The sequence below is a fragment of the Bartonella sp. LJL80 genome, assembly GCF_054871565.1.
Genome location: NZ_JBTXLM010000002.1, coordinates 288,358 through 345,092 on the forward strand (window position 1 = coordinate 288,358; position 56,735 = coordinate 345,092).

The window sequence follows — 56,735 nt, forward strand, 5'->3', positions numbered from 1 at the left end:
CCAAAGCACGCGTCAAATCATAGTTTTCCGGGTCACCATATTGCCAAACGTGAGCGGCCTCGTTTTGCATGGCGGCAATCACCGATGGCGCAGGCCCAAAACCATTTTCATTGGCACCGAGCCGCGCCAAAAAAGGCCGTTGTCTTTTGCGCTCGATTGCTTCAGGCCCGACAAAAGGGACGGTTGAAGGGAGCGCGGCAATAATGGGCGCAACCTGCGGAGAACCGCTTTGACTTGACATTCATCTATTCCACTACGTTCACACGCAATCTTATTAGCATAAAAACGCCAAGCGTCGATGATCAATAAGTTGTTATGCAACATGTATTCTGGGGAAACTGCTTACGGTAGATTCAGCAAATGAGAAATATCATTTTTGATGGCAATCAAAGCAATGCCCGCTGTCATCATTTGCTGATAACGACGGGCATTCTGTTATAAGTACCGAAAAATGCTGACCGGTTTCCCGACAATCGAATTTAGGGAAACAAGGGATTACTGCGTTCAGTCTAAACTCAATCGAGCAATACGCGCCTAACGATTGGCGTTGGCTAGCTTGTGAAAGTCCGGGTAAAAATCAGCAATTTTCACGCAACTGTAAATTATTGGCGCTGCAACGGCACCTCGAAGAAGAGTGTTTCGCCCGAAGAATCTTTCACCCCATCATTGTCTGTAACGGCGTACGCTTTACCATTTGAAGCAAAAGTAAATCCTTCAAGCTTGTCCAGCACATAGCCATGATTCAGGGTCTGTAAATCGGGTAGGAAATCGTAGACCAGTTCCTTTGTCACGACTTCGGCTTTTTTTCCCATCGGTGCTGTTTTAAGAGTGTCCGAATTTACACGATATAACCGCTTGATTTCAGCTTTGTCGCCGACCAGATTGTCGCGCTCCAATACGTAGAGATATCCGTTATGGCTCGCCAATTCTGAAACGCCAACCCAACCTTCTTTCGTCTTTTCCAACGGATAGGACGCAAAACGCCATTCTTTTGTTGCCGGTTTATAAGCGAGAAGCTTTGTTGTATTGTCCCGATCATCTTTCCAAGGTCTTTGGACAGCGAGCCAAATGGTCAGATTATCCCCATGCCCTAGCAGCGCGATACCTTCCAAGCCATATTTCGTTTGGTGCTTTGTCAATTCGTCTGGCAACGAGATTTTCTCGTCGATAGCGCCATCTTTATTAACATGTAACAATGCATTATCGACCTGTTTTTCTGGATTGCCCTCTGAAACAAGCCAGAAACCGGCGTCCCCATCAGATGCTATACCTTCAAGATCGAGTTTTATCGCTGGTTCGCCTTTTTCCGATACAATCACGGATTTGACGATCCTTGCCGGCTTTTGAGATGCATCAATGGTGTAAATAGTCGGCGCATTCGCATAGATTGAATCGCTAACCGCATAAAGAATGTTGGGGTCTGAGGGGGAAGCTGTCAAACCGGATAGAGCGCCCCAGCCAATTGGTACCTCATTTTGAATTGCCGAAGTCAGTGTCGGATAGACAGCATTCCCATTTTGCAACTCATAGATCATTACATGCGAGCGGGCGCCGCCTTCGTCAGCCAAGTCACTTTCATTGGCCGTTACCAGCAAATGACGCGACGGGATGGCAACGGCTGATTCCGGTGCGATGCCTGAGGGTAGGATTTGTTTGAGTTTAGGCGTATCGCCGTTAAGCGTATAGACGCCCACAGCGGAGCCACGTTCCGACAGTACAAAAAGATATGGTGTCGTACCAAACTTGGCGACTTCCAGCCCCTCGGGTTCAACGCCTTTTTTATCAGCTCGCCCTTCAGGAAAATGCCCAACCTGTGCCAAAGCATGTTCAAAAGAAGCACCACTCTCATAGAGCAGCGTCCCATTTTTGTCGAAAATGGAAAAACCGCGAGATCCACCGTGATAATCGCCCTCATTGGCAATGACTAGGCGGTTGTCGTCCAGCCACTTCACAGCATCTGGCTCGCGCAATATACCCTCAGCATTTTGCGAAAATGATAGTTTGCCGTCCTTTTTCATGTCAACATTTTTAAGATCGGCTTTTCCGGCCGAAAAGTGAGACAAAAGCCTGCCATCATTGCCATCAACAATCACGATGTGATTATTTTCCTGTAGAGTTACGGCCACTTGATTGGCCGTGTTAAAGCTGACAAATTCGGGTTCTGGATCATCCGCAGCTATTGCGGCTAAGCCTGTCAGATCGACTTTGATCAGTGAAGCACAATCAACAGTATCGTCCGCTATTCTTCCGAGAATCAGGAAGCCAGCGGGAAGTTGGGGAAGCTCACCATCATTCATGTCTTCGTTGCGTTCGTTTTCAATTGCAATAGCGATGCGTGTTTTGTCGGGAGAGAGCGCGATAGAATCTGGTTGTCCTCCCAATTCGCAATATTTCTGAACGCTCTTATCATGTGCATTGATGATTGCGAGCCGTCCCGATGGCTCCGTGTAAGATTTGGAAGTGTTGACGGCAGCAAATACTTTATCTCGTACAAACACTACAGACGTCGGTTCACCATCCAAAAGAGTGGTACCCAACGGCTTTGGATTGTTTGGATTTGTAATGTCGATGAAACCAACGCGCTTACCAGGACTATCTGAATAAACAAGCTTAGTTCCGTCATCGCTTGCAGAAATTATCTCGGCTGATGTTTTCTGCTCTGGCTTTTCATTGACGGATAGATTCTTATGCACAGCAAAGCTGGAAATTCGATTAAATGAAGTTTCGGCATTCGCAAAGCTGCCAGTAAGAAGCAGCGCGATTGCCGAAACGGAGATACGATAAAGCATGACACACCTTTTATTTGCCACCTGGATTGTGTCTGCATTACCTAATTACATGACATGTTGATGACAGGTAGAATGCTTTATGGTTTTCATGCATTAGCTTCGTACTGAATAACATCTGCAAATACGCGGATCGTTTAAATCTCTACGCATGTGTTGCGATTGGATCTCAGCAGCTGACTTGATCAACCGCGGAGCGAAAACTCGTTGCTCGTTTTGCCTTAAGTCAATGTAATTATCATGTCCGTAGAAGAAAAAACTTTAGAAATGCATGATGATTTTAAGTCCAAACGACGGCGGTTTCTATGGAAGGGAAAGGCGACACGGCGCGTCTATAATGTCTTTATAACGGTCTGATCGAAACTGTTTTGAAAAACCTCTGTTAATGGCAACAGCCGGAGCTCTGCAAAAAAAACAGCTATAGCATCTAAATCTCGCAGATTGGTGAACACAACATCCAAAACAATAAGTTTTGCTAGTGCGCCATCTTATAGATTTTGCAGTTTTAAAGCGCACTGTTGAGCTTAAGATTATAGCAAATATCAAACGTTATATGCGGAGCAAATAACAATACGAAAAAACCTAGAAATAAAAAAAACCGGTAGCAAAACTACCGGTTTTTCTTTGTTTAATCCTAAAGGATTAGAACGAGCGCTGAATACGAACCATACCCTGGAAAGCATCCTGACCCTTCATAGAGTCCTTGATTTGGAATGTACGATCGTAGCTACGCATGCTGAAATCGTTATCCCAAGATACGTAGGTCAACTCTGGAGTGATAACCAAACCAGGAACCAATTCGTACTTCACGTTAACGGAAGCAGCGAATGTATCTGTGTCATCGTAAGATACCTGTGCGTTGAAGCTTGTCTTCGGGTTGAATTTGAAGGTTGTACCACCCCAAACAGCCCAATCGCCACCCCAGTCACCATAGATCGAGTTGATCTGACGGTAAACGCCAAGTGTTGTAAGGTTACGGTTCGCATTGTAGCGATATCCGTTAACGCCGTAGGTGTCGTCATCAGCATAACGGTCGTCAGCTGACTTGTAGCCACCCATTACCCAAACGTTCCACTGATCAGTCACGTTCAAGTCCAAACGAACTTTACCAGCCCATTCTTCATAATAAGCGTCGTATGCTGCTACTGCAGAGATGCCGCCCCAACCCTGAACGAACTTCAAACCACCAACGAAGTTTGGTGTGTAGTCGTCGATACGCTGATCAAGAACATGGCCTTTGTAGAAGATGTCGCTGTCGTTGCCAGCTACACGGTAGTAGCTTTCACCATAGCTGTCGCCATCATCGTTACCCTGCTCAACACCCAAGATAGCGGAGAAACCGTTACCATTGTTGAATGTGTAGCTGATAACGTTCGTACGTGTGTAAGCCATTGGGTTTACGATATCGTCGTTGATGACGTTACCATAGTAACCTGTCCAATGGTTGAAGATTGACTCGTCCAAACCAACGCGCAAACCACCGAGTTCGATGTAAGCGAAGCGAAGCTGACCAGAAGCGGAATCGCCATTGCTACCCCATTCTGCGCCCTTATCCCACTGCGAACGCAGCTCGATGAAAGTGCGAAGAGTGCCAAGTTCGGTTTCCGAAGCTGTATGGAAACGAAGTGTTGCACGTGTGCGCCATGCATATGTGTCACGGTCGATATCGCCACGCTGACGTGCGCCAACATTGTCGCCGCCCTTGATGTCTGCACGGACATAACCGGAAATGCGCATGCAAGTTTCGGTACCAGGAATGTAGAAGTAACCTGCACCATAAGCGTCGCAAACGCGAACGTATTCTACGGGTTCTGGCTCGGCAACAACAACGTCAGCTGCGCGGGCACCAGAAACTGCAACGAGGGCTGCAGCGGAGCCGAGAAGAAGGCTCTTAATGTTCATATCTGACCTCCAGTCAAAGTTTAAATTGGGTCGGGGTAATGAAGTTCAGCAAGCTGTTCCCCGATCCCCTTAACCGAAAAAGTCGCACCCAAGCGCTCCTTCTTCATGAGCTGAACATACTCGTCAGTATTTTTGATTCAACCAAGAAAAGACCGAAAGGGGGGTTATGCAGGCAGTATGCAAAAACGCTGTTGCAAAAAAGACACGATTTCGACGATCAATAGTGCTTTTATTCAGGTATCGTTAACTATTGAACGCGCTTTGGCTGTCGGAACGGGCCGTTTATAGGCGCAAAATATGTATGTTTGATGACGAATCGAATTTTCCCCTGACTGGGTGAGAGCTCTTTGGACACACTTCATGTCGCGATAATTCGATGAGAAACTTCACTTTATATATAGGGGTAACTATTGGCCCTATTGTGCTTGAAGTTGTATCTCGGCTTTAACAATGCTTTTGAAACGACGTGGTGTGGTCTTCAATAGCGCAAGATTGTGGACATGCGTCCGGTATGAAGAACAAATTAAAAATTTTCGTTAAATTTGCTTGAACTTATCTTCGAGACCGTTTATTGCCCGTTCTTGGAGAGGTGGCCGAGTGGTCGAAGGCGCTCCCCTGCTAAGGGAGTAGGGCTCAAAAGGCTCTCGAGGGTTCGAATCCCTTCCTCTCCGCCAGTTACCAAGGCTTGCAGCCGATCCTTCCCCAAAAGTAATGATAGATAAATAAGAAAAAATGTGCACCGTTATGCATAGGAATGCACCAAGATTGGTACAAATCTGGCACTTGCTGCTTTAGTTGTGTTTTGCCCAATTTTCCCGTCTATTCATACGGTCTTAAAACAGTTGGGCATTTGTTGAAATGGAGTATCTTGATTGACACCTTGATACCATGCCAGAGAGATGCGGAAACAACAGGTATCTGTTAAAATGAGCGCAGCGAAACAGACCTCAAGTGCAGTCTTTTGACGAGCGTATGACGCTGAAACATAGAAGCACGAACAAGCTAGATGTAAACGAAATGATCTATGTTGATGAAGCAGATTGTATGTTTTCTCGGTGTAATGTCTAGCATTTATAGTTTCTGTTTGAAGCGTTTGCTGTATGAATGACGTCTGACGTTTTCAAATGGTTATTCGTAAATATCGATTAGTATCAAGTTTTAGAAATTGATCACTTTGAGATGATTACTCTCACGATGTCTGCTATAATTAAACGCTTATAAAATTGGTGTAGTTATTATACAGTCGATACCAGCTCACAATCAAACACTTGATGCACGTGAGCTGGCGTGTTTGCTTTTGTGCGCTGTCGAAGCGCTGGACTTTAAATTAATGACTAGGGGCTTCGTCTAAAATGTCGACCTTATATAAAGAAGCCCGCTTGCGCTGAAAGCGAGCTTTTTTTAGACATGGCCTGTTATTTCATCGTCGGCATAGAAAATTCTGCCCCTTCGCGGATACCGGATGGCCAGCGCGAAGTTATCGTTTTTGTGCGGGTATAAAAGCGGAATGCATCTGGTCCATGTTGATTTAGATCACCGAAAATCGACGATTTCCACCCACCGAATGTATAATATGCAACTGGGGTAGGGATTGGCACATTTACGCCGACCATGCCGACTTCGACACGAGACACAAAATCACGCGCTGCATCTCCATCCCTTGTAAATATAGTTACGCCATTACCGTAGAGATGTTTGCTTGGAAGCGACAAGGCTTCTTCGTAGTTTTGTGCGCGCAAGACTGCGAGCACGGGACCGAATATTTCTTCCTTGTAGATGCGCATGTCTGTTGTAACATGATCAAACAGGCAAGGGCCGACATAGAAGCCATCTTCATAGCCAGCCAATTTCAAATCGCGGCCGTCAATGACCAATTTAGCTCCTTCTTCAACACCGCTATCAATGTAATTAAGAATGCGTTTTTGAGCATCGCGGGTTACCACTGGGCCGTAGTCTGCTTTTGTGTCTAGTGAGGTGCCAACTCTCAATGCTTTCACACGAGGTATCAGCTTTTCCATCAAGCGATCGGCCGCATCTTCGCCCACGGGGACCGCAACAGAAATGGCCATGCAACGTTCGCCGGCTGAACCGTAGGCTGCACCGATCAAGGCGTCGACAACTTGGTCCATATCGGCATCGGGCATAATCAGCATATGGTTCTTTGCTCCACCGAGTGCCTGCACACGTTTTCCATTCTCAGCTGCGCGACGATAGATGTATTGCGCAATCGGGGTAGAGCCAACAAAACTTATAGCCTTGATTTCTGGTTCATCCAGAAGTGTATCGACGGCCTCTTTGTCACCGTTTATGACATTGAAAATGCCAGCAGGCCCTCCGGCTTCGATGAAAAGTTCCGCCAGTCGCATCGGGACACTAGGGTCGCGCTCAGAGGGCTTAAGAATAAAAGCATTACCACACGCAATAGCGGGGCCGGCCATCCAAAGAGGGATCATGGCGGGAAAGTTAAAGGGTGTAATGCCTGCTACAACTCCAAGAGGTTGACGGATTGAATAGGTGTCAATACCCGGACCAGCGCCTTCCGTATATTCACCTTTTGCAAGGTGAGGAACTCCGAGGCTCAATTCCACGACTTCTAGGCCACGCTGTATATCGCCGACAGAGTCAGCAACAGTTTTTCCGTGTTCTTTCGACAAGGTTTCTGCGAGCGTTTGGATCTCAGCTTCAACAAGCGAGAGGAATTTGCGCAAAACACGTGAGCGGCGTTGTGGATTTACCAGTGCCCATTCTGCTTGTGCCGAGGCTGCCTTCTTCACGGTTTCATGAATTTCTGTTGGTGAGGCCAATGCCACTTTGGCAATTATACGACCGTCCATTGGTTGAAAAACATCGCTTTCACGTCCGCTTTTACCTGCGACAGTCTTGCCATCGATGAAATGCCCTATAGTAACCATTGAAAGTCTCCCTTAATTGTCTCCTATCCATGATAAATATAAAAAAAGAATATTAAACGGTGGAAATTGAATATCCGTTGTGCATAATTATGCATAATGAACTGGGACGATGTGAGAATATTTTTAGCAGTAGCACGGTCGGGGCAGCTTCTTGCAGCAGCACGTGCATTGGGCGTCAACCATACGACGGTAGCGCGACGGTTGACTGCGCTTGAAAATCAATTCAATTCAAAACTGGTGACGCGGCGTACAACGGGTACAGAATTGACAGAAGCTGGGGAGCATCTTTTAGCGCGTGCGGAACGTATTGAGGCCGAGATGCTCCAGGCGCAGGCAAGCCTTGGTAACCAGGATATCGTCTTAAGCGGAACCGTCCGCGTCGCCACGCCTGACGGGTTCGGAGTTTCCTTTTTGGCTGCGCAATTATCAGAATTTTCATTGAAGTATCCTTCACTGACGATCCAGCTTGTTCCTGTTCCCCGTTTATTCTCTCTTTCGAGGCGCGAGGCCGATATTGCCATTACCGTGGAGCGCCCCACTCAGGGACGGCTCATTGCGCGAAAACTGGTCGATTACCGGTTAGGGCTCTATGCCCATAAAGATTACCTTATAAAATTCGGTCTTCCAGAAAGTAGCCAAGACCTGGTTCAGCGACATCGGCTTATCGGCTATGTTGATGATCTTGTCGCCTCACCGGCGCTGGCCTATACGGATGAAATTAGTAAGGATTGGCATTCAGCGTTTCAGATTTCCAGCGCACTCGGCCAGTTGGAAGCAGTGAGAGCAAAAGCTGGAATTGGCATTCTACACGGCTATATTGCCGAACAGTTTTCGGAGTTGGTGGCAGTCCTTCCCGATATCAAGATAGAACGATCATATTGGCTTTCCTATCATGAAACTTTGCGTGGAATTCGACGCGTTCACGAAGTTGCAGCTTTCATTTCGGCCAGTACCGAACGATATCGCGCTCGTTTCCTATAAAACAGCGAAAGCAGATCAACACTGGCTCGAAATGTCGAAGGCGGAGCGACGGTGATGGATTTTTTTTCTATCGGTTCAATATTTCTTAGAAAAACCTTCGGTAGTTTGGCGGGAGTCTAAATTGCTGTCCTTTGTTGTACCGATGGGAATTGAATACCCTGCCAGCGAACACATCTTGGTTTTTTAGGATGTTTGCAACAGGCTGGATTAGACAAATGACTGATAAGCAAAAACGACTTGGATTTTTTACGCGAGTACTTGACGACGTTCCAGCTGTTGAGCGTTATCGCATGGCCGAAGAACAGATCATCCTCGCGGAAAAATATGGTTATCATACAGCTTGGGTGGCCCAGCACCATTTTCACCCGGAAGAGGGAGGTTTGCCTTCACCTGCAGTCTTTCTCGCACATATTGCTGCGAAGACGCGGCGTATAAGATTGGGCACTGGCGTCATAACTTTGCCAATGGAGAATCCTATCCGCGTCGCAGAAGATACTGCTGTGCTTGATCTATTATCCGGTGGCCGTTTAGAACTAGGTTTCGGCACGGGGGGCACACGCGAGTCGTTCGAAGCCTTCGGCGTGGATCCAGACCGACGCGGCGATGTCTATGCCAGCCATCTTCGTGTTTTGCGTGATGCCTATGCGGGTAGAGATTTGCATGCGGGAAATACCCTTTACCCTGCTGCGCCGCATTTGCTCAAACGTTTCTGGATGGCAACCTTTTCGCCCTTTGGTGGCAAGCTCGCAGGTGAAAACGGAGATGGTTTGATGCTGTCGCGAACACAGCCACGGCCGGATAATAAGGCGGATGCATCTTTGGCCGACTTACAAAATCCGATCATTGATGCATATTTGGAAGCGCTTCCAAGTGGTATAGAGCCGCGCATTATGGCGTCGCGCAGTCTTTTCGTTGCCGCTGACCGAGACCGGGCATTGTCTTTGGCTGAAACAGGGTTAAAAAAAGCCGCAGAAAGATTTGCTAAAGCGGGACAACGCGCCAAGAGCACCAATCTTCAAGACTTGATCATCGCGCTCGACCAACATGTTGGGACACCTGATGACGTTATCAAAACGCTACAAGCCGACACGTCGTTGTCGCGCGCGACCGATATCGTTTTCCAGGTGCATTCGGTTGATCCACCGCATGAAGATATCTTGAAGTCGATCGTGTTGACGGCGCAAGAAGTCGCGCCAGCGCTGGGTATTGCGCTTTATAAATCTTAAATTTGGACATCATGGCGGACAGTATTAACACGGCAAAGGACGAAGTAATGCCACAAGTTGATGTGATTGATACGATTATCGGAAAACGTTTAGCGATAAGAAACAGACGGCCTGTCACGGTTGCACAATCACAAGAGAGTTATGACGCTCTTTTTACTCTGGAAGGCGAACAGCAATTTTCGTTAGCGGAACGTTTTGCCGTTGCTCTGTTTGTCGCTGGTTTGCATCAGCATACAGGGTCAATCGCTTTCTATGAAGAAAAGCTAAATGCCATTGCGCCGAACCTCGCAAAAGAGATCAGGGAAGCGACCGATTATGCAAGAACCGATGGCCCGTACGGGCATTATCCCGATGGCCCATTGAGTGTAGAGAATCTTGACGGTTTAAGTTGGTCTATTGATAGGGAACACGGCGAAGAGCTTGGCGAAAAATTATCTGCGGCGCTGGTACATACACACCTCCTCGTCTTTCATCCTCGCGATTCTAAAGCAAGCCATTTGCAAAAACTTATAAAAGCAGGATGGGATGAAACTACGATTGTAACGCTGTCGCAGCTTGTATCATTTTTATGCTTTCAAATACGTTTGGCAATCGGTTTACAACAACTCGATGCGGCTGGCTAAGCCAATAACACGGAGCTGAACCGCCAAATACAAGGAACAAATCGGTATCGTTCAATGATGCTGAGGCCAGAAATGCAGGATAATTTTTATGAGCAAAGATCAAGTCAATCAGCCAGATTTATCGGAAATACCAACGCGTTTCTCACGTGACTTTTTTGACTGGCTCCCCTGGATTGCACCGATTGCTGAAGCCGAGCTGACGGACCACCAACGACAGTCCTTGGTGGATCCCGCAAGAGCTAAGTCGGAATATTTCACGTTGCTTGCCCGGGACCCGGATATTTTGGAAGCACGTACCCGCACCGATAAAGATATCTTTTACAATGTCGTCGATGGACTTCCACGTGCAGAGCGAGAGCTTGCTGCCACTGTGACATCACGGTTCAATGGGTGCATCTATTGTGCATCGGTGCATGCGCGTCATGCGGCCCACTATTCCAAGAGAGTCGATGATATAGACCGTCTGTTGGAAGAGGGTGTTTCGGTGGATCTGGGTGAGCGATGGAATGCTATCGCTTCTGCCGCGGTAGCACTGACACAAACACCGCCTGCTTTTTCCAACAGCCATGTAAAAGCTCTGCGTGAGGTGGGTTTAAGTGATGACGAGATTTCTGACGTAATCCATGCATCCAGTTTCTTTAACTGGGCAAACAGGCTCATGCTATCGCTGGGGGAACCTTTAAAGCAGTAATCTAGCGCAGTGCAGCGGATTGAGGTAATATAAATGGTACGCCTTCCCGGGGCAGGGCGCCTACGGTAAGTTTACATTGATAGACTTGACGTAGATTATCAGTGGTCAATACATCCGACGGTTCGCCCTCATGCTTAATTTTTCCGCGGTCAAAAAGCACAATCTTATCGCCATAATATGCCGCTAGATTCAGATCGTGAAGGATCGATAGAACGCCGCCGCCAGAACGGGCAAAATCGCGGGCAATGTCCATAACTACCAATTGATGGTGAATATCAAGACTTGCTACCGGCTCATCCAAAATGAGCCAACAAGGTTTTCCATGATAGGTTGGATGCCAAATTTGGCAAAGGACCCGTGCCAGCTGAACCCGCGCCTGTTCGCCGCCAGATAGCTCTTGATAATATCGTCCCGCATAACCTGCAAGATCAACGCGTTCAAGTGCGCGTTCTGGCACGTCTTCTTTGTCAGGGGCCTTTTTTAAGCGGAAGCCCGTACCCATGCCAAGCTCAACAACCTCGCGGACAAGATATGGAAAACTCATTGTTGTTGATTGTGGCAGCACGGCGCGCATCAGTGCCATCTGCCAAGGCTTGCGATGTTTGATATTGTCGCCATTAAAACTGACTGTACCAACATAGGGAAGGTCTCCGCTTAGAGCCTTGATGAAGGTTGTTTTACCGGACCCGTTGGGGCCGACAATCACCGTAACCTGACCAGCGTCGGCGGTAAAATTGATCTTATCAATGACCGTTCGACGCCCGCGTTGAACTGTTAATCCATCTGCTTTGATCATTGGTCAATGACCCCGCGTTGGCTCAGCAGTATCCAGAGAAAGAACGGCGCGCCAAAAAGTGCAGTCACAATCCCTATTGGTAATTCGCTCGGGGCTACAATCATCCTTGAAAAGGTGTCTGCAAAAATGAGCAAAGTTGCTCCCAATATTGCAGAGCACGGTATGAGATAGCGGTGATCCGGCCCGATGGTGAGGCGCAGAATGTGTGGAACAACGATGCCAATAAAACCGATGCCGCCGCTGACGGCAACGGCGCCACCACACATAAGCGCAACAACGCAAATAGCGGTGTTTTTGATACGTTGAATAGAAAACCCCAAATGTCCGGCGACCGCTTCTCCAAGCGATAGCGCATTCAATGCACGAGCCATAAATGGAGCAATAGCAAGCCCAAGAACAATAAATGGCAAGGCCATCCCCAAGCGCAGCCACGTTGCTCCGGCTAGAGATCCCAGGCTCCAGAATGTGATATCACGCAATTGCTGGTCGTTGGCCATGGAAACGAGAATGCCGAGAGCAGCAGCGCATAGGGCAGCCAAGGCTATTCCGGCAAGTAACATCGTAGCAATGGATGTTCTGCCTTGTCGGGTGGCGATTGCATATAAGATGAATGTGGTTGCCAGACTGCCGACAAAGGCACCCATGACAATGCTGTAATTGCCCAGGAATTTCATTATTGCAGGGGGAAAAGTCGCACCCAAAACTATCATAATGACAGCGCCAAGCCCAGCACCGGAAGAAACCCCCATAATACCGGGATCGGCCAAAGGGTTACGAAATAAACCTTGCATCAAAACACCGGAAACGGCCAGCGCCGCGCCTACGAGCAGACCAAGCAGAACCCGCGGCAACCGGATGTTGACGAGGACAAGATAATCACGTGTCATCGCACTTTGAGCCACGCCATTATTGACGATTTCTTTAATAAGCTGGAAGATAGAAACGTCATAAGCACCGCTGACAAGCCCACACCAAAAGCTGATAATCAATAGGAAAGATAAGACGAGCAGAGCCAATCTTGCACGTGGGCGTCTGTCACCCAATGCTCTTTTGGTACTGTAAGCGGGCGTCACAGCATTTCGCCTGTTACAGTAAACAACATTGGCAGACCGGCTATCGCAATAAGAAGACTTGTGATGTTTAAATTTTCAAAACGCAGTCGACGGGCATGCATAACAGATCTCTTTAAGAATATGCTGGTCATGGGGCAGGGTGATAAAGCGTGTTGATCAGTTCACGGGCTGCCAAAGGTGTTCGTGGACCAAAACCAAGCAGATAAAGCGCATCCATTTGCTTGATAGCGCCATTTTGCGCGGCAGGCGTTGCTTTTATCGCGGGTATCGCCAAAATATCATTTGTGTTTGCGGTAATCCCTGCATGGTCCATAATCAAAATGAGATCGGGTGCAGCATTAATGATGGCTTCATCATTAAGCAATTTGTAGCCGTCATATCCTTCAATCGCGTTGATTGCGCCAGCTATTGTGATGATGCCATCGGCTGCAGTGTGCTGACCGGCGGCCATTATACGACCGTTTTGTACCGACAGGACGAATAAAACACGTTTTTTCTGTTTTATGCGCGATAGAAGTTTGTCATTTTCGGAAAATTCCGCACGGACTTTCTCATTAAGCGCTTCCGCTTCTTTTGTCCGGTGCAACGCTAGACCTACCGCAGATATTTTTTCTGATATCCCCTGACGTGTGAAATGTTCCGCAACCGTAACCATTGGAACTGCTGCCTTGGACAGTATTTCAATTGTTGGAGGGGGGCCGCTACCTTCCACCAGCAATATACCGCGTGGAGCAAGCGACAGGACCCCCTCAGGAGACAGCGCGCGCATATATCCGACATCGGGCAGCTTAAGCGCTGCCGGTGGATAGCTGCTTGTCGTATCGCGGGCTATGATTTGGCTTTCAGCACCCAACGCGTAAGCAATTTCGGTTAACGCGCCACCGACAACAACAACGCGGCCGTCTTGCGGTAGCTCGGTCACTTGTTCGGCCGCAGCAAGATTGGTGGAGCAAATGGAACTGATCGCACATATAAAAAGAATGATGGCCGATATGCGTAGCGATGAAAACAGCTTAACGTTCTGCAAAGCGCTTGAGCTGGAAAATTCATACAGGGCTCGGCAACGAAGTGCGGTAACGCACCTCGTTGAGCGTTCACTTATGCTCGCTATATTGTGCATATCTGCTATCATCATCGTCTCACGCTACTGCAACTTTTTGCAATAAAGGCAAATTTTCCAGCAGGGCACGCCAGTCCTGACGTTCGCTCTGGCCTTCTTTGCGCTCACCGAAAAACTGGATGATCATTTCACCATTGCTGTCGAATACCTCTAACGAACTGACATGGCCATCGCTGGTTGGTTTACGAACGTGCCATACACGATCAATGCCGCTGGTAAGCAAATGAAGATGGAATTTGTCATCAAGAATATTGAACCATTCACCAACGGTCTTGGTGTTTTGCACTTTGCCTGTAAAAATCTGGATGCAACCGTGGTTTCCTACAAAACACATAATAGGAACGCTATTGGCGATGGCGCCATCGAGCATCAATTCTACTGCGTTGCGCTCCAACTCGTTGGCAAATTCATCACCGACATATTTTACCGCGTCATGCCGGCTGATTTTCATTTCTTGAAGAATACCATGCAGTTGATGAACATCGGTCATGTTGCTCCATCGGCTACGAAACTCTTCAATATCGAGATTACCTGAATCGTGGCTTGCTGGCGAAGGTGTGGGTTTTACCTCTATGTCGGCGCTGGGCGCGTCTTGCCGCAATAGAGCGATAAGCGCATCCCAAGCGGCTAAATCTGTACCTTCCTCTGGATATAGTTTAAAGACCGCCTCACCAAATGCATCAAAGAATTGCAGGCTATTGACCATTCTGCCGTGTACATTCATCTGTCTGACAAAACCGAATTTCCAGTTATCCTGGAATATGCGCAAATCAATCTCGCCCAGCGTCATTGAAACCTGTTTACCTGGAAAGATTTTCTCAAAACGCCCAATGCGCTCATGCACCGCGCTTTCATTGCGCGTCAGCGCCATGATCTCTCCAAGTTTCGGTCCTTCTTCGAGTAGAAGCGGCACGTCGACACGCAAAGGTGACGCTGCACCGGTACTGCAATGAGCAGCGACGAGTTCGGCTTCGGAAATTCCAATAGAGCGAGCAAATTCACGATCACGGAGTTCTTTCTTTTCTTCACGAAGAGCCAGAATAGTTTCAGCGCTATGAGACATGGGATTTTCCTTATTCATTTATTTAAGATGAGTTTACCGAAACGGGTAATTTTCAAGCGATAGGTGGAACCATCATGGACAATCACCACCTCATGAGCGCCGCCAAACAGGCTCTTGCTATCAATAACCGGCACGGTGGTTGCTGGCTGGCCGGCGGTGGATACGTCTCTAGTGCAGTTGTCTTGCATAGCGCATTCCATTCTTACATGAAAAAATATGACAATTTTTGTCATATATTAGATGACATCCGGGTTTTGTCATTTCCGCTATTCCTGTTTGTATCTTTCTATCTGTACCGGTTGTTATTCACCGGATTTTTCTGCTTGTTAATCTGGCCGCCAATCCTGAAACCAAGGGAACAAGCGGCCAGATCCGTCATTCAATGCACTAGAATTTCTGTACAATCGAAACTTTAAAACTGCGGCCCGGCTCGCTGAAGTAATCTTTTGGTACTGACGAGGAAGCCGGTAAATCCACCGCATTCCAATAGCGCTTATCGAAAAGATTATAGACGCCAGCCTGGAGTCTCGGGCCCTTTTTACCGACCGGTTCCCACCAGCCGGTAAGGTCGACAAGTGTGTAACCGGGTGTTTTTGCGTAATCGGAGTTTTCTTCCACTTTGTTGCGCTTGGCTGCGGCTGTAAGTGTTACATCAGAACCCCAATTTTCTTGCGCATATCCGACACCAACAATGCCTTTCAATGCGGGTACGGAATTCAGATGCTCGTCATTTTCCGTGTCCTTGCCTTCGGCATAAGCAAGTGCTGCATTGGTATGCCAGCCATTGCTAAGAACCCAATGGGCTTTTGCCTCGACACCTGAAATGCGTACGCGTGCACGGTTGATATATTGCTGACGTGAGAATAAAAATTCCCGCGATGCTCCCAATTCTACCGTGTCAATGAAGTTTCTATAGTAGTTCGAGAACAAACTGACCGAACCGCCAAGCGATTCATCGCCCAATTTGGCACCGATATCGTAGCCATTGCTGGTTTCCGGCTTCAAATCTGGATTGCCACTGATGTAATAATAACCAGGGCTGGTATAATTCATATATAGTTCAGTAGCGCTTGGGGCACGGAAAGCCTGCGCCCATTGAGCATAAAGTGTCACCTTATCCAAAGCATCCCATTCCATTCGCAGCTTGGGCGAAAGACGTGATCCGCTATTGCTCGATGGGTATCCAGTAAAGCCTGCGGCCTTTTCGTAGGTATAAGTTTCCTGAGGACGGTGATCAAACCAGTCGTAACGCACACCCGGCGTTAAACGGAAACGATTTTCGAGAAAACCGATTTCGTCTTCAACAGCCAAGCCAAACCGTGTGCTATCTGTATCTGGTGCGTCCGACTGATTGGTATGCAAGAACCCGCACGACATATATTGCCCGCGATAGGGCGGTGGTGGACACGTATCCTCACCCGCAGCATATTGTTGGAATTTGGATGATGATACATCTGTTGCAAATTTGAATGTATGTGAAACAGTTCCAGCATCTATTTTTTTCAAACCGGCCGCATTAAGACCGTAGCTGGTGTCACGCATCAAATTGTCGCGAACATAATTTCCACGCGGAACGGACAGTCTGTAAGCATCCATTGTTTCGTCGGTGCGCTGGCGCTGCCAGTATAAAATCGCATGGGCTTCATCAAGAAAACCTCCGCCATTATAGTCATAAGACAACGACAACCGTTCGCGCCGTCGCTTTTCTTCCTGTGTCACCGAACCTGCGCGATAGGTGGTTGTGGACTGGTCAAAAGCGTCGATATCTTTATCGTAGTCAAAGCGCTCGGCCGTGAAACCCAAACGTTGCGTACCATCGATGTGCTGATAAATTTTAAATAACAGGTTATTCTGATCATAATCCGCCGGATTTTGTTCAACGCGTTGTGAACCGTAGCCGCCGCCATCACCGTTATTCTTGCGTTCTTTACCGCTGGCATATCCGCCTTGGAAGAGTGCGAAAGTCTGGTTGGCACGTACCGCAAATGCTTCGTCGATACGCCAGCTGCGATCCGCTGAATCGTAGCTGCCTTTGGTGAGGCTTGCCCAATTTTTTTCATCGGTCAGAAGATCTTCAGGGTCAAGCGTACGCAATGCGACAACGCCACCTAAGGCACCAGATCCATAGAGGCTCGAATCGGCTCCGTGTACGATATCCAATGTTGAAAGTGACGCAAAGTCGAACATTGATATGCCGCCTTTTACACCACGCGAATTGTCGCTGAGCCAAGGCATGCGAATGCCATCAATGGTCGTCAGAATACGATTGCTATCGAGGCCACGAATTGTAAAACTATCATTATTCGAGTTATAGGTAATTGACGGATCGAGACGCCCGATATCATGCACGTCATCGACTTGCTTATCCTGTATGTCCTGGTCTGTTTTACGATCGGTCAGGACGGTCGGGGCGTTAAGTTTGGACGCCTTCTTTTGCGCTTTAATGATAACGGGATTAAGTTCTGCGCCATCTTTGTTATCGGTGTTCTGCGCCAATGCTGCGGTAGGCATGGAAATCGCTAATGCGCCCAATGCTACATAGCTTTTCCAGTTGGTTTTCCGCTTCGAATGCATAATCGTATTCCAGCCTTTCTAAAGAGCCTCTTTTGATGAAAAAAAAGCGCTTGGCTTGCTGGTTTATGAAACCGGCTGGCTGAGCAAATTTACAACGCCCCGGACGTTGATGTTGCTTGTCATATAAAACATGAGTAAAACCGTCAAGAAAAAAGTTGCATAAAATTCGCAGGCTGTTTTAATGTCAAATCAGTCATGTTTTAACGGAAGGAACATTGGTAATGTACATCGCTATGAACCGTTTCAGTATCTTGAAAGGCAGTGAAGCAGACTTTGAGGATGGATGGAAAAATCGGCAATCACGACTAAAGGAATTGCCGGGATTTATTGATTTTCAGCTTTTGCGTTGTGATACGCAAGACGATGATAAAACAAGCCTTTATGCATCTCATGCTGTTTGGCAGAACAAACAGGATTTTATCAACTGGACGAAGTCTGAACAATTCAAGGACGCGCATAAGAACGCTGGGGAACGTAAGGCGCTTTTTGCCGGCCCGCCAAGATTTGAAGGTTTTGAAGTTGTCATTTCTGACTGATACTGGTCAAGCTGTGTTGGAACGTTGGTGTTATCGATGAAAAACCCTCCGCATTAAAACGCGAAGGGTTATTTCCGAGCAAAAAAGCGTTTCTGTAGAGCTAGAACCGTATTTTGCTTATTTCAACAAAGGCGGTAAAATATCATTGCTGAAATCCTGATAGCAAACAGGACGTAGGAACCGGTAGATTGCCGCTGTGCCCACTGATGTTGAACGGCCATCGGATGTTGACGGGAATGGGCCACCATGAACCATTGCCGGCGAAACTTCGACGCCAGTACCAAAACCATTAATCAACAAACGACCCGCCATAACTTCTAAAAGTGGTAACAGCTCGTTTGCCAGCGGCTTGTCGGCATCGTTAAGGTGTATTGCCACGGTAAGCTGGCCTTCCAAAGCTTGCAATACTTTGACCAGATCGGCTTTGTTTCTACATTTAACCACCAAACTTGCAGCCCCGAAGACCTCGTCGGTCAGGCTCGGATCAGCTAGAAAATGCTCTGACGAAACTTCGAATAAACCGGCCTGACATTGGAATTCTGTGCCTTTTAGGCCGCGTGCAAGTGTTGCTACATTGGTGTTGTTTTCTAATTTTTGTACACCATCGCGATACGCTTTGGCTATATGCGGCGTCAGCATTGTTTGTGGGCTCGCGGCTTCGACAGCCTTCGCCGCACTTTTCACGAACGCCTGATAGCCATCGACATCCATTGCCAGAATCAATCCCGGATTGGTACAGAACTGGCCCGCGCCCAGACATAATGAACCCACAAAGGCGGTTCCTATCTCGCTTCCACGTTCTTTCAGGATTGAAGGCAACAATAGAACAGGATTGATACTGCTCATTTCTGCATAAACAGGAATGGGTTGTTTGCGTTTTGCAGCAATGTCCATTAAGGCGATTCCACCGGTCCGCGAACCGGTAAAGCCAACCGCACGAATATGCGGATCGGCAACAAGCTTCTGCGCAATGTTGCGTCCCGTGGTTTGCAGCAAAGCAAACGTACCCGCGGGCATCTGGCAATCGGCAACCGCCTGTTGTATGCAACGCCCGATCACTTCAGATGTGCCGGGATGGGCAGAATGCCCCTTGACTACTACAGGGCAACCGGCAGCAAGTGCGGCCGCAGTATCGCCACCGGCTACTGAAAACGCGAAGGGAAAGTTCGACGCGCCGAAAACGGCAACCGGGCCGATACCGATATTGCGTAGGATCAGTCCCGGCTTTGGTGCTGGCTGGCGATTTTCATCAGCCGGATCATCACGGCGATCAATAAATCGACTGGAACGTACCTCACCAGCAAACATCTTGAGCTGATTGACGGTGCGCATGCGTTCACCTTCAAGGCGTGCCTTTGGTAAGCCGGTTTCTGCCATAGTACGGGCAATCAAATCGTCGCCGGTCGCTGCAATAAGTTCGGCTATTTTTTCAAGGAAGGAAGCTCGCTTTTCCAAATCTGTTTCGCGATAAATAGGGAAGGCTTTCCATGCTGCTTCAGTGGCATCATGCAAATCTGCAACCGTTGCACCACCAAATTTGACTGGCAGATAATTTCCCGTAGCAGCTTCTACAGCTTGAAATTCGCCTTCTTTCCCTAAACGAGATGATCCGTTTATCAAAAGTTCACCGGTAATTTTCATTGCAACTCCTTGTGCATTTTGACGGTTTCCCTCCATACAAAATGGCAGGAGGGGGTAGATTGCATCATTTGGGCCTGCATTTCGATGCCAAAACCATAATGGCGTTTTTACGCAACCCGCGAATGTTCTTTATTTAGATATATCACAAATATTCCTATTTGGAAAAGAAAGCTTTTACTCTGCTAGGGTCAGGACCTATTCATTTGAATGATATGGCACGATAAACAGCAAAGAGATGCGCGAAGGAAAGTGAAAGCCAAGTGGTATACCCGGGTGAGCTTTTCTAGCATGCAGATCGAAGCTGTTTTTGTGTCCCTTCGGGATATGGTCAATTTTGCTGATAATTTTGTCGAAGCCCCTTGAAAATATTTATATTTCCTGCGGCCCTTCTCCTCGTTCTCAACAAAATTTCCTCGTACCATTTCGTTTAAATTATTAGGTCCTGACCCTAGGAGTTTATGATTAGCGATCCCACCTGAGCGCAAGCGCATCAAGATGTTTAGCCATTTCTATAATTTCTGCCCTAACGGCAGCGCTGACAGGACGTTGTGGTGCACGCAAGCCGTCATAACGGATAATGCCTCCTTCTTTCATTAGAATTTTGGCGGATGCAAAACCACCCAGCCGATTTTCAAGGTTGATAAGTGGCAACCAGCGTGTATAGGCAGCAAGTGCTTCTTGTTGGTCACCACGCATGAATGGATCGAATATCTGTTTGATACCGTCAACATAACCGCCGCCGGTCATTGCACCGGTGGCACCGGCTTTGAGATCTGACAGCAAGGTTATACCTTCTTCTCCATCCCAAGGGCCTTCAATGTCGTGGCCGCCCTCAGCAATCAACTGGCGTAATTTGTTGGCGGCCTGTGGAGTTTCTATCTTGAAATAGGCGACATTTGCCAACGCCTTGGCCATGCGTACAAGAAATGACACGGAAAGGAATGTACCACTCATGGGTGCATCCTGTATCATGATGGGAATATTTATTGAATCGGAGACTGTTTTGTAGAACTCGAATATCTGCTCTTCAGAAACGCGCAGCGTTGCGCCGTGATAAGGCGGCATGATCATGACCATTGCTGCACCCCATTGTTGTGCCTGCAAGCTACGTGCTGCACAAATCTGACTGCTGAAATGGGTCGTCGTGACAATAACCGGAACACGGCCGGCAACATGATCCAAAATTTCCTTTGTAAGGATTTCTCGTTCCTGATCTGATAAAACAAACTGCTCAGAGAAATTCGCCAAAATACAAAGGCCATCTGAGCCGCTATCAATCATGAAGTCGACACAACGACGCTGGCCTGAAAGATCCAGATTCCCGGCGGCATCAAAAATGGTCGGCACGACGGGAAACACACCCTTGTAGCGCACAGTTCTTTGGTTATCAGTCATGGGAAAATCCTTTATCCGATGGATTGTTGACTGTCTGGACCACAGCCCAAACGATATGAAAAATCGAAAGCGGTTCTGCGAATACACTCTTGCAGATATCGCATATGGCTTTCGCTTGCCCGACTCGCCGGAATGGAGATGCTAATGGCAGCGATAACCTCGTTTTCCGCATTGCGGATGGGCGCAGATAGGCAGTGGATATCGGCATTTGATTCGCTTGTTTCGAATGCGATATCTTCATTGCGCACAGTGATAAGTTGACGCTTTAAAACATCCTTATCACTGACCGATCGGCTGGTCAGTGCCTCCAGCTTAATGCCATCGAAGAGTGTATCGAATTCACTTTGGGGCAGATAGGCCAAAAGCATTTTGCCAAGTGCAGTACAGTGTGCTGGCAATCGCGTTCCAATTGACGATACCAAACGCACACGATGGGATGACTCGGCTTTGGCCACGTAAAAGACGAAACGGCCATCCAGTCGTCCAACCTGCACGGTTTCATTGGTTTCTTCCATAAGTTTTCGTGCGATTTCACCAGCGATAACATCAAAATCAATTCCGCTTTGATAAGCGCCACCAAGGGTCATGGTTGCAGGTCCAAGCCCGATTTCACCGGCATTGTTTTGTGACAGCATATGGTGATGATGAAGTGTGTTCAACAATTCATACATCGCACTGCGCGGAATATCGAGCGCTTCAACCAGCTCGGCCACACGAACCGGTCTTGGCTGTCGGGAAAGATAGTCAAGAATTCGCAATCCACGATCCAGTGCAGGTACAATTCTCATCTTGCTGCTCTTAAAGTAATCCGATATATCAGACAGTTATCAATATGTCAGAATTTAAACAGAGCTTGCCTTGCTTGTCAATCGTGCAGTGCCTGCCGGAAATGAGTGCTATTGCATGCTTTGGGTCAAAGAGTGCGTTTTTAGATTGTCGATGAAGGTTTGCATGGATGGAGAAATGATCCGGTCGTGCCGCACAATGACGCCGAAAGGAGGAAGACGTGGCCCGATGTGGAGCGGTAAGACGTGATAGAGTTCTCGGCCTGGATGCTGTTCGATGACGCTAATAGGCAGGATGCCGACCATTCCTGTATGTTGGATGAATGATAGCAAGGTCATCATCGATGAAGTTTCGACAATACTTGTGGGAAAATTCAGCCTCTCATTGTGAAAGACTTCGTTAATGACGCGTCGCATTGGGCTTGGGTGTGGTTGCACAACCCAGGTTTGATCGACCAGATCCCGCCAGTTTAATTTCGTCTTTGCGGCCAGCGGATGCAGCTTGTTGCTAATAATACAAAGGGTTTCTTCCCCCAAGGGTTCGAATTTCAGCTCATTGATGCGTTCGTTATTTGGAATGCGACCTATAACGATTTCGACTTCTTCGTTGAGCAGCGATTTTACCAATATATCACTGGTACTGACTTGAATTTTCAGTGACAAGTGGGGGTGTTTTTCTTTCAGGTGTTTGACTGTCTGTGTTAATAGACCTGAGCACAGGGCCGGGATGATGCCGATGGAAACGCGACCCATATTTCCCGTATTAAAAGCGGCCAACTCTTCGCGCATGCTGTTGATTTCTGAAAAGAGCATCCGGGCATAGCGAATGACAGTTTCACCGTAATCAGTGGGGTGAACACCGCGAGAAAGCCTTTCGAAAAGCTCGACACCGAATATGTCCTCCACTTCCTTGAGGATTTTTGTCGCGGATGGCTGGGTCATGCCAAGGCTTTCGGCGGCTTTGCGAATGGATTTAAAATCGTTCAGAGCCAATATCAGGCGCAGTTGTCGCAGGCGCAACCGATTGAGAATAGTATTGATTTGCGAGATCGCCAAAAGCATTTCTCCTTCACACTGTTGAATGATTGGCTTCATAGGATTCGTGTAAGAGTGAAGTATACATATTCAATTATGGAATAGATATATAGGGTATTTTCATTAGACAGTTATATCCACTGCGGGCATAGTCTTGGAAAATAATATTGGGTGAGGAAAAAAGATGACCAAAAGTGAAAAGCCGCGCATCGCAGTTGTGTTGGGGGATCCAGCTGGTGTCGGACCTGAACTGATTGCAAAACTGTTTGCCAATCCCGAGGTCACCGACAGCGCCGATCTGATTTTAATTGCCGATAAAGACGAGGTGGCTCTAGGGCAGGAAATTGCGGGCGTTCAAGTGCCTCTCAAACAGATAAGCCAAGTTGATCAGCTTGATTTTTCTGGTTCTACTCCATTGTTCTTTCAAGAGCGCGCAGGTGTTGAAGGTGCCTTTCCAAGGCGGGAAGCCAGTGTCATTGGCGGAAAGTATGCTTTGGGAACACTGGCCAAAGCACTTGATCTTGCAAAAAAAGAGGCGGTCGACGCTGTTCTGTTTGGTCCTCTCAATAAAACATCCCTTCATATGGCGGGAATGCATTTTAACGACGAATTGCATTGGTTTGCCGACTACCTTGGTTACAAGGGGCCGTTTTGCGAGTTTAATGCTCTTGATAATCTTTGGACGGCACGCGTGACATCACATGTTGCGCTTAAAGATGTGCCAGCCTTGATCACGAAAGATCATATTATCGAGATCATCCACCTCATCAATCAGGCCATGATTCTCAACGGTGTTGCACAACCGCGCATTGGTGTTTGCGGCCTCAATCCCCATAACGGGGATAACGGTTCTTTCGGACGCGAAGAGATTGATATTATCGAGCCAGCTGTACGTGAAGCGGTAGCTCAAGGGGTTGAGGCGCTAGGACCTTATCCTGCCGATACGATTTTTCTCAAAGTGCAAGGCGATAACCACGCCTTTGACGCCGTTGTGACGATGTATCATGATCAGGGCCAGATTGCTGTAAAGTTGATGGGCTTCCATCGCGGTGTTACCATCCATGGCGGTTTGCCGGTACCTATCACGACCCCTGCACACGGAACTGCTTTCGATATAGCCGGTACAGGCAAGGCGAATGTCGGTGCAACACTTCAGGCATTTGAAATTGCTAAACGCATGGGCTTGCGTAATCGTAAAAGTAGGGCAGGCCACTAACCGCAATTAAATGCGGATTTAGTCAGACAATCTTTCATCATTAAAGAAATATCCGGCCAACCATTTGGCGCGGCCGGTGGGGCTTTGCCTGAGCTGAAAACAGGCACAATCAGAGTAGACGTTCCAGAAGCGATATAGAGGGTGGCGTTAAAGCCAGAGGTGATATCGATCTGGATGATATTGAGAGGAGATATCGTTTTGAACGGGAGTGTAGGAGAACTAGGAAGCAGATTTATTGCATCCTTTAAACGATCACGTACGCGGATGCTGGCATTGTTTTGTGCCATGTCCTTTCTCATTTACATTGATCGAGTGAACCTTTCTGCTTCGGCAAAATTAATTCAGGATGATCTGGGCCTCAACAATACCGAGCTGGGACTGATCTTTTCCGCTTTTGCTTACAGCTATTGTATATTCCAGATTTTGGGCGGTTGGATCGTCGATAAACTTGGCGCGCGTAAAGTCATTATCGTTTGCGGAATGACGTGGGTTATTTCCACATTGCTGACCGGGCTTGCTGGTGGCTTTGTGGGGTTGTTTCTCAGTCGCCTGTTGTTGGGTGTAGGCGAGGGGGCGACACTACCCTCACAAGCGCGCGCAATATCTTTCTGGTTTCGACCGGATGAGCGCGGTTTTGTTCAAGGTTTAACCCATTCATTTTCACGTCTTGGCAATGCAGTCACCCCACCGATTATCTTCTTTTTGGTCTCTCTTCACTCCTGGCGTTTTGCTTTTTTTGCTCTTGCAGTGTTGACGGCGCTTTGGACAGTGGTCTGGTACTTCAAATTCACAGACAATCCACGCGATGCGAAAAATATTACAGCAAAAGAATTGGAAGGGCTCCCTCCTTTTGTTGATAACAGCAAAAGCCAAAGCGATGTTAAAACGCCTTGGAAGAAGATCCTGAAACGTGTTTGGCCGACGATGGCGGTCTATTTCTGCTACGGCTGGACTGGTTGGTTGTTTTTCACATGGTTGCCAACCTACCTCATGCAAGGGCGCCACCTGGATTTGAAAGGCTCGGCGATTTTCACCATGGGTGTTTTTCTTTCCGGTGTGGTCGGCAATACGGTGGGCGGCGTCATAAGCGACAAGATTTTGAAGAAAACCGGCAATGTCGTTGCTGCGCGACGCAATGTCATTATCTTCAGCTTTGCAACCGCTCTGTTGCTTTTGGGGGTGGTTGTTACGTCAAGCTCGTTAGCTGTAACCACGGTTGCTATCAGTCTGGCTTTTTTCTGCTTGGAGCTGACCATTGGTCCAATATGGGCGGTGCCTATGGATGTTGCACCCAAACATGTGGGTGTCGCCAGCGGTTTGATGAATGCTGGATCTGCGGTAGCCGGTATTATATCTCCCATCATTTTTGGCATCATCATTGATCAGACAGGCAATTGGAATCTGCCGTTTTACGGTTCGATCCTTTTGCTCATTATCGGAATTTTCCTGACGTTTTTCCTGCGTCCGGACATCAAGATGGAAGACTGAGCTTCCACATTGCATCTTATAAATGAGGTTTAAATCATGAAAATTACCAAAGTTCGTACCCGCGTATTTGAATGGAAGGGTAAGGTTGTTCCTCCACAGGCGCATTTCTGTACCAATGCCAGCGATATTCTCTTCGAGCGCGGCGATGCGATGGGTTCCTTCCGCTTTCACGGTTGGCTTGTTGTAGAAATTGAGACGGATAACGGCATTGTCGGCATTGGCAATGCAGCACTGGCACCAAGGGCCGCAAAAACCATTATCGATGATTATTTGGCCCATATCGTTATTGGAGAAGATCCTTTCGATAATGAATATATCTGGCAAAAAATGTACCGACAGACCCATGCTTGGGGAAGGAAGGGCATTGGCATGGCGGCCATTTCGGCGATTGATTTGGCGATTTGGGATATTATGGGTAAAGCCGTCAATAAACCGGTTTTCAAGCTTCTCGGTGGCCGGACGAAAGATAAAATCTGGTGCTATGCATCAAAACTCTATGCCAATGACAATCTCGACGCATTTCTGGCCGAAGCGCAATCATATCTGGATCAAGGTTTCACGGCGATGAAAATGCGCTTTGGTTATGGTCCAAAAGATGGTCCCAAGGGCATGCAGAAAAACATTTCTCAGGTGCGCGCATTACGTGACTTGGTGGGCGACGAAGTTGATATCATGCTTGAATGCTATATGGGATGGACATTGGAATATGCCCGCCGCATGCTTCCGCTTCTCGCCGAATACAATCCGCGCTGGTTGGAAGAGCCTGTTATCGCTGATGACATCGAAGGCTACATTGAACTGAAGAAAATGAATATCATGCCGATTTCGGGTGGCGAACATGAGTTCACTCAATATGGGTTCAAGGACCTGCTTGAAAGACATGCCGTGGATGTCATTCAATATGATACCAACCGTGTGGGCGGTATCACCGCGGCAAGGAAAGTCAATGCGTTAGCCGAAGCTTGGTCTGTGCCGGTCATCCCTCATGCCGGACAGATGCATAACTATCACCTTACAATGTCCACAACCGCATCACCAATGTCGGAGTTCTTCCCGGTGTTCGATGTCGAGGTCGGAAATGAGCTATTCTATTATATCTTCAAAGGTGAGCCACAGCCGGAGAATGGCTATCTGCAATTAAGTGATGATGTGCCGGGTCTTGGCATCGAAATATCAGACGAGTATCTGCACGATTTCAATATATTGGAATAGACCTTTCTAGCCGGATCATCTTTGTCGATGATCCGGTTTTTTAAATCAACATCTGCATGCGTCATGGGAGGATGATAGATGAAAGAGTTGAGCCAGAATGCAACAATCCTCGCGAATAAGTCCGCATCAAAAGCCCAACCGACAAGGGTGCGCTGGAAACTGTTTTTTGTCGTATTCATACTCGTCGTTGTCAATTTCATCGACCGCACCGCACTTTCTGTAGCCATGCCAATGATTGCGCAAGAGTTCTCGCTTTCCCCCGCTTTTCAAGGACTAATTCTAAGCGCATTTTTCTGGAGCTACGCACTGGGACAGCTTCCTGGCGGCTGGTTGGTCGACCGTTTCGGTCCGCGGGTCATTATGACAGTTTCAACCATCGGTTGGGGAGTGTTTCAGGCTATTGCGGGTTGGGCTGTTGGCGGGATCACCCTACTGCTGACACGCATAGGATTAGGGGCCATGGAAGCGCCGCTTTTTCCTGCAGCCGCAAAGTTGAATGCTGCTTGGCTTTCAGCAAAAGAACATGCGCGCGGTGCAGCCATTGTCGATAGCGGCGGCCCTTTTGGTGCGGCCATTGGCGGTTTGTTGATTTCTTTTTTGATTTTGGCACTTGGTTCATGGCGCTTGACATTCTTCTTCGTCGGAGTGGTCACTGCTGCTTTAGGATATATTGCTTGGCGGTTTTTCCGCAATACGCCGAAAGAACACCCTTTAGTTAATCCAGCCGAGCTAGCGATCATTGAAAACAGAGCCAGCGACCAGTCATGTGCAACCGATGCTGATAAACATATGTCTCGTGCAACCCTTGTAGCCATCCTCTTTGGTCGTGTCGGCTGGACAATGATGATCTTCGGAATCATGACCTGGGGCCCAAGCTATCTCAGCCATGGTCGCGGTCTGGATTTGAAAGAATTGGGTTGGGCCACTTTCGCAATGTTCTTCGCCGGTATGGCTGGTTCGCTGGTGAGTGGTTTTCTCGCTGACCGGCTGCAATCTTTGGGTTGGCAGACCGGTCTTGTCTATAAACTCCTTTTGTGTGGCAGCGGAGTTTTCGTTATACTCGGCTTTATCGCTCTGCCTAGCATTGCCGACGTCGGTATTGCTATTTCAGTGCTTTGTGGAACGCTGTTCTTTCTCTATTTCGGCAGTCTTTATTGGAGCTTGCCTGTTTTGTTCGCGCCTAAAGAACAGGTGGGACTGGTTGGCAGCATCATGAATATGGCAGGAAGCGTTAGCGGCATCTGTGTGCCGATCATAGCAGGTTTCATTTTACAGCTGACAGCAAGCTATATGATGGTTCTATACTTTTTCGCATTTTGTTCAGTGCTTTATGTCATCAGCACGTTTTTCATCCAGTTTCAAAAGCGCGGGTGAAGGAGATGATAGTTGAGAAGATCACATATCAAGGCCCAATTATTGATTGCCATATGCATGTTTGGGATTTGCAGAAAAATGTGCATCCTTGGCTGAATGGTGGATCAGATGTGCGGTTTCGATATGGAAATTATGATGCAATTAAAAACAGTTTTCTGCCTCCTGATTACCGCAGACTAGCCAGGCGCCATAATGTCGTTGCGACCGTTTACATGGAAGCGGAGTGGGACCCATCTGATCCTGTGGGTGAAACAGATTATATAACAGAGTTGGCGCGCGCTGAGGGGCTGCCCAATGCAGTTATCGCGCAAGCTTGGCTTGATCACGCGGATGTCGCCGAGTTGCTAAAGTCACAAGCGCGCTATTCCTTTGTCCGCAGCATCCGCCATAAACCTGGCGGCCCTGGAGATATCAAGGAAGTCTGTGAAGAAAATCGTACTTTGATGTCGAATGACTTATGGCGCCAGGGGTATGATCTACTCGAGAAATTCGGCCTCCATTTTGATTTGCAAACACCTTGGTGGAATCTGTGGGAAGCGAAACGTCTTGCTGAAGATTTTCCGCAAACGATCATTTTGCTCAACCACTCCGGCCTTCCGGCGGATCGAAGTCGCGAGGGACTTGCAGCATGGCGCAATGCCATGGCTGCGTTGGTCGATTGTCCGAATGTGATCATTAAAATTTCGGGTTTAGGCCAGAGCGCGAAACCCTGGACGGTGGAAAGCAACAGTTGGATTATCACCGAGATTATCGCAATGTTTGGTGCGCAACGCGCAATGTTTGGCAGCAATTTTCCTGTTGATTCATTGTGTGGTTCATTTGATGATATTTACGATGGTTTCAAGCAGATAGCGTCACGCTATTCGGATGCTGAAAACCGGCTTCTTTTCTATGACAATGCCGAACAATATTATCGTCCGATACACTCAACGAGCATTTCCGCTGTGAGCGAGCGAGGTGGACGTTATTAGTTTCAACTTGGGCCGGCTAAACTATCCCGCGGAAAACAATACGGTTTGCTGTGGAGTGGGGGCGGCGGTTTGCCTGGTTTTTATTCCAAAAACGGTCAAAGACCACAACGGGTTCAGTACGGATTAAGGTAAAGAGGGAGGATTTTATGGAAGATCAATATCTGGACAAAGCAGTTCGGTTGGCTAAGCGCCGCATCGTTCCATTTCTGCTGTTAATGTATGTCTTGGCGTTTCTTGATCGCGCCAATATCGGTTTTGCCAAAGAAACATTTCAGATATCGACGGGTATATCGGATGCGGCCTATGCTCTTGGAGCGGGCCTTTTTTTCATCAGCTATGCACTCTTGGAAATACCAAGCAATCTCATCATGCACAGGGTAGGCGCTAAAATATGGATGTGTCGTATCATGGTAACATGGGGACTGATTTCTGCCGGTATGATGTTTGTTGAAAACGAAATCAGCTTTTATACAATGCGGGTATTGCTGGGTGCTGCAGAAGCGGGCTTTTTTCCCGGCGTGATACTTTATCTGACCTATTGGTTTCCTGATCGCTCACGCGGCCAGATGATGGGGCTTTTTTACTTTGGTGTACCGCTTTCCTTCATTCTTGGTGGTCCGCTAAGCGGACTGTTATTGGAAATGCATGATCTTGGTGGATTGGAGGGCTGGCAATGGATGTTTCTGATTGAAGGCTTGTTGGCTAGCGCTGTCGGTGTCTGGGCCTATTTCTATCTGGATAATAAGCCAAAAGATGCCAACTGGTTACCGCAATTAGAAAAGCAGGCACTCGTGAAAGCCATGCAGGCACAGGACGATGATCGCGGACAGCATGGATTGAAAGATATGAAAAAGGTGTTTTTCAAACCGGTCATTATCCACCTGTTGGCAATCTATGCACTTATCCAAATGAGCGTTTATGGCGTCGTATTTTACTTTCCTGAACAGGTCGCTTCGCTTTTGGGAACAAAAGTCGGCTTGAAAGTCGGCTTTGTTTCAACAATCCCATGGCTATTTGCCATGGTCGCAATCTTTTACCTGCCACGGCTGGCAGATCGAAAAGATGCCCATCGTTCAATTGGTGGTCTTACACTTTTATGTTCGGCTATCGGTATTGCGGTATCAGTGAGCGCTCCTCCAATCATCGCGTTAATAGCGCTTTGTTTTGCCGCTGCCGGATTTTTCGCTGTGCAGCCGACATTCTGGGTCTTTCCAACGAGCTATCTGGGTGGCAAGGCAGCCGCTGCAGGGATCGGCTTGATCAATTCTTTCGGTGCTCTTGGTAGCTTTATTGCACCAAACCTGAAAAATTGGGCTGACCATAATTTTGGTACGGGCAGCGGGCTTTATGCTCTGGCTATTGCTGCCACTATTGGTGCTATTATGATTTTTCTGATACCAAGATGGCGAAAGCTCTAACCGGTTAGAGTTGCCTAGGTCGTTAGAAACAAGAGCACAACAATTAAACCGCTGCATTGCGCAATCGTTTTTCTCTGTAAAAATAAGTGAAAACGGTTGCGCGTCATCGCATTATAATGGATGCGAAGAAGCACGTTGTTTGCATGGGATAGTTCGCGTAAAACGTGGACTGTTTTAAATAATGGCAGGAAGTGTTGAAGTTTATGCGAAAGATGTTTTGGCCGTTGCTGACGGTTGCCGTATTTATGGCGGTGATGATCATTTGGTTTGGAGCCGGACGCGCAGAGCGACAGCTTTCCAACGAATTGGCCGTGTTGATAACGCAAAACAACTGGTTTTCATACGATGTCAAAGGGCGCAATGTCATCTTACGTGGCCTTGCCCCCGATGCTAACACGCGTGATCGCATGATAGCGACAGTAAGAAGCATGAAGAATGTCGGGCGGGTCTCATCTGAGATTGTATTACCGAAGCAGAATGGTGAAGGCTCAATCACCATCATTATAGATGATGACTCTGTTATTCTACGCGGTACGATACCTGCAACAATAGACCGTTTTGCATTGATTAATGCTGTTGAATCGAAAAAGCCCGGCATGATGGTATACGATGAAATGGATTCAGGGACTGCATCGAATGAACCATTTGCACGCCAGATCTATGCCATCGCTGACATATTGCCCGAGATAAAAAACGGTGTTCTTCAGTTGGTTGATAATCATTTGCGCGTTGATGCCGATACGCTGGCAATAGTGAAAAATCTCCACGCACTGCCCGATGGTGTAATTCTTGACAGTGAATGCTTATGGAAAAAACAGCAAAATGAGGGCTGGAATAATGGTTGTGATCCAGCAAGATAAGTTCACCTATCACCGATAGGCGAAGATTAGCAACGAGACTTACTATGATTTAAAGACACTATAACAATCTTCGAATTTCATTTGTCATTGCGATCCATTTCCTCGACGAGATAACGGAATCGCAGTGACAAATGACAATATAAAAACTGGCAAAAAAGCGCTTTAATTACTTCGCCCCGACACCATATCGACCTTGATGTCGGATGAGCCCGAAAGACGTGCTTTGTAAACCTGATAATTCTCCATGACACGCATGACGTAATCGCGTGTTTCGGTATAGGGTATGCGCTCCACCCAATCGACAACCTGATCGACGGATTGCCCGCGAGGATCGCCGTAACGTGCGATCCATTCACTGGCACGACGTGGGCCAGCATTATAGCCAATAAAGGTCAGTACATAGGAACCGTTGAAACGTTCCAACTGTTCGCCGAGGAAATGTGCACCCAATGTAGCGTTATAACCGGCATCGCTGGTCAGTTTTTGTGGCGACCATGCAATGGCGTGCTTTGCCGCAACCGCTTTAGCAGTGGTTGGCAATAATTGCAGCATACCTTTCGCACCGGCACCCGACACTGCGCTGGGGTTAAATTCGCTCTCCTGACGGGCTATTGCATAAGCCAGAGCCTTGCCGGAAGCCGAAATATTCGCGTTTGCTGGTATCGCACCAACAGGATGCGACAAGGAGCCAACGTCCATTCCACGAATGACCGCACTTTTACCAATTTTTAAGCTGGTATAGTGATCACCCTTGCGTTCGGCCATTGCGGCCAACATTGCCAATTCACCCGGACTGTTGATTTCGCTGCCCAATTCTCGATAAAGAACACCTGCACGATCGGCATATCCTACAGCTTCAAGGCGACGGATAGCTTTGACAGGCTCACGCATTTCAAAGCGCTGGCGATCAGCTGAAGTTGGTTTAGGATAAGGGATTTCCAGTTTTTGGCCGCCTAACCGTGAAGCCGCCAACTGTCCATAGTAGGTTGTGCCATAATGCGCCGCTTTACGAAAGTACCCCGTCGCAGTATTGCGGTCGCCCGAGGCTTCTGCTGCACGCCCCATCCAATAATATCCACGTGATGCCGACAGTGGTCGCGAGGATATCTGCGATATACGCGAAAAATGCCGCATGGCGGTTTTGGGGTCGTTCAAGAAGCGCAGTGCATACCAACCAGCATGAAATTCCGCATCGGCAGCCATTGTGGGGCTTTCCGCAGCATGCGCCGATGCCAGTTGATAGGCGAGCTTTGGTTTGTTTAAATCAAGCATTTCACGCGATAGAACCCGCCTTTCGATCCACCAAGCATCAGGATCGACAAGCGACGCGGCATCTTTTGGCGCTTTAAGCATGAGTTTTGCCGCTTCGTCAGAGTCGCCGGCTCGCCGCAAATATTGAATTTGGGCGAATTGGAACGCTGCATCCTTACGCCACGATTTGTCAACAGCGTTCAACTTCTGTCCTGCTTTAGGATCATTTTGTGCGACTGCAGCAAAACCATTGAAGAGAGATTGCGCGTTTGCAAGTTTTGCCACCCGCTCTGCTGACGAAATACGATAGGCATAAAGCATTGTGCGCATGCGTTGCAGGTGGTCTGCGGGTGTTAATGCTGCACCGGCCTTGCGTAACACCAATTGTTCTTCTGCTGCGCTTAATTTAGCCTTGTACCACCAAGGCGCCACAATTTGGCGTGCGCGTGCACTCTGACCGGTCTCGATCAGGGCGCCACCAAGGGCCGCCATACCTTGTGCAGTGACAGGAATATGGTTGCCAAATCCGTTAATAATGGCTTGCGCCGAATTGACTTCACTGGCCAATGCCCGTTCTGAGTTCCGACGCATCGCGGTCATGCCCGGCCAATCTTGCAATTCAGCCGCGGCATTGAAGATTTCGGAGCTTGGAACACCTGGCATGCCCGAAACACCGATTGCCCAGGTCAGAATGTGGCGGTCGAGGCTATTCTTCGCCATACCGTTGCGTATGGCGATGGCTTGCGGTGCTTGTTTGTTATAAAGTGCATCCAAGCCCGATTTTAAACTGCCCGCTGCAACAATATTGCCCGTCCGCGGTATCCCGCTTGTCACAACACCGTCAGGCCCGAACGGGCCGGCACCTTTCGGTGTGGACGCAAAGGGGCGCGCCAACGGCACAGGCCCTTTTTGTGGTAATGAAGAATTCTGCGCGGCGTAAGACGAACATAAGGCTGAGCTCGTCAGAGCAAAGGTCAATGCTGTTCTTGCCAAAAACCGATATGGATATTTACGCGACATACTTCTTAACTCACTCAGTGCGGAATTTTGACGGACAATAATATGCAAGCATGAAAGACGCGTTAACAAATAGGAAATATTTAAGCTACGGCGCGGTGGTCTCTGCCTTATTGTTGCATCATTGTTGCCGGTCGAAATTCATCTTGCTTCATTGATATGGCAAGACTATGGTCTCAAAAAGATATTGACGGGGCAATTGTCCCTTAATGAAATATGCAGACAGGGAGTTTACCATGCTCAAGGGAGCGCTGACCGCACTTATAACACCTTTCGATCAAAACGGAAATGTTGATGAAAAAGCATTTTGTGATTTTGTCGAATGGCAGGTCAAACAGGGTATAAACGGTGTGGTCCCCGTAGGTACAACCGGAGAATCTCCGACGTTGAGCCATGAAGAGCATAAGCGTGTCGTGGAGCTTTGTGTTGATCAAGTTGCAAAGCGCGTACCGGTTGTTGCCGGTGCCGGTTCCAACAGCACCGATGAGGCTGTGGAATTGGCTGAGCATGCGGAAAAGGCTGGTGCCGATGCCGTTCTGGTCGTTACACCCTATTATAACAAACCCAATCAGCGCGGTATGTATGCGCATTTTTCGGCTGTTGCCAAAGCCATCTCGATACCTGTGATCATCTACAATATTCCAGGGCGTTCGATTATTGATATGACTGCGGAAACCATGGCGAAATTGCATGGTGATTTTAAGAATATTATTGGCGTTAAAGATGCAACCGGCAAAATTGAGCGCGCGAGTGAACAACGCCAATTATGTGGTTCCGACTTTGTGCAGCTGTCTGGAGACGATAGCACAGCACTTGGTTTCAACGCGCAAGGCGGTATAGGGTGCATATCGGTATCTTCCAATGTTGCACCAAAGCTGTGCGCAGACTTGCACGCGGCTTGTAATAACGGTGATTATGCAAAAGCGTTGAAGTTGAATGACCTGCTGATGCCGCTTAATCGTGCACTTTTCATCGAACCCAGTCCGGCTGGCGTGAAATATGCGGCGGAAAGATTGGGGCTATGCGGATGTTTGGTCCGCTCGCCCATTGTTCCGCTTGAAGAAGCGACAAAACGTATCATCGACGCTGCAATGCTTCATGCAGGGCTTGTCAAAGCATAAAAAGATTGCCATTTGTGCAGGCATGAATAAGAAAAACAATACGCCAGCGCGCAAAGTGGTTGCCGACAACCGCAAAGCGCGCTTCAATTTTGAAATCCTCGACACGCTCGAGGCCGGCTTGGTGTTGCAGGGCACCGAGGTTAAATCGCTTCGTTCTAACCATGCCAATATTGCGGAAAGCTACGCAAATTTTGAAAATGGCGAATTTTGGCTGATTAATTCCTATATCCCTGAATATACCCAAGGTAACCGTTTTAATCACGAACCGCGACGTTTGCGCAAGCTCTTGATCTCAAAGCGTGAAATGGCTCGTTTGTTCAATTCCATCTCCCGCGAGGGTATGACGGTCGTACCATTAAAGCTATATTTCAACGATCGCGGTCGTGCAAAATTGGAAATAGCTTTGGCGCGCGGTAAAAAACTCCACGACAAACGCGAGACTGAGAAGAAACGCGACTGGAACCGGGAGAAATCGCGATTGCTGCGCGATCGCGGCTAAACACACCTGCAACTTCATCCTACTGCTTGTTGTGACGGCCTGTGGCCGGCGCATTATCTAGAAAATGACGGGCGGCAGAAAAGACATCGTGAAACATGGGTTCGGTGAGGCGGCCTGTATTGGTGTTATAACGCGAACAATGATAGCTTGGAAACAGGCGTAGACGGCCAATATCTGTGGGTCTGTTATGGCCAAACGGATGCGCAGAAACTTTAGCGCCCAAGGCACGAACGGTTGATTGATGGGCGATAGAGCCAAGTGTCACCACCGCCTGCAGATTTGGCAGATTGGTTAAAAGCGGGGAAAAAAACTGCCGACAATTGTTGATTTCGGCACCAATCGGCTTATTCTCAGGCGGCACGCAGCGAACGGCATTCACAATCGCTGTCTCGATCAGTTCGAGACTGTCATCAGGACGTGCCTCGAATTCACCGCGTGCGAACCCGTATTTTTTCAACGTTGAATAAAGCAATTCGCCAGCATAGTCGCCGGTGAACGGACGACCCGTACGGTTGGCTCCACGAAGCCCGGGCGCCAACCCGACGATCAGCAGCCTGATGCTGTCAGCCCCTCCGGTTGGTAGAAACGGTCTGACCGGAGCGTTATGCCAGCTTGGCTCTTTCTTACGCCAGCTTGCGAGAAAATCGTGGAGACGCGGGCAAAAATCACAATCCGGCGATGGTTCCGGGCAGTGAGCGCCGATTGCACCTTGTAGGGAAGCAGGCATTAATAATCTTCTTCGTCATCATTAGCCGAAAAGTCACGCTGCGGCTTTTCTGACGGTGCCCGTCCAATTTCCGTTTTTAGGCTTGTGAGCTCAATGAAATGATCAGCCTGACGACGTAAGTCGTCAGAAATCATCGCCGGTTGCGTTGCCAGTGTTGATACAACGCTTACCTTTCTGCCACGACGCTGTAAAGCTTCTACGAGAGAACGGAAATCGCCATCGCCTGAGAAGATGACAAAATGATCGACCGTATCTGCCAGCTCCATAGCGTCAATTGCCAATTCGATATCCATATTGCCTTTGACCTTCCGGCGGCCGGAAATATCCGTAAATTCGCGCGCATTTTTGGTAATGACGCGATATCCGTTATAATCAAGCCAGTCGATCAGCGGGCGAATGGAAGAATATTCCTGATCTTCTATTAAAGCCGTATAATAATAAGCGCGTAGAAGGTAGCCGCGTTTCTGAAATGCTTTCAGCAATTTCCTATAGTCGATGTCGAAACCGAGAGTTTTCGACGTGGCATAAAGATTGGCGCCATCAATAAAGAGTGCAATTTTTTCACGAGGATCAAACATTTTTCAAAATCCGATTTGCTATAAAAGCCTAAATGATAAATTATAGTCACAAGCTATGTCAGCTTTGTCGACTTGCCAAGTCTCGTTTTTTGAAAAAATGGGAACTTTGTGTGGTTTTTCTTGTTTTTTCAATCTGAATTGTATATGTCCTGCGTAAATCCATCAATTTGCGAACTTTGAGGAAAGGGGCATCTATGGCCCGCGTAACAGTAGAAGATTGTATTGATAAAGTTGATAACCGCTTTGAACTCGTGCTTCTTGCCGGCCATCGCGCGCGTCAAATCTCGCAGGGCGCACAAATCACGGTTGATCGTGATAATGATAAAAATCCCGTTGTTGCTTTGCGCGAGATTGCTGACGAAACTTTGTCTCCGGCTGATCTGAAGGAAGATCTGATTCATTCATTGCAGAAGCATGTTGAAGTGGATGAACCTGAAGCAGCACCGGAACTTATCGGTCAATCAAGCGAAATCGACAGCGTTTTTGGCGTACAGGCGGAAGAAGAGAATGTTTCTTTCGATCATATGTCTGAAGAAGAATTATTGGCTGGTATTGAAGGCTTGGTCGCGCCCGAAAAGAGCGACGACTACTAATATATAGCGGTTTTAATACTTTTCGTATGCGCTGCCGCGAGGTGGCGCATATTTTTATGGATTTTTTTCTTGTTGTGTGTCGTGTTTTCAGTGCATGATACAAACGTAAAAATTGTTTTGGGAGTGCTTCTGCATGATGCGTCAGTATGAGCTTGTTGAGCGTGTTCAGCGTTACAAGCCTGACGTGAATGAAGCTTTGCTGAACAAGGCCTACGTTTATGCGATGCAGAAACATGGGCATCAAAAGCGCGCCTCCGGTGATCCTTATTTCTCCCATCCTTTAGAAGTTGCTGCGATTCTGACAGACATGCATCTGGATGAAGCCACGATTGCTGTTGCCCTGCTTCACGATACAATCGAGGACACGAGTGCGACCCGCGCTGAAATCGACCAGCTCTTCGGGCCGGAAATCGGCAAATTGGTCGAAGGGCTTACAAAGCTTAAAAAACTCGATCTTGTTTCGAAGAAAGCTGTGCAGGCCGAAAATTTGCGCAAGCTGCTGATTGCAATTTCGCAGGATGTACGTGTTCTTTTGGTCAAACTTGCCGACCGCCTGCATAATTTGCGCACCCTCGGCGTCATGCGTGATGAAAAACGTCGACGGATTGCGGAAGAGACAATGGACATCTATGCGCCATTGGCGGGGCGCATGGGTATGCAGGATATGCGAGAGGAGTTGGAGGACTTATCGTTTTTCTACCTCAACCCTGAAGCCTATCGTGCCGTAACAGACCGTTTGGCGGATCTTCTGGAACGGAACCGAGATATACTTTCGACGATCGAACGGGATTTGACGAAACTCTTCGCGGAGCATGGTATAAAGGCAGATGTGAAAAGCCGACAAAAAAAGCCATATTCCGTTTTCCGAAAAATGGAAACAAAAGCGCTTTCCTTCGAACAATTGTCCGATATTTTCGGTTTCAGAGTGATTGTTGACACACTCCCTGACTGTTATCGTGCCTTAGGTATCATCCATACAGCTTGGCCTATGGTTCCCGGTAGGTTCAAAGATTATATTTCTATCCCCAAGCAAAATGATTATCGTTCTATCCATACAACGATTGTTGGCCCTTCGCGCCAACGAGTGGAGCTTCAGATTAGAACCCGCGAGATGGATGAGATTGCTGAATATGGTGTGGCAGCACATTCTATCTACAAGGATAGGGGGTCGAATAATGCTGCTCGTAAATTATCAAGCGAGACCAATGCTTATGCTTGGCTGCGACAGACAATTCAGGCTTTGTCTGAAGGTGATAATCCTGAAGAGTTTCTTGAGCACACCAAACTAGAATTGTTTCAAGACCAGGTGTTTTGTTTCACCCCGAAGGGGCGTTTGATTGCCTTGCCAAGAGGGGCTACTCCGATTGACTTCGCTTATGCAGTCCATACCGACATTGGTGATTCCTGCGTTGGCGTAAAAATCAATGGTCGCATCATGCCTTTGATGACGACGCTGAAAAACGGTGATGAAGTGGACATTATCCGTTCTAAAGCACAGGTTCCGCCAGCTGCTTGGGAATCGCTTGTGGTGACCGGTAAAGCTCGTTCTGCAATCAGGCGGGCAACGCGTTCCGCCGTGCGCAAGCAATATTCAGGTCTTGGAACACGTATTTTGGAACGAGCCTTTGAGAGGGCAGGAAAACAGTTCTCCAAAGACGAGTTGAAACAGGTTTTGCCACGTTTGGCCCGTAAGGATATTGAGGATGTTTTGGCTGCAGTCGGGCGGGGTGAACTGCCATCGACCGATGTGGTGAAAGCGGTTTATCCGGATTATCAAGACAATCGGGCAGCGCAAAAGCCTCAAGTCAAGCCGGGTGAAGAAGGTTGGTTTAACATTCAGAATGCATCCGGCATGATCTTCAAAGTACCGGATGGTGAAAAGGGCGGGGCTGATGAACAGGCCCGTCAGCGTCGGGCATTGCCGATTCGCGGAACTCATGGTGATGTGCCGGTTCGGTTTTCGCCAGAGGGTGCCGTGCCGGGTGACCGCATTGTCGGTATTATGCAGCCGGGTGCAGGCATTGTTATTTATCCCATCCAATCACCTGCTCTGACTGCTTATGATGACCAACCTGAACGGTGGATTGATGTACGTTGGGACATTGATACGGAGATGAGTGAGCGTTTTCCTGCCCGCATCAGTGTTTTGGCCATCAATTCTCCTGGCTCTTTAGCGGAAGTCTCGCAGGCAATTGCCGCTAACGACGCCAATATCCAAAATCTTTCGATGGTGCGTACGGCACCGGATTTCACAGAAATGATCATTGATCTCGAAGTATGGGACTTAAAACACTTGAACCGTATTCTTTCTCAGCTAAAAGAAGCCGGATCAGTCAGTACGGCGCGCCGTGTGAATGGTTAGTGTAAAAGGGATTGAAGAGACCGGGCTGAGGTTCAGCCTTTGGCAATGTCCCTCCATTCGATTGTTAACTGGCGAATAATGACGCCCGAAAACGCAGAGGTTTTGACATGAATACGCAAGATGTGGTTGATATTTTCAAGCAGGCAGGCGCCATATTGGAAGGCCATTTCATCCTGACATCGGGTCGCCACAGCGGTACCTACATGCAGAAAGCCAAAGTTTTTATGCATGCAGATATGACAGAAAAGCTTTGCCGCGGACTGGCAGAAAAAATCAAGGCCGGTGTTGATGGTCAAATCGATTATGTCGTTGGGCCAGCCATAGGTGGTCTCATCCCGTCCTACGAAACGTCACGTCATTTAGGAATCCCGTCAATTTGGGTCGAGCGTGAAAATGGACAATTTCGCTTGCGGCGTTTTGAAATCGCGAAGGGTGCGCGCGTTGTCATTGTCGAAGATATTGTAACCACTGGTCTATCGATCCGTGAAACTGTTGACGCCATGCGCGCTGCGGGTGCCGACGTGGTCGCAGCCGCTTGTATAGTAGATCGGTCAGCGGGCAAGGTCGATGTAGGCGTTCCGCTGATAGCTCTTGCGGAATATGAGGTTGCCTCATATCCGGCAGATGCACTGCCGGCTGAATTGGCTGCAATACCTGCTATCAAACCCGGTAGCCGAAATATCTGATTGTTTTTTTTGTTTTAGCCCCTATTTATGTTATACTATGTGCTTAGCGGGTGAGTTCATTTAAAATCTGAATACAGGATAGAGTTTGACATCACATTGTGACGACCATTGTTCACGTTCCTCAGCGGGGAACGGTCATGAGGATGCGTGCAGATCTTGCACGGTCCATGACCTAGCGATTTGCGCACCCCTGCGTGAAGAAGAATTGCAACAATTCGGCGACCTCAACCATCATCAGAGTTTTCCGGCCGGTGCGGTTATTTTCGAGGAAGGCGAAGTTCGTCATCATGTCTATACGCTTGTTTCTGGGACAATCCGGCTTTTAAAAACTTTGAACGATGGGCGGCGGTGCGTGACCGGATTCGTCATCCCCGGTGATTTTATAGGGCTTATCGATAGCGAAAAGCACATCCTTTCGGCAGAGGCGATTACACCGGTCACACTATGTGTGTTTGACCGCGATCGGATAGATGCTTATTTTAAGGAACACCCGCCGGTACGAGACCGCTTTCTTGAGATGGCGCGTGCGGCATTGCATCGCTCCTATGACAGCCAAGTTATCTTGAGCCGTTTGGCACCGATCGAAAAAGTTGCGCGTTTTATTCACGACCTAGCAAGGCGCATGGAGGCTAATCAATTCAGTGCCTCGCCCCTTAATCTTGCAATGAATAGAACGGATATTGCCGACCATCTTGGGTTAACGATTGAAACAGTCAGCCGTTGTTTTTCAAAACTGAAGTCGCAAGGTGTGATACGCTTGATATCCATAAGTAAGGTGGAAATTCTTGATCGTGCAGCACTTAAAAAGATCGCTGCTATCGGCAATGAGGTTGATTAAAACGGTGCTGACACCTATCTCTTGTCATTGTAGTCTGATTTTATAATTATTTTTGAAATTTGGAAGGATATGCGATGAAAACGGAAACACTGTTGCACTATGCGACAATGGCTGTCCCCCGTTATACTTCTTATCCGACCGCCGCGGATTTTGTTGCCGTCAGTGACGAACAAAGGGCGACTTGGCTCGGCAACCTGCGCGCTGATGAGCCCGTATCTCTCTATATTCATGTGCCATATTGCCGACAGCTCTGCCATTATTGCGGGTGCCATGCAAAAGCTACGGTACGTGATGAAGCTATAGTGACTTATGCCGACAGCGTTGTGAAGGACATTCACCTACAGGCACGCCATCTCAAAGGCAAACCCCGTGTCGTCCACCTACACTGGGGTGGTGGTACGCCGTCCATTCTGTCGAGAGATTCATTTTTGGCAATCATGGCGGCTCTACAACAGTATTTTGTTTTCGATGAAAAAGCTGAACACGCGATTGAGCTTGACCCACGCACTGTCACGCGTGATCTCGTCAATACATTAAAGGATATTGGTGTCAACCGTGCCAGTTTGGGCGTGCAGGATGTTAATCCCGAGGTGCAAAAGGCAATCGGGCGAATTCAACCTGCTGCGACAGTCAAGCGCTCAGTCGATTATCTCCGGGATGTCGGTATCGAACGAATAAATTTTGACTTGATTTATGGTTTGCCGCTGCAAACTCAAGAAACACTCATCGAAACTTGCCAGACAATTGCTGCCTATAAGCCAGATCGTGTTGCTTGTTATGGCTATGCACATTTGCCAAAAAGACGAGCCAATCAGAAACTTATTGATGAGGCGCTTCTGCCAGGTCCTTTTGAGCGGTTTCAGCAGGCCGAAACCGTTGGCCGCACATTGACTGAACTGGGCTATGAAGCGATTGGCATTGACCACTTTGCCGCCAGTGACGATCCGATGGCCATTGCTGCAAAACAAAATAAACTGCATCGCAATTTCCAAGGCTATACGGATGACGATTGTCCGGTTCTGGTCGGCTTTGGCTGCTCGTCAATATCACAGTTCAGGGAGGGGTTTGCACAAACAATTCCTGATATAGGTCAATATCGCCGTGCGATGGATGCCGGCCAAATGGCCACTGTCCGTGGAATAGCAATCGATGATGATGATCGTCTTCGGTCAGATATGATTGCAGATTTAATGTGCAACTTCACTCTGGATCTATCGCGATATGGCGGTAAGGAAAAGTTTCAGGACGCATTGGACAATATCCATCCGATCGTGGCCGATGGTATTGTGGTCGAAAAAGACGGTATCATTACAATGACAGATGAAGGTCGGCCATTCGTTCGTGCGGTTGCGGCGCTTTTTGATGCCTATCGCAAGCAAAACGTCGCGCAATTCAGCGCTGCTGTCTAAACATCTTGGTGCATCATTTTTGGTGCAATAATCTTTCTGAAGATCAGACTTATCGATTAAGAGCGTTCCAGCACAATACTGGAACGCTCTTATTTTATAAAAGCACCACCGTGTTTACCGGTGGCCTGTGCGCAATTTTGGCAAAAATATTGCCACAAGCCCCAATAGCGGCATGAACGAGCATATTTCAAACATTGCCTGAGATCCTATCAAATCCATAACCCGTCCGAGCGCGGCAGCAGATAAAGCGCCAATGCCGAATGAAAGACCAAAAAACAGGCCTGCTACGGTGCCAATTTTGCCCGGCATAAGTTCTTGTGCAAAGACGACAATGGCAGGAAATGCTGAAGCAAGGATCATCCCTATGATAACAGTCAATATCGCCGTCATGGGGAGATTCATGTAGGGCAGGATGGCGGTAAAAGGAAAAACGCCGAGGATGGATACCCAGATAACCGTTCTTGCACCGATACGGTCGCCGATAGGGCCGCCGAAAATCGTACCGACGGCTATGCCGCCCAGATAGAGAAAAAGCAATAATTGGGCTTGATGCAGGCCGACGCCAAATTTTTCCATCGTGTAGAACATATAATAGTTTTGCATGCTGGCCATATATACGTATTTGGCAAACATGAGCGCCACCAGCACGATAATAGCTCGCCGCACCTGTGACGTTGTCAGGTTGTGGTTTGCGGTGATTGATTTCCGCGCTGCTCTCGCCTTCAGGTTATCGGCGTACCATCTACTGACAAATGTCAGGATGATAATACCGAGAAAGGCCAGCACTGCCAACCAGCCGACGCGCTGTTGCTGGCTTATGAACAATGCTGCGATCAGCGGCCCTATAGCAGATCCGGTGTTTCCGCCAACCTGAAAAATTGATTGTGCGAAGCCATGTCGTCCTCCTGAGGCGAGGCGGGCGACACGGGATGCCTCTGGATGAAAAATGGAAGAACCGAGGCCCACAAAAGCTGCACCAACCAACAACATGTAATAATGGTGCGCATTGGCAAGCATTAGCAAACCAATCATGGTTGATGCCGATGCGAAAGGCAGTGAATAGGGCATCGGCCTCTTATCAGTGTAGAAGCCGATGAGAGGCTGTAACACAGACCCAGTCAATTGATAAATGGCTGTAATAATGCCGACCTGCAAAAATGTCAGGCCATAATTTTCTCTCAATATCGGGTATATTGCGGGAAGCATTGATTGCATAACATCGTTAAGAAAATGTCCGCAACTGATGGCAATAATGATGGAAATGAATGTCATTTCCGCCTTGTTAGCGTTCTGGCTGACTGTGTCGGTCATGACGTCCTCTCCCTTGTCATGACCGATAGCATTAGAAATTGTACCTGAAGACTTCAAGGGCAAAGATATTGTGATAACGCGATTGTGCATTGATCCTGCTGCAAAAGAGTATCGCAGTTCGGGGTTTTCAATAATAAAGATTGTCTCGGACTATCGGGACGTTTATGAGAGGCAGATGCTTTTTCGTCGTCGAAAACCTGTTAGCTTTCTAGAGCGCGTGCGTGTGTGGTTGTGGCCGCGCCGTTCTTTTTCGCGTTCGCTAAAATATATGGGAAAACGGATTTTAAGAATTTCTGCTACGCCGCATGAGGTAGCATTAGGGCTTGGCATTGGTGTGCTTGCCGCCAGTTCCCCCTTATTCGGGTTGCATATCTTTCTTGCAGCCATTTTGGCATGGACGCTTCGTGGCAATATTGCGGCCGCTATCCTTGGTACAGTGCTTTCAAATCCGCTTACCTTTCTTCCTATTGTCATGGCCGATTATAAGCTTGGACATCTGTTTTTGTCGCTTTTTGGCGAAGTCGAAGAAATACCCTTGTCGGAGATACGGTCAATGTTTGAGGGGCTTACCTTGTCTCAAGCTTGGACAATTCTGCTGGAGGCTTGGGATTCTGTCATGAAGCCCATGTTGTTGGGGGGTGTCATTCTGGGCCTTGTCCTTGGCGGTCTGGCCTATATCTGTGCTTATCGTGCGACGTATAAATTTCAGAAACGGCGGCATGAGAAGATGGCAGAAAAAATTCGTTTGCGACTGCAAAAGCAAACAGAACAGGAAATCTAACAATGATTATCGGCCTTGGTAGTGATATGATAGATATCAGGCGCATTGAAAAAGCCCTGACCCGCCATGGTGATCGTTTTGTTGAACGTGTTTTTACACCGACAGAGATTGAAAAGTCGGAAGGACGAAAACTTCGTGCGGCATCTTATGCAAAACGCTTTGCTGCAAAAGAGGCATGTGCAAAGGCTCTCGGGACAGGCATAGCACGTGGTGTCTGGTGGAAGGACATGGGGGTTGTCAACCTACCATCGGGAAAGCCTACCATGAAGTTGACCAATGCCGCCGATATACTTTTGGGAAAACTGTTACCAGACGAGCATGAGGCGGTTATTCATTTGACCATCACCGACGATTTCCCTTGGGCACAAGCTTTTGTTATTATAGAAGCTGTTCATCGTGGATAGGTGTTACATGCCATTGCGGCTAAGATGAATGACATTTAGAAATCAGAATAAGTTTCAGCCGTAAATGAAGGCAGGATTTGAATGAGCGAAATAGATAAAACTCCAAAAAAGATTAAGAAAAAGGGCGGCACGATGGAGTTCCTCTCTGTCGTCATCCAAGCGCTTTTATTAGCGATGGTCATCCGTACGTTCTTTTTTCAGCCTTTCACAATCCCATCAGGGTCGATGCGCCCGACTTTGTTGGTTGGTGATTATCTGTTTGTATCAAAATATGCTTACGGCTATTCGAAATTCTCGCTACCCATGTCGCCTAATCTCTTCTCCGGCCGTATTTGGGGCGCAGAACCTAAGCGTGGCGATGTTCTGGTCTTCCGTCTTCCGTCGAATACGGATATTGATTATATCAAACGCGTCGTCGGCTTGCCCGGTGATCGCATACAGGTCCGACAAGGCGTTCTTTATATCAATGACGAAGCTGTGCCGCGGGAATTGGTGGGACAAATTGACAATGCCGATATAACCGAGGTTAACCGGCCTGTTGATGTTTACCGCGAAACTATGCCCAATGGTGTTACCTATAATACACTCGATCTCGGCTTTTATCCGCAGGTCGACGATACAAAAGTCTTTGAGGTGCCGCAGGGTTATTACTTTATGATGGGTGATAATCGCGACAATTCAGACGATAGCCGCCTGAATGTGGGTTATGTCCCGGCAGAAAACCTGATTGGACGGGCCAATCTGATTTTCTTCTCGATAGGCAATGGTTCAAGTGCATGGCAATTGTGGCGGTGGCCTTTCGATGTTCGTTGGGGACGCCTGTTTTCCTTCGTGCAATCAATTCAGTATTTTCCGCCAGAGAAATAGGTTTCTGTGATGGAGCGGCAAAAGATAGATAGGCTTGAGAAACTCACCGGTCATCGTTTCAAGGACGAAGAGCGTCTGCAACGTGCTCTGACCCACGCAAGTGTGCAAGATGCGGGGCAGGGCAACTATGAGCGGTTGGAATTTCTTGGTGATCGTGTCTTAGGGTTGCTGATTTCCGAAATGCTGTGTGGGTTTTTCCCGCACGCTACCGAGGGTGAGCTATCTGTGAGGCTCAACGGGCTGGTCAATGCGGAAACCTGTGCCGATATCGCATTGGAACTGGGGCTGCCAGACATTATCTATGTCGGTGCCGAGATGAAAAACCTCGATGGACGCCGCTTGGCCAACATGCACGCCGATGTTGTCGAAGCTTTGATCGCTGTGATTTATGTGGAAGGCGGACTTGAAGCCGTTCGTCCGTTTATCAAACGGTACTGGGAAGATCGTGCGCGTCAATCGGATGCGGGACGGCGGGATGCAAAAACCGAATTACAGGAATGGGCCCACACGCAAAACGGCGCCCAACCGCAATATCGCGTTGTTAAGCGCCGCGGGCCTGATCACGATCCGGTCTTTGAGGTAGAAGTACGAATTTCCGGTTTTGCACCCGCAACGGGAACAGGCCGATCAAAACGCCATGCCGAACGGGCAGCGGCTGAAAAGCTTCTCATGCGCGAAGGCGTATGGGAACAAGCAGAAAGAAATGAGAATGAATGACACGATAAAGACGCGCTCGGGTTTTGTTGCCCTTATCGGGGCACCGAATGCGGGCAAATCCACACTGGTTAATCAGCTGGTGGGAACAAAAGTGTCGATTGTCACCCATAAGGTGCAAACAACCAGGGCTTTGGTCCGCGGTATAGTCATTCATGACAATGCACAGATCGTGCTTATTGATACGCCCGGCATTTTCAGGCCTAAACGGCGGCTGGACAGGGCAATGGTATCGACTGCCTGGGGTGGTGCAAAAGATGCCGATGTCGTGCTTGTACTCATTGATGCGCAAGCCGGCGTCAACGACGAGGCAGAAGCAATCATGGAGGCGCTTGAGGGTGTCAAGCAAGATAAGATTCTGGTGCTGAACAAGGTCGACACAGTCTCGCGCCCGTCCTTGTTGGAGTTGACGGCCAAATTGAATGAGCGGGTGAACTTCTCGAGAACATTCATGATATCTGCCTTGAATGGCTCTGGATGCAAAGATTTGTTGAATTATCTATGTTCCATTATGCAGGAAGGTCCATGGTTTTATCCCGAAGACCAGATATCCGATATGCCGATGCGGCAACTCGCGGCTGAAATAACCCGTGAGAAACTCTATCTACGTTTACACGAAGAGTTACCCTATGCTTCGACCGTCGAAACGGAAGGATGGGAAGAGCGTGCAGACGGGTCGGTAAAAATCAATCAGGTGATCTATGTCGAACGCGATAGCCAAAAGAAGATCGTTTTGGGTGCCAAGGGTGAAACCATTAAAGCCATCGGACAGGCAGCCCGCAAGGAGTTGATGGAGATCATGGAACAGAAGGTTCACTTGTTTCTCTTCGTCAAGGTGCGTGATAATTGGGGTAACGATCCTGAACGCTATCGGGAAATGGGTTTGGATTTTTCTGACTGAAGATGGAATGGAAAGAGCAGGCCATCATCCTGGGAACCCGCCAACACGGTGAAACGAGCGCCATTGTTGAGGTTATGACCCGCCAGCATGGTCGCCATATGGGGGTCGTCAAAGGTGGACGTTCGCGTCGTATGAGCGCGATGTTGCAACCTGGCAATCGCGTTGCGGCCCAATGGTGGGCAAGGCTCGATGAACATTTAGGCTCTTTCCGGCTTGAAGCGATCGACTTTCATGCGTCGCAGATGATGCTGCTTCCGCAGGCTTTGTATGCGCTGCAATTAATGGCCACCCATTTACGGCTTTTGCCTGAACGGGACCCTCATCCTGTTTTATTCGATATTTTACAGCTTCTGATCGAGCACTATGAGGATCCGTTGGTCAGTGCTGAATTGATGGTGCGTTTTGAAATCCGGTTACTGGAAGATCTCGGCTTTGGCTTAGACCTGACATGTTGCGCCGCAACTGGTCAGCGCGATCAACTCGTATATGTATCGCCCAAATCGGCCCGTGCCGTTTGCGAGGCTGCGGGAGAGGAATGGAAAGATAAATTGCTGCCACTCCCACAATTCCTCGTCAATAAAAGCGGCCGACCTTCGGGGGCACACGATATTAATGACGGTTTTACCTTGACCGGATATTTTCTGTCACGACACGTTTGGGATGCCCGCGGCATGCAGGCACCTTCGGTGCGCAATGGTTTCATACAATCCATTGCGCGGGCATTCAAAGCTTAAATCAAAGTCCAGATAAAGCGTGCAATGTTCAACGGAAGTTGAAGGTAAATCAGCGTTTCGTGATTTTGGTATTCCGCTTCGTCGACGCTATTGTTTCCATCGATATCATTCAAATGAGCAGGGCAGGGGAAATGACCGATCTTCTTTCACTAAAAATCTATCAGGAAATGCGTCCCAACCGCGTGCCGACGATATTTGCCGCGTTTCTATGTTTGCTATGCTTTTTCGTTTCACTTTATGTGGGCTTCGTCAAAGGGCAACTTCCCAGTTGGAGTATTTGGACAACGCCGCTGATGTTGGCACTTGCAACGTCTGCCTGCCTTTTTGTCATGCCAAAAAACTTCACACTCGGTTTTCTGTTTGCAACACTGCCTTTTATGATTGCTTGGCGTATCGGAGCGATGAATGATTCATGGAGCCTGATGACGATATGCACGATTACCTTTCTCATTTTTTTGCTGCAGTTTCTCGATTGTGCCTATACTATGTTGGAAAGAAGCGATGCACGCTGGAATGAGCTCGCAGAATGGCAATTGACATTTCTGCGGTTATATTTCGGATATGACATGGTCGGGCATTTTACCGAAAAGCTTTTTGCGGGCTATGGTTCCTATTTACATATGACGGGCGTATTTTCGACAAAATATGTCATATCATTGCCACCAATCTTTGTTGTCATGGGTGGTCTATGCGAGTTGGCGGTTGCTATTGGTATCGGTATGGGGTTCCTCACACGTCTGACCGCGGTGGTAGGCGCTTTATATTATCTCGTTGCCAGTTTGATCGGCTCGCATTTCCTGATGGGCTATACTTGGAATGCAGGTGAAGGTGGTTGGGAATACTGTATGTTGATGATGGTCTTTTTCATAAGCTTTGCCTTCGTCGGCGCAAGCAAATTCTCAATCGATGGCTGGCTGTTACGTAAAGGTTGGATCCCACAAAGACTGCGCTGTCTGTTCTACACCAAAATTATATCAAGATAATGGATAAAAAAAATGAAAAACGCTACCAGAAGAGTCATTGCATTTGCGGCTGCAGCCACGCTGTTTTCAACTGCCGCAATGGCGGAATATGCAACATCCACACTTGCGCTGGAAGATGCAAGAGGCCTCATCGCAAAGGGGCAGACTGCGGCTCAAGGCCTAAAGATCAACGTCTGTATGGCGGTAGTTGATCCGAGTGGTACATTGATCGCTTTCGACCGTATGGACCATGCGCCTTATGGCTGTGTTGAAGCAGCCATTGCAAAAGCTAGAGCTGCCGCACTATTTCGCGTTAAGACGTCCGTCAATATGCAACGTGTTAACGGTGATGAACCGGCCATTGCGACGCTCCCGCAAATGGTGCCGCTAGGTGGTGGTGTACCTGTCATGAATAATGATGCCGTGGTCGGTGCTGTCGGCGTTAGCGGCGCAACGAACCCTATGGAAGTGAAAATTGCCGAGACAATGGCTGGTGGCTACGGAGTTCAGCCAACAAAATAGGGCAAGCCGATAGACTCGGTCTTAACAAAGACCATTCACCTGATTAAAAGGACATTGGTTTTCTTACAGGTGAACGGTCATGAAAATATTGAAGACAATTGATGAAGTGCGTAGCCATTTGGCAATCGATCGTTCAAAAGGGCGTTCTATCGGCCTTGTACCCACCATGGGCGCACTTCATATCGGTCACTTGACGCTTGCAAAGCGATCTATGGCGGTCTGTGATAAGACGCTTGTTTCAATCTTTGTCAATCCAAAACAATTCGGGCCAAAGGACGATTTTGAAGCCTATCCGCGTGATCTCGAAGGAGATTGTAAACTTCTGGATAAAGCCGAAGTCGATTATGTCTTTGCGCCTTCTATTGCTGAAATGTGGCCGGTCGGAAATCAGACATCTGTGGATGTTGCCAAACTCTCTAATATTCTAATGGGCCGTTTGCGCCCGGGGCATTTTCGCGGTGTAACGACGGTGGTTGCCAAACTTTTCAATATTGTGCAGCCTGACAAAGCATTTTTTGGCCAGAAGGACTTTCAGCAACTCACCATCATCCGCCGCATGGTTGAAGATTTGGCCTTTCCTGTCGAGATTGTCGGTGTGCCGACTCTACGCGACGAGGATGGCGTTGCGAGTTCATCCCGCAACCAGCTTTTATCGACAGAAGATAGAAAAGCGGCGGCGATAATCCCTGCAAGTTGGAAAGCGGCCGATACGCTTTTTCGTAGCGGCGAGCATCGTGTGGCCGAGTTGCGTAACACTGTTCGTTCTGTTTTGCAGCAAGAGCCACGTGCGCTCATTGAGTCAATTGATTTTCGCGATTTAAACACGCTAAAGGCAATTCGCGGCAATGTGGCGAAATCGGCGGTGCTTTTATTGACAGTCCGGTTCGGAACTGTACGGCTGATTGACCAGCACATATTAGGAGAAGAATCATGAGTTCACACCAAGCTGTCAAACGCATGACTGCGCCGCAGATCAAGGCACGCAAAGGTGGTGAACCTATCGTTTCTCTAACTGCCTATCAGGCCTATAGCGCTCGTATAGCAGACCCTTATTGCGATTTCTTGTTAGTGGGAGACAGTGTAGGCATGGTTGTTCATGGCTATGATTCAACGCTGCTTGTCAGTTTGGATATGATGATTATGCATGGTCAGGCTGTCATGCGTGGTTCCCAAAGCGCTTTGATAGTTATCGATATGCCCTTCGGGTCTTATGAAGCCAGCCCTGAACAGGCCTTTAGTAATGCCTCCCGCCTGATAGCAGAGACAGGATGTGGTGCCATCAAACTCGAAGGTGGCGTAACGATGGCGCCTACAGTCCAATTTCTCAGTCAACGCGGTATTCCGGTCATGGGGCATATCGGGCTGACTCCGCAATCGGTAAACAGCTTTGGTGGTTTTAAAACCCAAGGCCGCGATAAAGCGGATTGGCCACGCATAGAGGAAGATGCGGCTGCTATTGCAGAAGCGGGTGCTTTCGCCGTTGTCTTGGAAGGTGTCGTCGAGCCATTGGCCGCAAAAATTACCCGACAAATACCGATCCCTACAATTGGTATTGGCGCGTCCAATCAATGTGATGGCCAAGTGCTGGTTATGGAGGATATGTTGGGTTTCAGTGAATGGGTTCCGAAATTTGTCCGGCAATATGGAACGCTGGGTAGTGCAATGGAGCAGGCGATAAAAAGCTACTCGGATGATGTCAAATCACGTGCTTTTCCGAGCAATGCGGAGATCTACGCGCTGAAATAGCATTTTTATCGGTTAAATAAAATTTATCGCGAATAGCGTGTCAACGCCTTGCCTGCCCTCATATTGGCAATGACCAGTATGATGTTGAGGGCTCCAAAGATTAGCTCAATCGCTTGTAAAATCCAAAATAAAGCATGGAAGTTTTCGTTAAGCGCCATATTCCGCAAGATCAGCGCAAAAGGGATAAGGATGAGAATGCCATTAAACGCGATTATGGGCATTCTCCTCTTCTTGGCTTTGATGACTTGGTTTTTGGTGTTTCCAGACATTTTGAAGCCGGTAATGCCCGTCATCATAATTGCGGGTATGAGGATAAAAAAACCCCAAGGAATGGATACTTTGACCGCTGTAATGTATGTTTGATCGCCATAGGCTTCAGCGATAAGGGTTGCAAGCCAAAAACACGATAAAATGACAAGCGTCATCGTTGCGCCCACTTTATGGGCACACAAAATGTATTTTCTGTTCATGAAACTATTCCTTATGTGTCAGCTGATAAAGCTGCTCTAATCCTTCAGATATTTTGCAAACAGCCTGTTGATCGAGCTCTTTCAGGATCAATACGGCCGCCTTTTCCCAATCGCTGTTAATGCTGGAAAACAGTGATGAACCAGTGTCGGAGAGTGAGAAGATCGAAGACTTTTTATGGGCCGGATTTTCCTGTTGAATAAGGTGCCCCGCTTTGGTCAGCTCGTCGACAGTTCGCTGGACGGCCTGTCGGGTAAGCCCCATGTTGCGGGCAATCTGCGGTACCGTCAGCGGTGCTTTAGCCAAAGTGATTGCCCCCAATACTTTCCAACGCGCAACCGTCAGCCCGTGCGGTTGTGCAAGCTGTTCGCCCAACATGTTCACGGCTTGATGGCTGCGAAACAAAGCGATGATGAGTGTATTGAATGTGTCTAATGCCGATAAATTATTCATGACAACATATTGTCACAATGACATCATGTTGTCAATTGTTTATTGGCAGCATGAATGGCGTTCCTTCAAAAGCCTCTGCACCGCGACCAATGCCAGCAATCGCTTGGCGCATTCTGCCATTGCGGCCGAGAAGATCATCAGCCAAAGACACCATAAGTTTGTTCGGCGTTGCCGAGGGCGCATTCTGCCGCAAAAGATTGGCAATTTCACTCTCGCTCGTTGCAGGTGATAAAGCACAAGCGACGATATAGGCCGATGCTGTTGATCGTGAAATACCCATGAAGCAATGGATAAGGAGCGGATGATCACGACGCCATTGATTGGCAATAGAAAGTATCTCCCTTATGTGCTCGTTTGAGGGAGTGACTAATCCCTCCTGCGGTTCTGTAATATCGTTAAAACCGAGAAAATGATGATGCTCGGCTGTCACCATTGACGGGCAAACCATAGCCGTACCGATATTCATCAAGCTGATGATGTCACGAGGTTGATGCTGCGCTGCTGTGTCTTCTAATTGTGATAAAGGGCAAACGACGAGATAGGACATTAATCCGTTTCCTCTGCTTCAATGGCATTAAAGCGCGCAAGAAAACCGCCTTCTACCTGTTGTGTTGGCCGTGGCACAAGATCCAGTCCATCTGGCGTAATCCCATTCGGACGGCCGAAATAGCGGAATGCCTCTTCTTCACTGAAGCCGGCCAAAGTAGTGGCTTCATAAAAAGCGGCGATGCGGTCTGCCTGTTTAATCTGCTTTTGTATCTTTGGGCCAATATCGGTCGGAAGCGCGAAACGTATATGGATTGCATCTTGGAGGTTTGTTTCGATGCGTTCATAGCTGCCGCCCATAACTGCCTTGAACGGCGATATCATATCGCCAATAACATATTCTGGCGCGTCATGCAGCAGTGTTAATAGCTTCTCCTGCGCTGTAGCGAGTGGAAACAAACGCAAATAAATCTGTTCAACCAATAGCGAATGTTGGGCAACGGAATAGGCGTGTGAGCCTTTTGTCTGTCCATTCCAGCGTGCAACGCGGGCAAGCCCATGAGCGATGTCTGTTATCTCAACATCAAGTGGCGAAGGATTGAGCAAATCCAACCGGCGACCTGAAAGCATCCTTTGCCATGCACGCGCGGCACCGTCCTGCGCCTTTTCAGCTTTCGCCATCAATCCTTCTCCGCTGTGTCATCTGGAAACTGATAGTTCATATTTTCCGCAATATGCAGATGCATGGGAATGCCGTTAGCTGTTATCTCGATGTCTGCATCCATTGCTGATTTAACACGGTCGATACGCACGAGAGCGAGGGCGTCATTGTCAACAACCGATCCTAATTGTCCGACTGTTTTTCCGCCGGCTTCAATTGATGCATGGGGGGAAAGGACATCTGCGCCTTTTGCTATTAACAATCGCCGGCGGGCCGTAGCGCGGTGATGCATACGCGAGACAACTTCCTGCCCAACATAACACCCTTTTTTGAAAGACAAACCACCAGTCTGATCGAAATTGATATCGTGTGGGAAAACTTCATTGCTGGCAAAGTCAAACCCGCTTTCGGCAACAGCATATTGAATCCGCAAGCGCGTCCATGCTTTTTCTGCTTCAATACTATCATTAATTGTCGGGGCAGGGAGGTCGCCGATAGGATAGGTTCGCGTGACATTCTGCCGTTGGGGAAAGCGCTTATCGATAAAAGCTGAATCATTTTGTGAACCAGGTGAATCAGTACCCCAAGAAACAGCGACAACAGATTCTGTTGATTCAACAATTTCTACTTTCGACCGCAATTTGTAGAGATTCAGGCGTTTGTAAAATGCATCCGCCATTTCTGTAGAGATATCGAGAATGTAACCCTTGCTCGTCTTCGCGATCAGGAAGTCGAACAGCACTTTTCCTTGCGGTGATAGCAACGCGCCCGGCAACAAAGCATTGATAGGAAGATTTTCCACATCTGTCGTAATCAGATTGTGTAGAAAATGCGTTGCATCCTCGCCAGTAATTGCCACCAGACGGCGGTCTTTTAAGTATACAGATTGCTGATTCTCGAGCATGGTTCTTGCCTTTCCTCTCGCAGTTACGTAATCGGTAAAGAGGCCACCTGCAAGGAGCAACACTTATGTCCAGATCATTTGATACAATTTTCAAAGGCGCCACACTTGTCAACCATGATGGTATCGGGCAGCGTGATGTTGGTATCGTCAACGGTCGGATCGCGGAAATAGGCGATCTTTCGACGCGTTCGGCTGGTGAAGTTGTGGATTGTATAGGATTGCATATCCTTCCTGGTATCATTGATAGTCAGGTACATTTCCGTGAACCGGGTGGTGAACATAAGGAAGATTTGGAGAGTGGATCCCGATCGGCAGTATTGGGCGGTGTTACCGCTGTTTTCGAGATGCCAAACACCAATCCGCTCACCACAACCGAAGCGGCCCTTGCTGATAAGGTGAAACGCGGCCATCATCGCATGCATTGTGACTTTGCGTTTTGGGTGGGAGGAACACGAGAAAATGCTCATGAAGTGGCTGAGCTCGAGCGTCTGCCAGGAGCGGCAGGCATAAAAGTATTCATGGGATCATCCACGGGTAATCTTCTGGTTGATGATGACGAAAGCGTCACAGCCATCCTCAGAAATACGCGTCGTCGTGCCGCGTTCCATTCCGAGGATGAAGCCCGCTTGAATGCCAGAAAAGATTTTCGCATTGAGGGTGACGCATCCTCCCATCCGGTGTGGCGCGACGAAATTGCAGCGCTGCAATGTACCCAGCGTTTGGTCAGGATAGCCCATGAGACCGGTGCTCGCATCCATGTGTTGCATATCTCGACAGCCGAGGAAATCGACTTTCTCAAAGACCACAAAGACGTGGCCACACTTGAAGCGACACAACATCACCTGACTCTGACAGCTGAAGACTATCATCGTCTTGGCACGCTTGTCCAAATGAATCCACCAGTAAGAGAAAGTCGCCATCGTGATCGCTTATGGTATGGGGTGGATCAGGGCATCATCGATGTCCTTGGCTCCGATCATGCACCACACACATTGGAAGAAAAGCAAAAACCTTATCCTCAATCTCCATCGGGTATGACCGGTGTGCAAACGACGGCTGCCATTATGCTTGACCATGTCAATGCGGGCCGGCTTTCACTGGAACGCTTCGTTGATCTCAGCTCTCACGGCCCTAACAGAATTTTCGGTGTAAGTCGTAAGGGACGGATAGCGGTTGGTTACGATGCAGATTTGACGATTGTTGATCTCAAGCGTGAAGAAACAATTGAAAATAGTCTTATTGGCTCGCGTGCGGGCTGGACTCCTTACGATGGTAAAAAGGTAAAAGGCTGGCCTGTAGGTACAATTATTCGTGGCAAGACGGTCATGTGGCAGGGTGAGATCGTAACCCCGTCTCAGGGCGAGGCCGTTGAATTCGTCGAAACCTTGCCGCATCTTCACCGATAGAGAGGAACAATGCCCATCAAAACCATCGGGTTGGATGCCGATGACACGCTTTGGCATAATGAACGGCTGTTTCGCTTCACCGAGGCGCAGTTTGCAGAGGTTCTGGCCGATTATGCTGATCCGGCAACGTTGGAAAGCCAATTGCTCGAAGTCGAAAAGCGCAATCTTGCGCTTTATGGCTTTGGGATAAAGGGCTTTACGCTTTCAATGATTGAAACCGCGATCGAACTGACTTCGGGGCGGGTACCGACGCAGGTCATCAAAACCATTCTGGATGCCGGGCGTTCGATGATAACCCATCCTGTCGAGGTCTTTGACGGGGTTAAAGAAACGCTTGCTCTGCTGAAACAACACTACCAGCTGATCCTGATAACAAAAGGCGATCTATTCGATCAGGAACGCAAGCTGGCTGAGTCCGGCCTTGGCGATATGTTTGCGGCGGTTGAAGTCGTAAGCAATAAAGACCGGTCAACCTATGACACTCTTTTCAAACGCCATGCCGGCGACCCGTCAGACGCGATGATGGTCGGCAATTCTCTAAAGTCGGACATTATTCCGGCGTTGGAAACAGGCGCATGGGCGACATATATACCGTATGATGTTACTTGGGTGTTTGAGGAGGCAGAAGAGCCGAATGCGCATCCACGCTACCGTAG

55 protein-coding genes and 1 tRNA gene (2 of these 56 only partly in view) are annotated in these 56,735 nt (G+C 48.2%); 32 read left to right on the forward strand and 24 right to left on the reverse strand.

Annotation, left to right across the window (positions count from 1 at the left end; all coding sequences use genetic code 11):
- The 3 genes from ACYSNS_RS05575 to ACYSNS_RS05585 form a co-directional block, all read right to left on the reverse strand.
- Positions 1-241 carry the beginning of a pyridoxal phosphate-dependent aminotransferase gene (locus ACYSNS_RS05575; protein ID WP_461722150.1) on the reverse strand. The gene continues 881 nt to the left of window position 1, outside the view, so only the first 241 of its 1,122 coding nucleotides appear in the window; the start codon lies at positions 239-241; its stop codon lies off the left edge, out of view.
- 361 nt (positions 242-602) lie between these two features.
- The gene (locus tag ACYSNS_RS05580) at positions 603-2,789 is read right to left on the reverse strand and encodes an esterase-like activity of phytase family protein (RefSeq protein ID WP_461722151.1); all 2,187 of its coding nucleotides are present in this window, start codon (positions 2,787-2,789) and stop codon (positions 603-605) included.
- A gap of 639 nt (positions 2,790-3,428) precedes the next feature.
- Complete coding sequence (locus ACYSNS_RS05585; protein ID WP_461722152.1) at positions 3,429-4,688, reverse strand: porin; 1,260 nt, start codon at positions 4,686-4,688, stop codon at positions 3,429-3,431.
- Positions 4,689-5,271: 583 nt separating this feature from the next.
- Here ACYSNS_RS05585 and ACYSNS_RS05590 point away from each other — a divergent pair.
- A tRNA-Ser gene (locus ACYSNS_RS05590) sits at positions 5,272-5,362 on the forward strand.
- A 741-nt stretch (positions 5,363-6,103) separates the two neighbouring features.
- Here ACYSNS_RS05590 and ACYSNS_RS05595 read toward each other — a convergent pair.
- A complete protein-coding gene (locus tag ACYSNS_RS05595) occupies positions 6,104-7,600 on the reverse strand; it encodes a CoA-acylating methylmalonate-semialdehyde dehydrogenase (RefSeq protein ID WP_461722153.1) in 1,497 nt (498 codons plus the stop codon).
- Between the two features lie 96 nt (positions 7,601-7,696).
- On the opposite strand from ACYSNS_RS05595, the gene ACYSNS_RS05600 reads away from it, so the two are divergent.
- From ACYSNS_RS05600 to ACYSNS_RS05615, 4 genes are all read left to right on the forward strand, one after another.
- Positions 7,697-8,581, forward strand: coding sequence for a LysR family transcriptional regulator (locus ACYSNS_RS05600; RefSeq protein WP_461722154.1), 885 nt, complete (start codon positions 7,697-7,699; stop codon positions 8,579-8,581).
- Between the two features lie 215 nt (positions 8,582-8,796).
- Positions 8,797-9,807, forward strand: a complete 1,011-nt coding sequence (locus tag ACYSNS_RS05605; RefSeq protein WP_461722155.1) for a putative FMN-dependent luciferase-like monooxygenase — start codon at positions 8,797-8,799, stop codon at positions 9,805-9,807.
- Between the two features lie 11 nt (positions 9,808-9,818).
- Entirely contained in the window at positions 9,819-10,430 is a 612-nt protein-coding gene (locus ACYSNS_RS05610) for a CMD domain protein (protein WP_461722401.1), read from the forward strand.
- An 88-nt stretch (positions 10,431-10,518) separates the two neighbouring features.
- On the forward strand, positions 10,519-11,121 hold the full coding sequence (locus ACYSNS_RS05615) for an alkylhydroperoxidase domain protein (protein ID WP_461722156.1): 603 nt from the start codon (positions 10,519-10,521) through the stop codon (positions 11,119-11,121).
- Position 11,122: 1 nt separating this feature from the next.
- On the opposite strand, the gene ACYSNS_RS05620 is transcribed toward ACYSNS_RS05615, so the two are convergent.
- The 6 genes from ACYSNS_RS05620 to ACYSNS_RS05645 all read right to left on the reverse strand — a co-directional run bounded on the left by ACYSNS_RS05620 (position 11,123) and on the right by ACYSNS_RS05645 (position 17,747).
- Entirely contained in the window at positions 11,123-11,917 is a 795-nt protein-coding gene (locus tag ACYSNS_RS05620) for a heme ABC transporter ATP-binding protein (protein ID WP_461722157.1), read from the reverse strand.
- Positions 11,914-12,990 carry a FecCD family ABC transporter permease gene (locus ACYSNS_RS05625; RefSeq protein ID WP_461722158.1) on the reverse strand — a complete coding sequence of 359 codons (1,077 nt, stop codon included), beginning with the start codon at positions 12,988-12,990 and terminating at the stop codon, positions 11,914-11,916. The genes ACYSNS_RS05620 and ACYSNS_RS05625 overlap by 4 nt, the downstream gene beginning before the upstream one ends.
- Positions 12,991-13,117: 127 nt before the next feature.
- Positions 13,118-14,017: a heme/hemin ABC transporter substrate-binding protein gene (locus tag ACYSNS_RS05630; protein WP_461722159.1), complete on the reverse strand. Its 900-nt coding sequence runs from the start codon at positions 14,015-14,017 to the stop codon at positions 13,118-13,120.
- A 112-nt stretch (positions 14,018-14,129) separates the two neighbouring features.
- Entirely contained in the window at positions 14,130-15,173 is a 1,044-nt protein-coding gene (locus ACYSNS_RS05635) for a hemin-degrading factor (RefSeq protein ID WP_461722160.1), read from the reverse strand.
- A 14-nt stretch (positions 15,174-15,187) separates the two neighbouring features.
- Positions 15,188-15,361 (reverse strand): hemin uptake protein HemP, encoded by a 174-nt coding sequence (gene hemP / locus ACYSNS_RS05640; RefSeq protein ID WP_461722161.1) that lies wholly within the window; start codon positions 15,359-15,361, stop codon positions 15,188-15,190.
- A gap of 199 nt (positions 15,362-15,560) precedes the next feature.
- The gene (locus ACYSNS_RS05645) at positions 15,561-17,747 is read right to left on the reverse strand and encodes a TonB-dependent hemoglobin/transferrin/lactoferrin family receptor (RefSeq protein ID WP_461722162.1); all 2,187 of its coding nucleotides are present in this window, start codon (positions 17,745-17,747) and stop codon (positions 15,561-15,563) included.
- A gap of 221 nt (positions 17,748-17,968) precedes the next feature.
- Here ACYSNS_RS05645 and ACYSNS_RS05650 point away from each other — a divergent pair, with 221 nt between their 5' ends.
- Positions 17,969-18,283, forward strand: a complete 315-nt coding sequence (locus ACYSNS_RS05650) for an antibiotic biosynthesis monooxygenase family protein (protein WP_461722163.1) — start codon at positions 17,969-17,971, stop codon at positions 18,281-18,283.
- Positions 18,284-18,400: 117 nt separating this feature from the next.
- On the opposite strand, the gene ACYSNS_RS05655 is transcribed toward ACYSNS_RS05650, so the two are convergent.
- The 4 genes from ACYSNS_RS05655 to ACYSNS_RS05670 all read right to left on the reverse strand — a co-directional run bounded on the left by ACYSNS_RS05655 (position 18,401) and on the right by ACYSNS_RS05670 (position 23,160).
- Positions 18,401-19,924, reverse strand: coding sequence for an aldehyde dehydrogenase (NADP(+)) (locus tag ACYSNS_RS05655; RefSeq protein ID WP_461722164.1), 1,524 nt, complete (start codon positions 19,922-19,924; stop codon positions 18,401-18,403).
- Positions 19,925-20,386: 462 nt separating this feature from the next.
- On the reverse strand, positions 20,387-21,319 hold the full coding sequence (locus tag ACYSNS_RS05660; protein ID WP_461722165.1) for a dihydrodipicolinate synthase family protein: 933 nt from the start codon (positions 21,317-21,319) through the stop codon (positions 20,387-20,389).
- An 11-nt stretch (positions 21,320-21,330) separates the two neighbouring features.
- Positions 21,331-22,107 (reverse strand): IclR family transcriptional regulator, encoded by a 777-nt coding sequence (locus ACYSNS_RS05665; protein ID WP_461722166.1) that lies wholly within the window; start codon positions 22,105-22,107, stop codon positions 21,331-21,333.
- A gap of 108 nt (positions 22,108-22,215) precedes the next feature.
- The gene (locus ACYSNS_RS05670; RefSeq protein ID WP_461722167.1) at positions 22,216-23,160 is read right to left on the reverse strand and encodes a LysR family transcriptional regulator; all 945 of its coding nucleotides are present in this window, start codon (positions 23,158-23,160) and stop codon (positions 22,216-22,218) included.
- Between the two features lie 163 nt (positions 23,161-23,323).
- Between ACYSNS_RS05670 and ACYSNS_RS05675 the strand changes: the two genes are divergently transcribed.
- Positions 23,324-24,355 carry a 4-hydroxythreonine-4-phosphate dehydrogenase PdxA gene (locus ACYSNS_RS05675; protein ID WP_461722168.1) on the forward strand — a complete coding sequence of 344 codons (1,032 nt, stop codon included), beginning with the start codon at positions 23,324-23,326 and terminating at the stop codon, positions 24,353-24,355.
- Here the strand turns inward: ACYSNS_RS05675 and ACYSNS_RS05680 are convergent.
- Complete coding sequence (locus ACYSNS_RS05680; RefSeq protein WP_461722169.1) at positions 24,352-24,642, reverse strand: hypothetical protein; 291 nt, start codon at positions 24,640-24,642, stop codon at positions 24,352-24,354. The two genes, ACYSNS_RS05675 and ACYSNS_RS05680, sit on opposite strands and share 4 nt — an antisense overlap.
- Between ACYSNS_RS05680 and ACYSNS_RS05685 the strand changes: the two genes are divergently transcribed.
- The 6 genes from ACYSNS_RS05685 (at position 24,641) to ACYSNS_RS05710 (ending at position 31,678) form a co-directional block, all read left to right on the forward strand.
- Positions 24,641-25,843: an MFS transporter gene (locus ACYSNS_RS05685; protein WP_461722170.1), complete on the forward strand. Its 1,203-nt coding sequence runs from the start codon at positions 24,641-24,643 to the stop codon at positions 25,841-25,843. The two genes, ACYSNS_RS05680 and ACYSNS_RS05685, sit on opposite strands and share 2 nt — an antisense overlap.
- 36 nt (positions 25,844-25,879) lie before the next feature.
- Positions 25,880-27,055: an L-rhamnonate dehydratase gene (locus ACYSNS_RS05690; protein WP_461722171.1), complete on the forward strand. Its 1,176-nt coding sequence runs from the start codon at positions 25,880-25,882 to the stop codon at positions 27,053-27,055.
- Between the two features lie 78 nt (positions 27,056-27,133).
- Complete coding sequence (locus ACYSNS_RS05695) at positions 27,134-28,429, forward strand: MFS transporter (protein WP_461722172.1); 1,296 nt, start codon at positions 27,134-27,136, stop codon at positions 28,427-28,429.
- A gap of 5 nt (positions 28,430-28,434) precedes the next feature.
- Positions 28,435-29,400 carry an amidohydrolase family protein gene (locus ACYSNS_RS05700; protein ID WP_461722173.1) on the forward strand — a complete coding sequence of 322 codons (966 nt, stop codon included), beginning with the start codon at positions 28,435-28,437 and terminating at the stop codon, positions 29,398-29,400.
- A 146-nt stretch (positions 29,401-29,546) separates the two neighbouring features.
- Complete coding sequence (locus ACYSNS_RS05705; protein ID WP_461722174.1) at positions 29,547-30,818, forward strand: MFS transporter; 1,272 nt, start codon at positions 29,547-29,549, stop codon at positions 30,816-30,818.
- 203 nt (positions 30,819-31,021) lie between these two features.
- The gene (locus ACYSNS_RS05710) at positions 31,022-31,678 is read left to right on the forward strand and encodes a BON domain-containing protein (RefSeq protein WP_461722175.1); all 657 of its coding nucleotides are present in this window, start codon (positions 31,022-31,024) and stop codon (positions 31,676-31,678) included.
- A gap of 162 nt (positions 31,679-31,840) precedes the next feature.
- Here the strand turns inward: ACYSNS_RS05710 and ACYSNS_RS05715 are convergent, their stop codons facing one another.
- Positions 31,841-33,949, reverse strand: coding sequence for a lytic transglycosylase domain-containing protein (locus ACYSNS_RS05715; RefSeq protein WP_461722176.1), 2,109 nt, complete (start codon positions 33,947-33,949; stop codon positions 31,841-31,843).
- Between the two features lie 233 nt (positions 33,950-34,182).
- Here ACYSNS_RS05715 and dapA point away from each other — a divergent pair, with 233 nt between their 5' ends.
- Positions 34,183-35,067: a 4-hydroxy-tetrahydrodipicolinate synthase gene (gene dapA / locus ACYSNS_RS05720; RefSeq protein WP_461722402.1), complete on the forward strand. Its 885-nt coding sequence runs from the start codon at positions 34,183-34,185 to the stop codon at positions 35,065-35,067.
- A gap of 22 nt (positions 35,068-35,089) precedes the next feature.
- Positions 35,090-35,566 (forward strand): SsrA-binding protein SmpB, encoded by a 477-nt coding sequence (gene smpB / locus ACYSNS_RS05725; protein WP_461722403.1) that lies wholly within the window; start codon positions 35,090-35,092, stop codon positions 35,564-35,566.
- A gap of 19 nt (positions 35,567-35,585) precedes the next feature.
- Here the strand turns inward: smpB and ACYSNS_RS05730 are convergent, their stop codons facing one another.
- Together ACYSNS_RS05730 and ACYSNS_RS05735 are read right to left on the reverse strand one after the other, a co-directional pair.
- A complete protein-coding gene (locus ACYSNS_RS05730) occupies positions 35,586-36,293 on the reverse strand; it encodes a uracil-DNA glycosylase (protein ID WP_461722177.1) in 708 nt (235 codons plus the stop codon).
- The gene (locus tag ACYSNS_RS05735; protein WP_461722178.1) at positions 36,293-36,871 is read right to left on the reverse strand and encodes a LabA-like NYN domain-containing protein; all 579 of its coding nucleotides are present in this window, start codon (positions 36,869-36,871) and stop codon (positions 36,293-36,295) included. Before ACYSNS_RS05735 ends, ACYSNS_RS05730 begins: the two co-directional genes overlap by 1 nt.
- Before the next feature lie 194 nt (positions 36,872-37,065).
- Between ACYSNS_RS05735 and rpoZ the strand changes: the two genes are divergently transcribed.
- From rpoZ to hemN, 5 genes are all read left to right on the forward strand, one after another.
- A complete protein-coding gene (gene rpoZ, locus ACYSNS_RS05740) occupies positions 37,066-37,464 on the forward strand; it encodes a DNA-directed RNA polymerase subunit omega (RefSeq protein WP_461722179.1) in 399 nt (132 codons plus the stop codon).
- Between the two features lie 133 nt (positions 37,465-37,597).
- Positions 37,598-39,826: a RelA/SpoT family protein gene (locus ACYSNS_RS05745; RefSeq protein ID WP_461722180.1), complete on the forward strand. Its 2,229-nt coding sequence runs from the start codon at positions 37,598-37,600 to the stop codon at positions 39,824-39,826.
- 107 nt (positions 39,827-39,933) lie between these two features.
- Complete coding sequence (gene pyrE, locus ACYSNS_RS05750; RefSeq protein WP_461722181.1) at positions 39,934-40,512, forward strand: orotate phosphoribosyltransferase; 579 nt, start codon at positions 39,934-39,936, stop codon at positions 40,510-40,512.
- Between the two features lie 205 nt (positions 40,513-40,717).
- On the forward strand, positions 40,718-41,350 hold the full coding sequence (locus tag ACYSNS_RS05755) for a Crp/Fnr family transcriptional regulator (RefSeq protein ID WP_461722182.1): 633 nt from the start codon (positions 40,718-40,720) through the stop codon (positions 41,348-41,350).
- Positions 41,351-41,424: 74 nt separating this feature from the next.
- Positions 41,425-42,759, forward strand: a complete 1,335-nt coding sequence (gene hemN, locus ACYSNS_RS05760) for an oxygen-independent coproporphyrinogen III oxidase (protein ID WP_461722183.1) — start codon at positions 41,425-41,427, stop codon at positions 42,757-42,759.
- A gap of 114 nt (positions 42,760-42,873) precedes the next feature.
- Here the strand turns inward: hemN and ACYSNS_RS05765 are convergent, their stop codons facing one another.
- The gene (locus tag ACYSNS_RS05765) at positions 42,874-44,070 is read right to left on the reverse strand and encodes an MFS transporter (RefSeq protein ID WP_461722184.1); all 1,197 of its coding nucleotides are present in this window, start codon (positions 44,068-44,070) and stop codon (positions 42,874-42,876) included.
- Between the two features lie 175 nt (positions 44,071-44,245).
- On the opposite strand from ACYSNS_RS05765, the gene ACYSNS_RS05770 reads away from it, so the two are divergent.
- From ACYSNS_RS05770 to panB, 10 genes are all read left to right on the forward strand, one after another.
- Positions 44,246-44,851 (forward strand): DUF2062 domain-containing protein, encoded by a 606-nt coding sequence (locus ACYSNS_RS05770; protein ID WP_461722185.1) that lies wholly within the window; start codon positions 44,246-44,248, stop codon positions 44,849-44,851.
- A 2-nt stretch (positions 44,852-44,853) separates the two neighbouring features.
- Positions 44,854-45,255 carry a holo-ACP synthase gene (gene acpS / locus ACYSNS_RS05775; RefSeq protein ID WP_461722186.1) on the forward strand — a complete coding sequence of 134 codons (402 nt, stop codon included), beginning with the start codon at positions 44,854-44,856 and terminating at the stop codon, positions 45,253-45,255.
- An 81-nt stretch (positions 45,256-45,336) separates the two neighbouring features.
- Positions 45,337-46,122, forward strand: coding sequence for a signal peptidase I (gene lepB, locus ACYSNS_RS05780; RefSeq protein WP_461722187.1), 786 nt, complete (start codon positions 45,337-45,339; stop codon positions 46,120-46,122).
- A 9-nt stretch (positions 46,123-46,131) separates the two neighbouring features.
- Positions 46,132-46,839, forward strand: a complete 708-nt coding sequence (rnc, locus tag ACYSNS_RS05785; RefSeq protein ID WP_461722188.1) for a ribonuclease III — start codon at positions 46,132-46,134, stop codon at positions 46,837-46,839.
- The gene (gene era, locus ACYSNS_RS05790; protein WP_461722189.1) at positions 46,832-47,737 is read left to right on the forward strand and encodes a GTPase Era; all 906 of its coding nucleotides are present in this window, start codon (positions 46,832-46,834) and stop codon (positions 47,735-47,737) included. Before rnc ends, era begins: the two co-directional genes overlap by 8 nt.
- 2 nt (positions 47,738-47,739) lie before the next feature.
- A complete protein-coding gene (recO, locus tag ACYSNS_RS05795; RefSeq protein WP_461722190.1) occupies positions 47,740-48,471 on the forward strand; it encodes a DNA repair protein RecO in 732 nt (243 codons plus the stop codon).
- A gap of 131 nt (positions 48,472-48,602) precedes the next feature.
- Positions 48,603-49,454 carry a DoxX family protein gene (locus ACYSNS_RS05800; protein ID WP_461722191.1) on the forward strand — a complete coding sequence of 284 codons (852 nt, stop codon included), beginning with the start codon at positions 48,603-48,605 and terminating at the stop codon, positions 49,452-49,454.
- 12 nt (positions 49,455-49,466) lie between these two features.
- A complete protein-coding gene (locus ACYSNS_RS05805; protein WP_461722192.1) occupies positions 49,467-49,955 on the forward strand; it encodes a GlcG/HbpS family heme-binding protein in 489 nt (162 codons plus the stop codon).
- A 79-nt stretch (positions 49,956-50,034) separates the two neighbouring features.
- The gene (gene panC, locus ACYSNS_RS05810) at positions 50,035-50,889 is read left to right on the forward strand and encodes a pantoate--beta-alanine ligase (RefSeq protein WP_461722193.1); all 855 of its coding nucleotides are present in this window, start codon (positions 50,035-50,037) and stop codon (positions 50,887-50,889) included.
- A complete protein-coding gene (panB, locus tag ACYSNS_RS05815; RefSeq protein ID WP_461722194.1) occupies positions 50,886-51,701 on the forward strand; it encodes a 3-methyl-2-oxobutanoate hydroxymethyltransferase in 816 nt (271 codons plus the stop codon). The genes panC and panB overlap by 4 nt, the downstream gene beginning before the upstream one ends.
- A gap of 23 nt (positions 51,702-51,724) precedes the next feature.
- Here panB and ACYSNS_RS05820 read toward each other — a convergent pair whose 3' ends face one another.
- From ACYSNS_RS05820 to ygfZ, 5 genes are read right to left on the reverse strand one after another with little or no spacing between them, the layout of a single operon-like run.
- Positions 51,725-52,171 carry a hypothetical protein gene (locus ACYSNS_RS05820; protein WP_461722195.1) on the reverse strand — a complete coding sequence of 149 codons (447 nt, stop codon included), beginning with the start codon at positions 52,169-52,171 and terminating at the stop codon, positions 51,725-51,727.
- Positions 52,172-52,175: 4 nt separating this feature from the next.
- A complete protein-coding gene (locus ACYSNS_RS05825; protein ID WP_461722196.1) occupies positions 52,176-52,622 on the reverse strand; it encodes a MarR family winged helix-turn-helix transcriptional regulator in 447 nt (148 codons plus the stop codon).
- Positions 52,623-52,653: 31 nt separating this feature from the next.
- Positions 52,654-53,169, reverse strand: a complete 516-nt coding sequence (locus tag ACYSNS_RS05830) for a tyrosine phosphatase family protein (protein WP_461722197.1) — start codon at positions 53,167-53,169, stop codon at positions 52,654-52,656.
- Positions 53,169-53,789, reverse strand: a complete 621-nt coding sequence (locus tag ACYSNS_RS05835; protein WP_461722198.1) for a YfbR-like 5'-deoxynucleotidase — start codon at positions 53,787-53,789, stop codon at positions 53,169-53,171. The genes ACYSNS_RS05830 and ACYSNS_RS05835 overlap by 1 nt, the downstream gene beginning before the upstream one ends.
- Positions 53,789-54,673, reverse strand: a complete 885-nt coding sequence (gene ygfZ / locus ACYSNS_RS05840; protein WP_461722199.1) for a CAF17-like 4Fe-4S cluster assembly/insertion protein YgfZ — start codon at positions 54,671-54,673, stop codon at positions 53,789-53,791. Before ygfZ ends, ACYSNS_RS05835 begins: the two co-directional genes overlap by 1 nt.
- A 65-nt stretch (positions 54,674-54,738) precedes the next feature.
- On the opposite strand from ygfZ, the gene ACYSNS_RS05845 reads away from it, so the two are divergent.
- Both ACYSNS_RS05845 and ACYSNS_RS05850 read left to right on the forward strand, forming a co-directional pair.
- Positions 54,739-56,079: a dihydroorotase gene (locus ACYSNS_RS05845; RefSeq protein ID WP_461722200.1), complete on the forward strand. Its 1,341-nt coding sequence runs from the start codon at positions 54,739-54,741 to the stop codon at positions 56,077-56,079.
- Positions 56,080-56,088: 9 nt separating this feature from the next.
- Positions 56,089-56,735 carry the 5' portion of an HAD family hydrolase gene (locus ACYSNS_RS05850; protein WP_461722201.1) on the forward strand. The gene runs 52 nt beyond the window's last position, so the window shows 647 of its 699 coding nt (coding positions 1-647); its start codon is at positions 56,089-56,091; its stop codon lies beyond the right edge, outside the window.

Excerpts from the sequence above, each read along its gene's own strand:
- ACYSNS_RS05580 (WP_461722151.1), bottom strand. The coding sequence starts at position 2,789 with ATGCTTTATCGTATCTCCGTTTCGGCAATCGCGCTGCTTCTTACTGGC.
- ACYSNS_RS05585 (WP_461722152.1), bottom strand. The coding sequence starts at position 4,688 with ATGAACATTAAGAGCCTTCTTCTCGGCTCCGCTGCAGCCCTCGTTGCA.
- ACYSNS_RS05595 (WP_461722153.1), bottom strand. The coding sequence starts at position 7,600 with ATGGTTACTATAGGGCATTTCATCGATGGCAAGACTGTCGCAGGTAAA.
- ACYSNS_RS05600 (WP_461722154.1), top strand. The coding sequence starts at position 7,697 with ATGAACTGGGACGATGTGAGAATATTTTTAGCAGTAGCACGGTCGGGG.
- ACYSNS_RS05605 (WP_461722155.1), top strand. The coding sequence starts at position 8,797 with ATGACTGATAAGCAAAAACGACTTGGATTTTTTACGCGAGTACTTGAC.
- ACYSNS_RS05610 (WP_461722401.1), top strand. The coding sequence starts at position 9,819 with ATGGCGGACAGTATTAACACGGCAAAGGACGAAGTAATGCCACAAGTT.
- ACYSNS_RS05615 (WP_461722156.1), top strand. The coding sequence starts at position 10,519 with ATGAGCAAAGATCAAGTCAATCAGCCAGATTTATCGGAAATACCAACG.
- ACYSNS_RS05620 (WP_461722157.1), bottom strand. The coding sequence starts at position 11,917 with ATGATCAAAGCAGATGGATTAACAGTTCAACGCGGGCGTCGAACGGTC.
- ACYSNS_RS05635 (WP_461722160.1), bottom strand. The coding sequence starts at position 15,173 with ATGTCTCATAGCGCTGAAACTATTCTGGCTCTTCGTGAAGAAAAGAAA.
- hemP (WP_461722161.1), bottom strand. The coding sequence starts at position 15,361 with ATGCAAGACAACTGCACTAGAGACGTATCCACCGCCGGCCAGCCAGCA.
- ACYSNS_RS05645 (WP_461722162.1), bottom strand. The coding sequence starts at position 17,747 with ATGCATTCGAAGCGGAAAACCAACTGGAAAAGCTATGTAGCATTGGGC.
- ACYSNS_RS05650 (WP_461722163.1), top strand. The coding sequence starts at position 17,969 with ATGTACATCGCTATGAACCGTTTCAGTATCTTGAAAGGCAGTGAAGCA.
- ACYSNS_RS05655 (WP_461722164.1), bottom strand. The coding sequence starts at position 19,924 with ATGAAAATTACCGGTGAACTTTTGATAAACGGATCATCTCGTTTAGGG.
- ACYSNS_RS05660 (WP_461722165.1), bottom strand. The coding sequence starts at position 21,319 with ATGACTGATAACCAAAGAACTGTGCGCTACAAGGGTGTGTTTCCCGTC.
- ACYSNS_RS05665 (WP_461722166.1), bottom strand. The coding sequence starts at position 22,107 with ATGAGAATTGTACCTGCACTGGATCGTGGATTGCGAATTCTTGACTAT.
- ACYSNS_RS05675 (WP_461722168.1), top strand. The coding sequence starts at position 23,324 with ATGACCAAAAGTGAAAAGCCGCGCATCGCAGTTGTGTTGGGGGATCCA.
- ACYSNS_RS05685 (WP_461722170.1), top strand. The coding sequence starts at position 24,641 with ATGTCCTTTCTCATTTACATTGATCGAGTGAACCTTTCTGCTTCGGCA.
- ACYSNS_RS05680 (WP_461722169.1), bottom strand. The coding sequence starts at position 24,642 with ATGGCACAAAACAATGCCAGCATCCGCGTACGTGATCGTTTAAAGGAT.
- ACYSNS_RS05690 (WP_461722171.1), top strand. The coding sequence starts at position 25,880 with ATGAAAATTACCAAAGTTCGTACCCGCGTATTTGAATGGAAGGGTAAG.
- ACYSNS_RS05695 (WP_461722172.1), top strand. The coding sequence starts at position 27,134 with ATGAAAGAGTTGAGCCAGAATGCAACAATCCTCGCGAATAAGTCCGCA.
- ACYSNS_RS05700 (WP_461722173.1), top strand. The coding sequence starts at position 28,435 with ATGATAGTTGAGAAGATCACATATCAAGGCCCAATTATTGATTGCCAT.
- ACYSNS_RS05705 (WP_461722174.1), top strand. The coding sequence starts at position 29,547 with ATGGAAGATCAATATCTGGACAAAGCAGTTCGGTTGGCTAAGCGCCGC.
- ACYSNS_RS05710 (WP_461722175.1), top strand. The coding sequence starts at position 31,022 with ATGCGAAAGATGTTTTGGCCGTTGCTGACGGTTGCCGTATTTATGGCG.
- ACYSNS_RS05715 (WP_461722176.1), bottom strand. The coding sequence starts at position 33,949 with ATGTCGCGTAAATATCCATATCGGTTTTTGGCAAGAACAGCATTGACC.
- dapA (WP_461722402.1), top strand. The coding sequence starts at position 34,183 with ATGCTCAAGGGAGCGCTGACCGCACTTATAACACCTTTCGATCAAAAC.
- smpB (WP_461722403.1), top strand. The coding sequence starts at position 35,090 with ATGAATAAGAAAAACAATACGCCAGCGCGCAAAGTGGTTGCCGACAAC.
- ACYSNS_RS05730 (WP_461722177.1), bottom strand. The coding sequence starts at position 36,293 with ATGCCTGCTTCCCTACAAGGTGCAATCGGCGCTCACTGCCCGGAACCA.
- ACYSNS_RS05735 (WP_461722178.1), bottom strand. The coding sequence starts at position 36,871 with ATGTTTGATCCTCGTGAAAAAATTGCACTCTTTATTGATGGCGCCAAT.
- rpoZ (WP_461722179.1), top strand. The coding sequence starts at position 37,066 with ATGGCCCGCGTAACAGTAGAAGATTGTATTGATAAAGTTGATAACCGC.
- ACYSNS_RS05745 (WP_461722180.1), top strand. The coding sequence starts at position 37,598 with ATGATGCGTCAGTATGAGCTTGTTGAGCGTGTTCAGCGTTACAAGCCT.
- pyrE (WP_461722181.1), top strand. The coding sequence starts at position 39,934 with ATGAATACGCAAGATGTGGTTGATATTTTCAAGCAGGCAGGCGCCATA.
- hemN (WP_461722183.1), top strand. The coding sequence starts at position 41,425 with ATGAAAACGGAAACACTGTTGCACTATGCGACAATGGCTGTCCCCCGT.
- ACYSNS_RS05765 (WP_461722184.1), bottom strand. The coding sequence starts at position 44,070 with ATGACCGACACAGTCAGCCAGAACGCTAACAAGGCGGAAATGACATTC.
- ACYSNS_RS05770 (WP_461722185.1), top strand. The coding sequence starts at position 44,246 with ATGCTTTTTCGTCGTCGAAAACCTGTTAGCTTTCTAGAGCGCGTGCGT.
- acpS (WP_461722186.1), top strand. The coding sequence starts at position 44,854 with ATGATTATCGGCCTTGGTAGTGATATGATAGATATCAGGCGCATTGAA.
- lepB (WP_461722187.1), top strand. The coding sequence starts at position 45,337 with ATGAGCGAAATAGATAAAACTCCAAAAAAGATTAAGAAAAAGGGCGGC.
- rnc (WP_461722188.1), top strand. The coding sequence starts at position 46,132 with ATGGAGCGGCAAAAGATAGATAGGCTTGAGAAACTCACCGGTCATCGT.
- era (WP_461722189.1), top strand. The coding sequence starts at position 46,832 with ATGAATGACACGATAAAGACGCGCTCGGGTTTTGTTGCCCTTATCGGG.
- recO (WP_461722190.1), top strand. The coding sequence starts at position 47,740 with ATGGAATGGAAAGAGCAGGCCATCATCCTGGGAACCCGCCAACACGGT.
- ACYSNS_RS05800 (WP_461722191.1), top strand. The coding sequence starts at position 48,603 with ATGACCGATCTTCTTTCACTAAAAATCTATCAGGAAATGCGTCCCAAC.
- ACYSNS_RS05805 (WP_461722192.1), top strand. The coding sequence starts at position 49,467 with ATGAAAAACGCTACCAGAAGAGTCATTGCATTTGCGGCTGCAGCCACG.
- panC (WP_461722193.1), top strand. The coding sequence starts at position 50,035 with ATGAAAATATTGAAGACAATTGATGAAGTGCGTAGCCATTTGGCAATC.
- panB (WP_461722194.1), top strand. The coding sequence starts at position 50,886 with ATGAGTTCACACCAAGCTGTCAAACGCATGACTGCGCCGCAGATCAAG.
- ACYSNS_RS05820 (WP_461722195.1), bottom strand. The coding sequence starts at position 52,171 with ATGAACAGAAAATACATTTTGTGTGCCCATAAAGTGGGCGCAACGATG.
- ACYSNS_RS05825 (WP_461722196.1), bottom strand. The coding sequence starts at position 52,622 with ATGAATAATTTATCGGCATTAGACACATTCAATACACTCATCATCGCT.
- ACYSNS_RS05830 (WP_461722197.1), bottom strand. The coding sequence starts at position 53,169 with ATGTCCTATCTCGTCGTTTGCCCTTTATCACAATTAGAAGACACAGCA.
- ACYSNS_RS05835 (WP_461722198.1), bottom strand. The coding sequence starts at position 53,789 with ATGGCGAAAGCTGAAAAGGCGCAGGACGGTGCCGCGCGTGCATGGCAA.
- ygfZ (WP_461722199.1), bottom strand. The coding sequence starts at position 54,673 with ATGCTCGAGAATCAGCAATCTGTATACTTAAAAGACCGCCGTCTGGTG.
- ACYSNS_RS05845 (WP_461722200.1), top strand. The coding sequence starts at position 54,739 with ATGTCCAGATCATTTGATACAATTTTCAAAGGCGCCACACTTGTCAAC.